Annotated in this window: 42 protein-coding genes and 1 tRNA gene; 22 read left to right on the top strand and 21 right to left on the bottom strand. The window is 31.8% G+C overall.

Annotated elements, in window-relative coordinates; all coding sequences use genetic code 11:
* The 4 genes from ACIQZ1_RS04660 to ACIQZ1_RS04645 form a co-directional block, all read left to right on the top strand.
* The coding region (locus ACIQZ1_RS04660; protein WP_396159504.1) for a hypothetical protein at positions 1 to 218 on the top strand (218 nt) is incomplete at its 5' end.
* A gap of 29 nt (positions 219 to 247) precedes the next feature.
* The gene (locus tag ACIQZ1_RS04655; protein ID WP_396159502.1) at positions 248 to 829 is read left to right on the top strand and encodes a LemA family protein; all 582 of its coding nucleotides are present in this window, start codon (positions 248 to 250) and stop codon (positions 827 to 829) included.
* Between the two features lie 21 nt (positions 830 to 850).
* Entirely contained in the window at positions 851 to 1291 is a 441-nt protein-coding gene (locus tag ACIQZ1_RS04650; protein WP_396159500.1) for a TPM domain-containing protein, read from the top strand.
* Complete coding sequence (locus tag ACIQZ1_RS04645; protein ID WP_396159497.1) at positions 1272 to 2090, top strand: TPM domain-containing protein; 819 nt, start codon at positions 1272 to 1274, stop codon at positions 2088 to 2090. Before ACIQZ1_RS04650 ends, ACIQZ1_RS04645 begins: the two co-directional genes overlap by 20 nt.
* A gap of 77 nt (positions 2091 to 2167) precedes the next feature.
* On the opposite strand, the gene der is transcribed toward ACIQZ1_RS04645, so the two are convergent.
* The 11 genes from der to miaB form a co-directional block, all read right to left on the bottom strand.
* Entirely contained in the window at positions 2168 to 3478 is a 1311-nt protein-coding gene (gene der, locus ACIQZ1_RS04640) for a ribosome biogenesis GTPase Der (protein ID WP_396159495.1), read from the bottom strand.
* Positions 3479 to 3609: 131 nt separating this feature from the next.
* Positions 3610 to 4494: a GTPase Era gene (gene era / locus ACIQZ1_RS04635; RefSeq protein WP_396159493.1), complete on the bottom strand. Its 885-nt coding sequence runs from the start codon at positions 4492 to 4494 to the stop codon at positions 3610 to 3612.
* A 78-nt stretch (positions 4495 to 4572) separates the two neighbouring features.
* Positions 4573 to 5025: a KTSC domain-containing protein gene (locus ACIQZ1_RS04630; protein ID WP_396159491.1), complete on the bottom strand. Its 453-nt coding sequence runs from the start codon at positions 5023 to 5025 to the stop codon at positions 4573 to 4575.
* 140 nt (positions 5026 to 5165) lie between these two features.
* Positions 5166 to 5238: transfer RNA gene (locus ACIQZ1_RS04625), tRNA-Met, on the bottom strand.
* 221 nt (positions 5239 to 5459) lie between these two features.
* Positions 5460 to 7085, bottom strand: a complete 1626-nt coding sequence (gene groL / locus ACIQZ1_RS04620; RefSeq protein ID WP_396159489.1) for a chaperonin GroEL — start codon at positions 7083 to 7085, stop codon at positions 5460 to 5462.
* Between the two features lie 53 nt (positions 7086 to 7138).
* Entirely contained in the window at positions 7139 to 7414 is a 276-nt protein-coding gene (gene groES, locus ACIQZ1_RS04615; RefSeq protein ID WP_291240988.1) for a co-chaperone GroES, read from the bottom strand.
* Between the two features lie 136 nt (positions 7415 to 7550).
* Complete coding sequence (gene secG / locus ACIQZ1_RS04610) at positions 7551 to 7889, bottom strand: preprotein translocase subunit SecG (RefSeq protein WP_396159487.1); 339 nt, start codon at positions 7887 to 7889, stop codon at positions 7551 to 7553.
* 10 nt (positions 7890 to 7899) lie between these two features.
* A complete protein-coding gene (locus ACIQZ1_RS04605) occupies positions 7900 to 8730 on the bottom strand; it encodes a tetratricopeptide repeat protein (protein WP_396159484.1) in 831 nt (276 codons plus the stop codon).
* An 80-nt stretch (positions 8731 to 8810) separates the two neighbouring features.
* Positions 8811 to 9314, bottom strand: a complete 504-nt coding sequence (locus ACIQZ1_RS04600) for an LptE family protein (protein WP_396159481.1) — start codon at positions 9312 to 9314, stop codon at positions 8811 to 8813.
* A gap of 15 nt (positions 9315 to 9329) precedes the next feature.
* Complete coding sequence (locus ACIQZ1_RS04595; protein ID WP_396159479.1) at positions 9330 to 10598, bottom strand: sigma-54 interaction domain-containing protein; 1269 nt, start codon at positions 10596 to 10598, stop codon at positions 9330 to 9332.
* Between the two features lie 58 nt (positions 10599 to 10656).
* Positions 10657 to 12126, bottom strand: a complete 1470-nt coding sequence (gene miaB / locus ACIQZ1_RS04590) for a tRNA (N6-isopentenyl adenosine(37)-C2)-methylthiotransferase MiaB (protein WP_396159477.1) — start codon at positions 12124 to 12126, stop codon at positions 10657 to 10659.
* A gap of 201 nt (positions 12127 to 12327) precedes the next feature.
* On the opposite strand from miaB, the gene topA reads away from it, so the two are divergent.
* The 7 genes from topA to ACIQZ1_RS04555 all read left to right on the top strand — a co-directional run bounded on the left by topA (position 12328) and on the right by ACIQZ1_RS04555 (position 21950).
* Entirely contained in the window at positions 12328 to 14829 is a 2502-nt protein-coding gene (gene topA, locus ACIQZ1_RS04585) for a type I DNA topoisomerase (protein ID WP_396159475.1), read from the top strand.
* Between the two features lie 3 nt (positions 14830 to 14832).
* Positions 14833 to 15975, top strand: a complete 1143-nt coding sequence (locus ACIQZ1_RS04580; RefSeq protein WP_396159473.1) for a formimidoylglutamase — start codon at positions 14833 to 14835, stop codon at positions 15973 to 15975.
* A gap of 137 nt (positions 15976 to 16112) precedes the next feature.
* Entirely contained in the window at positions 16113 to 17492 is a 1380-nt protein-coding gene (gene gldK, locus ACIQZ1_RS04575; RefSeq protein WP_396159471.1) for a gliding motility lipoprotein GldK, read from the top strand.
* A 56-nt stretch (positions 17493 to 17548) separates the two neighbouring features.
* Positions 17549 to 18184 carry a gliding motility protein GldL gene (gene gldL, locus ACIQZ1_RS04570; RefSeq protein WP_396159469.1) on the top strand — a complete coding sequence of 212 codons (636 nt, stop codon included), beginning with the start codon at positions 17549 to 17551 and terminating at the stop codon, positions 18182 to 18184.
* A 54-nt stretch (positions 18185 to 18238) separates the two neighbouring features.
* Entirely contained in the window at positions 18239 to 19780 is a 1542-nt protein-coding gene (gene gldM, locus ACIQZ1_RS04565; RefSeq protein WP_396159467.1) for a gliding motility protein GldM, read from the top strand.
* A gap of 17 nt (positions 19781 to 19797) precedes the next feature.
* Positions 19798 to 20697, top strand: coding sequence for a gliding motility protein GldN (gene gldN / locus ACIQZ1_RS04560; protein WP_396159465.1), 900 nt, complete (start codon positions 19798 to 19800; stop codon positions 20695 to 20697).
* Positions 20698 to 20894: 197 nt separating this feature from the next.
* On the top strand, positions 20895 to 21950 hold the full coding sequence (locus ACIQZ1_RS04555) for an NAD(P)/FAD-dependent oxidoreductase (protein ID WP_396159463.1): 1056 nt from the start codon (positions 20895 to 20897) through the stop codon (positions 21948 to 21950).
* Here ACIQZ1_RS04555 and ACIQZ1_RS04550 read toward each other — a convergent pair.
* Positions 21939 to 22331 carry a DUF983 domain-containing protein gene (locus ACIQZ1_RS04550; protein WP_396159461.1) on the bottom strand — a complete coding sequence of 131 codons (393 nt, stop codon included), beginning with the start codon at positions 22329 to 22331 and terminating at the stop codon, positions 21939 to 21941. The genes ACIQZ1_RS04555 and ACIQZ1_RS04550 overlap by 12 nt on opposite strands.
* Positions 22332 to 22394: 63 nt before the next feature.
* On the opposite strand from ACIQZ1_RS04550, the gene ACIQZ1_RS04545 reads away from it, so the two are divergent.
* Entirely contained in the window at positions 22395 to 24305 is a 1911-nt protein-coding gene (locus ACIQZ1_RS04545) for an ABC-F family ATP-binding cassette domain-containing protein (protein WP_396159459.1), read from the top strand.
* Between the two features lie 63 nt (positions 24306 to 24368).
* Here the strand turns inward: ACIQZ1_RS04545 and ACIQZ1_RS04540 are convergent, their stop codons facing one another.
* The 5 genes from ACIQZ1_RS04540 to ACIQZ1_RS04520 form a co-directional block, all read right to left on the bottom strand.
* Positions 24369 to 26516: a S46 family peptidase gene (locus ACIQZ1_RS04540; protein WP_396159457.1), complete on the bottom strand. Its 2148-nt coding sequence runs from the start codon at positions 26514 to 26516 to the stop codon at positions 24369 to 24371.
* A 173-nt stretch (positions 26517 to 26689) separates the two neighbouring features.
* The gene (locus ACIQZ1_RS04535; protein WP_396159455.1) at positions 26690 to 27967 is read right to left on the bottom strand and encodes a zinc-dependent metalloprotease; all 1278 of its coding nucleotides are present in this window, start codon (positions 27965 to 27967) and stop codon (positions 26690 to 26692) included.
* Between the two features lie 53 nt (positions 27968 to 28020).
* Positions 28021 to 29022, bottom strand: a complete 1002-nt coding sequence (gene obgE, locus ACIQZ1_RS04530) for a GTPase ObgE (protein WP_396159453.1) — start codon at positions 29020 to 29022, stop codon at positions 28021 to 28023.
* A 101-nt stretch (positions 29023 to 29123) separates the two neighbouring features.
* Entirely contained in the window at positions 29124 to 30398 is a 1275-nt protein-coding gene (locus ACIQZ1_RS04525; RefSeq protein WP_396159451.1) for a hemolysin family protein, read from the bottom strand.
* 31 nt (positions 30399 to 30429) lie between these two features.
* Positions 30430 to 31002: an adenylate kinase gene (locus ACIQZ1_RS04520; RefSeq protein ID WP_396159449.1), complete on the bottom strand. Its 573-nt coding sequence runs from the start codon at positions 31000 to 31002 to the stop codon at positions 30430 to 30432.
* A gap of 98 nt (positions 31003 to 31100) precedes the next feature.
* On the opposite strand from ACIQZ1_RS04520, the gene ACIQZ1_RS04515 reads away from it, so the two are divergent.
* From ACIQZ1_RS04515 to ACIQZ1_RS04500, 4 genes are all read left to right on the top strand, one after another.
* Positions 31101 to 31634: a hypothetical protein gene (locus ACIQZ1_RS04515; protein ID WP_396159447.1), complete on the top strand. Its 534-nt coding sequence runs from the start codon at positions 31101 to 31103 to the stop codon at positions 31632 to 31634.
* A gap of 60 nt (positions 31635 to 31694) precedes the next feature.
* On the top strand, positions 31695 to 32861 hold the full coding sequence (locus ACIQZ1_RS04510; protein ID WP_396159445.1) for a 5-(carboxyamino)imidazole ribonucleotide synthase: 1167 nt from the start codon (positions 31695 to 31697) through the stop codon (positions 32859 to 32861).
* 8 nt (positions 32862 to 32869) lie between these two features.
* Positions 32870 to 33355 carry a 5-(carboxyamino)imidazole ribonucleotide mutase gene (gene purE / locus ACIQZ1_RS04505; protein WP_396159443.1) on the top strand — a complete coding sequence of 162 codons (486 nt, stop codon included), beginning with the start codon at positions 32870 to 32872 and terminating at the stop codon, positions 33353 to 33355.
* Between the two features lie 69 nt (positions 33356 to 33424).
* Entirely contained in the window at positions 33425 to 35449 is a 2025-nt protein-coding gene (locus tag ACIQZ1_RS04500) for a M3 family metallopeptidase (protein WP_396159441.1), read from the top strand.
* Here the strand turns inward: ACIQZ1_RS04500 and ACIQZ1_RS04495 are convergent.
* A complete protein-coding gene (locus tag ACIQZ1_RS04495) occupies positions 35446 to 36216 on the bottom strand; it encodes a hypothetical protein (RefSeq protein ID WP_396159439.1) in 771 nt (256 codons plus the stop codon). The two genes, ACIQZ1_RS04500 and ACIQZ1_RS04495, sit on opposite strands and share 4 nt — an antisense overlap.
* 142 nt (positions 36217 to 36358) lie before the next feature.
* Between ACIQZ1_RS04495 and gcvP the strand changes: the two genes are divergently transcribed.
* The 6 genes from gcvP to ACIQZ1_RS04465 all read left to right on the top strand — a co-directional run bounded on the left by gcvP (position 36359) and on the right by ACIQZ1_RS04465 (position 43622).
* A complete protein-coding gene (gcvP, locus tag ACIQZ1_RS04490) occupies positions 36359 to 39202 on the top strand; it encodes an aminomethyl-transferring glycine dehydrogenase (RefSeq protein WP_396159437.1) in 2844 nt (947 codons plus the stop codon).
* Between the two features lie 276 nt (positions 39203 to 39478).
* Entirely contained in the window at positions 39479 to 40537 is a 1059-nt protein-coding gene (locus ACIQZ1_RS04485) for a 3-oxoacyl-ACP synthase III family protein (RefSeq protein WP_396159435.1), read from the top strand.
* 78 nt (positions 40538 to 40615) lie between these two features.
* Positions 40616 to 41146 (top strand): methyltransferase, encoded by a 531-nt coding sequence (locus tag ACIQZ1_RS04480; RefSeq protein ID WP_396159433.1) that lies wholly within the window; start codon positions 40616 to 40618, stop codon positions 41144 to 41146.
* A 46-nt stretch (positions 41147 to 41192) separates the two neighbouring features.
* Positions 41193 to 42041: a glycosyltransferase gene (locus ACIQZ1_RS04475; RefSeq protein WP_396159431.1), complete on the top strand. Its 849-nt coding sequence runs from the start codon at positions 41193 to 41195 to the stop codon at positions 42039 to 42041.
* A gap of 67 nt (positions 42042 to 42108) precedes the next feature.
* Entirely contained in the window at positions 42109 to 42855 is a 747-nt protein-coding gene (locus tag ACIQZ1_RS04470; protein WP_396159429.1) for an MlaE family ABC transporter permease, read from the top strand.
* The gene (locus tag ACIQZ1_RS04465; protein WP_396159427.1) at positions 42855 to 43622 is read left to right on the top strand and encodes an ABC transporter ATP-binding protein; all 768 of its coding nucleotides are present in this window, start codon (positions 42855 to 42857) and stop codon (positions 43620 to 43622) included. Before ACIQZ1_RS04470 ends, ACIQZ1_RS04465 begins: the two co-directional genes overlap by 1 nt.
* Positions 43623 to 43653: 31 nt before the next feature.
* Here ACIQZ1_RS04465 and aroA read toward each other — a convergent pair whose 3' ends face one another.
* The 3 genes from aroA to ACIQZ1_RS04450 all read right to left on the bottom strand — a co-directional run.
* The gene (aroA, locus tag ACIQZ1_RS04460; RefSeq protein ID WP_396159425.1) at positions 43654 to 44907 is read right to left on the bottom strand and encodes a 3-phosphoshikimate 1-carboxyvinyltransferase; all 1254 of its coding nucleotides are present in this window, start codon (positions 44905 to 44907) and stop codon (positions 43654 to 43656) included.
* 2 nt (positions 44908 to 44909) lie between these two features.
* A complete protein-coding gene (locus ACIQZ1_RS04455; protein ID WP_353076667.1) occupies positions 44910 to 45236 on the bottom strand; it encodes a nucleotide pyrophosphohydrolase in 327 nt (108 codons plus the stop codon).
* A 186-nt stretch (positions 45237 to 45422) separates the two neighbouring features.
* Positions 45423 to 47278 (bottom strand): DUF3857 domain-containing protein (locus ACIQZ1_RS04450; protein ID WP_396159423.1); only part of this gene is annotated, 1856 nt, incomplete at its 5' end.

Here is a 47278-nt window from a genome sequence, read left to right as displayed (position 1 = left end):
TTGGTAGTTTTCTAAAAATCTATCATTTGGAATTTGCAACATTATTTTTGATGTTAGGATTATTTTCTACCTTGTGTTACATCGTGTTAGGCATCTATCAAATTAATCATTCTGTAAAATTAAAAAATAACGAAAAAGTATTCTGGACCATTGGTTTTATTTCTTTTAGCTTTATTACAGGATTATTGTATTATTTTAAAGAAAATCAAATTACATAAAAATTAACTTAAATTAAAATCAAAAAATTATGAAAAAATTTGCTCCCGTATTAGTTGTCGTAGGAATTCTTATTTTAGGATTTTTATACTTCATGAATGTTAAAAACAAAGCGTTACTATTTAGTCAAGCCACAGAAAAAGAATGGGGAAATGTAAATACAGCTTACCAAAGAAGACTTGATTTAATTGACAATTTAGTCAATACCGTAAAAGGTGCTGCGGATTTTGAAAAAAGCACTTTAACTGCAGTTGTAGAAGCAAGAGCAAAAGCAACTTCGGTAACTATTGATCCGAAAAATATTACTCCAGCTCAATTAGATCAATTTAATCAAGCGCAAAGTGGTATTACAAGTTCATTATCAAAACTTTTAGTTAGCGTTGAAGCGTATCCGCAATTAAGAGCGACAGAAAATTTCACAAAACTACAAGATGAATTAGCGAGTACAGAAAACCAAATTTTAACTGCGAGAACTCGTTTTAACCAATCTGTTGAAAAATTTAATAGTTATATTTTAGCTATGCCACAAAATATATTTTTAGGTAGTTACACTGAAAAAGCGTACTTTAAAGCTGTTGCTGGAGCAGAAAATGCTCCAAAAGTAAAATTCTAATTCAGTAAAACACACAAAATAATGCTAGAAAGCACAGCGTTTTTATCTAAAGCTGAAGAACAAGAAATTGTTGCAGCGATTGTGATTGCCGAAAAAAATACTTCGGGTGAAATTCGTGTACATATTGAAGAAAATAGTACCAAACCTTCAATGGAAAGAGCGAAAGAGGTATTTCATATTCTTAATATGGATGCCACCGAATTGAAAAACGGTGTGCTTTTTTACATTTGTACAGCAACCAAAAGTTTTGCAATTCTTGGTGATAAAGGTATAAATGATTTAGTAGCACCCGATTTTTGGAATTCTACCAAAGATATTGTGATTGAAAAATTCAAAGCTGGACAATATAAAGACGGTTTAATTAAAGGGATTTTAGAAGCTGGTATACAATTGAAAAAACATTTTCCATATGATGATGAAACCGACACAAATGAATTGTCTAATGAAATTTCAAGAGGTTAATATGGAAATTCGAAAATTTAAGTTCCAAATTCTAAAAAGTAGTAGTTGTATTGCCTTTCTTGCTTTTTTATTGTTTTCTCAAGTTTCGTTAGGACAATTTACAATTCCTGAAAAACCCAGTTTACAAACTTCAGTTTATGATTATGCAAAACTTTTATCTGACGTTGAAAAAACACAATTAGAAGAAAAATTAGTTAGATATTCGGATTCCACTTCTACACAAATTGTTGCTATTATAATTGAAGATTTAAACGGCGACAATATCCAAACTTTAACGCCAAATTGGGGAGAAGCTTGGGGAATTGGAGATGCTGAAAAAGACAATGGTGTTGTAATTTTGCTTTCGAAAAATGACCGAAAAATTTGGATTTCATCAGGTTATGGAACAGAAGTGCAACTTGTAGCAGGAATGACTGGTGAAATTGTTAGAAATGTTATAATTCCGGAATTTAAAGCAGGAAATTATTATACTGGATTAGACAAAGGTACTGATGCCATTTTTAAAGTATTAACTGGAAAATACAAAGGCGAAAGAAAAAAAGATAAAGGAAGTAGTATTCCCATACTAATCATAATAGTTTTTGTGATTTTATTCTTAATCATAGCCTCTAAAAATAAAAGAAATAATGGCGGCAACTCAGGAGGATTTGGTGGTCCTGACTTAATGGATATTATTATATTAAGTAGTTTAGGACGCAACGGCGGAAGTTTTGGCGGCGGATCATCATCTGGTGGCGGATTTGGCGGAGGCTTCGGTGGTGGTGGCTTTTCTGGTGGAGGTGCTGGAGGAAGCTGGTAATTAAGTAATTTATTTTCAAGAAATATAACCTAAAAGGGTTAAAATAAAAAACCGATAATCACTTATCGGTTTTTTTGTTATTTCTGTCTGAAGTAAATGTCTATTGGCACACCACTAAAATTGTAGTTTTCACGTAATTTGTTTTCAATAAAACGTTTGTATGGGTCTTTTACATATTGTGGCAAGTTAGCAAAAAACACAAACTGTGGTACCGGAGTAGGCAATTGCATGCAATATTTAATTTTTACATACTTCCCTTTTAACGCTGGCGGTGGTTGGTTTTCAATAATTGGCAACATTAAATCGTTGAATTTTGATGTCGGTACTTTTTGTTTTCTGTTTTCAAAAACCTCAACAGCAGTTTCTAATCCTTTTAATAAACGTTGTTTTTCTAATGCAGATACAAATAGAATTGGCACATCTGTAAACGGTTGAATTTGCTCACGAATTTTACGTTCGTAATCTCTTGCGGTCATAGTATCTTTTTCAACTAAATCCCATTTGTTGACTAAAATTACAATTCCTTTTCTGTTTTTTTCGGCCAACCAAAAAATACTTTGGTCTTGTCCTTCAAAACCACGAGTGGCATCAATTACCAAAATACAAACATCTGAATGCTCAATGGCACGAACCGAACGCATTACAGAATAAAATTCTAAATCTTCTTTTACTTTGGCTTTTCTTCTAATTCCGGCAGTATCTACTAAATTAAATTCGAAACCAAAACGGTTGTATGTGGTATCAATGGCATCACGAGTAGTTCCAGCAATATCTGTAACCACAAATCTATCTTCACCGATTAACGCGTTAATAATAGAGGATTTTCCAGCATTTGGTCTACCAACAACGGCAAAACGAGGTAAAGGATTTTCATCTTCAACAGCTTCTGGCAATTCAGGTAAAACTTCCACTAATTTATCTAATAATTCACCCGTTCCACTTCCATTCATAGCGCCAATAGTAAAATATTCGCCTAATCCTAAATTATAAAACTCTAATGCATCTGTAACACGTTTTGAATTATCTACTTTGTTTACAGCTAATAAAACAGGTTTAGTAACCTTACGTAATAATTTTGCTACTTCATCATCCATTGGCGTAATGCCTTCTTCCACATCTACCATAAAAATAATGGCATCGCACTCATCTATAGCTAATTCAACTTGTTTTCTTATTTCGCCTTCAAAAATATCATCAGAACCTTTAATGTATCCACCTGTATCAATTACAGAAAATTCTTTTCCATTCCACTCACTTTTTCCATAATTTCTATCACGCGTAACGCCACTCACAGAGTCTACGATGGCATCTCTACGTTGGATTAAACGATTAAAAAGCGTAGATTTTCCTACATTTGGTCTTCCTACTATGGCTACAATATTATTCATTATTCTTATATTTTGTGCAAAGATAGTTTAAAAGTTGCGAGTTTAGGGTTTATAGTTAGGAGTTTTTGTAAGTAATACAAAACGTATTGCTCCAAACTATCCTCTAAATTCTATAAACTAATTATTACTTATTACTTCTGATTGTATCCAAATCTTCGTAATTGAAAGGCATTGTTTCGCCAATCTTTATTCACTTTTACGAAAATTTCAATGTGTATTTGCTTATCGAAAAACAATTCTAAATCGGCACGAGCTTGCATGCCTACTTTTTTCAGCGCAGCACCTTTATGTCCAATAATAATTCCTTTTTGTGTATCGCGTTCTACCATAATTACAGAGCGAATTCTTATGATTTTTTCATCTTCTAAAAACTCTTCGGTTTCGACTTCCACTGCGTACGGAATTTCTTTATCGTAATTTAATAAAATCTTTTCACGAATGGTTTCATTTACAAAAAAACGTTCTGGCTTATCTGTTAACGCATCTTTCGGATAATATGGTGGCGAAAGCGGTAATAAATCTACAATTCTATTTAGCACTTCTTTTACATTAAAGTTTTCTAAAGCCGAAATTGGAAAAATTTCAGCATTGGGAACCTTTGCTTGCCACGTTAGTACTTGTTCTTCTAATATTTCCTGATTGGATTTATCAATTTTATTTAACAAAAGTAAAACGGGAATTTTAGCATTGATAATTTTATTGAAAAAGTCTTCGTCTTTTAATTCCTTCTCACCTATTTCAACCATATAGATTAAAATATCGGCATCAGAAAATGCACTTTTGACAAAATCCATCATACTGGTTTGTAAATCGTATGCAGGTTTAATAATCCCAGGTGTATCAGAAAAGACGATTTGATAATCTTCATCATTTACAATTCCGAAAATTCTGTGACGTGTGGTTTGTGCCTTACTTGTGATGATAGACAACTTCTCGCCTACCATAGCATTCATTAAGGTAGATTTTCCAACGTTTGGGTTTCCGATTATATTTACAAAACCTGCTTTATGCGACATATATTTTATTTTTTACAAAGGTACATAAAAAAGCCACTCGTTTCAGAATGGCTTCTTGTACAATATTATGTTAGTTAGTTATTCTGACGCAACTAATTTACTTGCGCTACGGTAAGTGAATTCGTTATAAATGTGACGACGAGCAAAACGACCTGGTGATTCGGCGTTTACCATTTTCACATACGTATTTCTTGGCACACCAAAGTATTCGAATTTACTTCCGTCTGCAAAGCTAATATACAAAACACCTTTGTCCATATAAAAATCGGCAATTTGTGAAGTTGTAGTTGTAGCTAAGTATTCTGCTTTTACTTTTTCTCTAGTTTCTGGAGCGATACTTACTAAAAAGTGGTACGCTTCAATAATGTTTTTACTTCTTTCTTCAGCTGCTAAACGTTCAACTGGATCTGAAATAGTATCAGGATGATCTTCCTTCATACTATTTCTATATATTGTTTTTAATTCTTTTAATGTTGCATCTCTAGTAACATTAAGTAATTTTCTGTACCCAATAATTTTCTGTGTAGTCATAGATTTTTAAAATAAAAGTGCAAAAATAGTGATTTATTCTTTAAATACACAAGAAAAATCAAAACAACACCAAAACATAATCATTTATTATTGAATTCATTACATAAAAAAAGCCACTCATTTCTGAATGGCTTACTTAGTAGCGGGAACAGGACTCGAACCTGTGACCTTCGGGTTATGAGCCCGACGAGCTGCCTACTGCTCTATCCCGCGATGTATGTTTAATTCTACTTCTATACTTTAAAAGTGAGAATATGTGTTACTTAATTCGACTGCAAATATACGTATTTATTCTAAACTACCAAAGAAATAAGTATATTTTATGGATTTTATTGTAACTGTTTCATTTACAATGAAAAAATCCGTCAAGTACAATTTCTAGACGGATTTTTTATATTAAGATACTGAAACAAGTTCAGTATGACAGAAAAAAATTACATCATTCCTGGCATTCCACCTCCCATATGAGCTGGATTTGAATCTTCTTTAATTTCGATTAAGGCACATTCTGTAGTTAAAATCATACCTGCTACAGAGGCTGCATTTTCTAAAGCCACACGAGTTACTTTTTTCGGATCGATAATTCCTGCAGCTAACATTTGAACGTATTCTCCTGTTTTTGCATTAAATCCGAAATCACCTGAACCTTCTGTTACTTTTGCAATTACTACAGAACCTTCTCCACCTGCATTTTCAACAATGGTTCTTAAAGGTGCTTCAACGGCACGAGAAATAATTTGAATTCCAGTAGCTTCATCTGCGTTTTCTGATTTTAAAGTCGCTAAAACAGATTTAGCACGCACTAAAGCAACACCTCCACCTGCAACAATTCCTTCTTCTACAGCCGCACGAGTAGCATGTAATGCATCGTCAACTCTATCTTTTTTCTCTTTCATTTCTACTTCAGAAGCAGCACCAACATACAATACAGCTACACCACCAGCTAATTTAGCCAAACGTTCTTGTAACTTTTCTTTATCGTAATCAGAAGTCGAAGTTTCCATCTGTGCTTTAATTTGGTTTACACGGCCTTTTATCAATTCCGCTTCACCTGCACCGTTTACAATAGTTGTATTGTCTTTATCGATAGAAATAGTTTCGGCAGTACCTAACATTTCTAAAGTTGTATTTTCTAATGAATAACCGCTTTCTTCCGCAATTACAGTACCACCTGTTAAAATAGCTATATCTTCTAACATGGCTTTTCTTCTGTCTCCAAAACCTGGTGCTTTAACTGCAGCAATTTTCAATCCACCACGCAGTTTATTAACAACTAAAGTTGCTAAAGCTTGACCATCAACATCTTCCGCAATAATTAATAATGGACGACTTGATTGTGCTACAGGCTCTAAAATTGGCAATAACTCTTGTAAGTTTGAGATTTTTTTATCGTATAATAACACATACGGATTGCTTAATTCTGCGACCATTTTGTCTGCATCTGTAACAAAATAAGGTGATAAATAACCTCTATCAAATTGCATTCCTTCTACAACATCTACATAAGTATCGGTTCCTTTAGCTTCTTCAACAGTAATTACACCTTCTTTTCCTACTTTAGTGAATGCTTTCGCAATTAAATCGCCAATAGTTTCATCATTATTTGCTGAAATAGAAGCTACTTGTTTTATTTTTTCTGAAGAATCGCCTACAGATTGAGTTTGCTTTGCTAAATCAGCTACAATAGCTTCTACTGCTTTATCGATTCCACGCTTTAAATCCATTGGATTGGCTCCAGCTGCTACGTTTTTCAACCCTTCTTTCACAATGGCTTGAGCCAAAACTGTAGCCGTAGTAGTTCCGTCTCCAGCTAAATCATTAGTTTTTGAAGCGACTTCTTTTACCATTTGCGCACCCATATTTTCTAACGGATCTGCTAATTCAATTTCTTTTGCAACAGAAACACCATCTTTAGTAACCGTTGGTCCTCCAAATGACTTTGAAATAATTACATTTCTTCCTTTAGGACCTAGAGTAACTTTTACTGCATTTGCTAACGCATCCACACCACGTTTTAAACCGTCACGTGCTTCAATATCAAATTTTATATCTTTTGCCATTTTTTTATTTGTTTTTTATTTAGTTTTCACAAAATTCTTATTCTAAAAATAAATTAAAGAATCGCATAAATTTCGTCTTCACGCATAATTAGGTAATCTTTACCTTCATATTTTAATTCAGTTCCGGCGTATTTACCATACAAAACGGTATCGCCAATTTTTACAGTCATTGTATAGTCGGTTTTCCCTGTTCCAACAGCAACAACGGTTCCTTTTTGAGGTTTCTCTTTTGCTGTATCTGGAATAATAATTCCCGAGGCAGTTGTTGTTTCTGCAGCAGATGGTTCAATTACTACTCGATCTGCAATTGGTTTAATATTTAATGCCATAATTTTATTGAATATTATTGTTATTGTACTTATTTTTAATTTCAGAAATTATGCCAAACACAATTTCTGACAAATTTACTTAAAATAAAAATGCCAGCACTGACATGCTGGCATTATATACTATATGTTGCAAAAATTATTTTGCAGAATCCGCTGGTTTAGTAGCAGGAGTTGTTGCAGGTTTTGCTGGCGCATCTTTAACAATTGCCGGCGCTGCATTTTCATCTACTAATTTAGAACCTCCTGCACCATTATTAAAACTTAACGTTGATAATAAAATTAGAACAATTAATGCCCCACCTAAAACCCAAGTTGTTTTTTCTAAAAAGTCGGTTGTATTTTTTACACCTCCCATTTGACCTCCACCACCAAAAGATGAAGATAACCCTCCACTTTTAGGATTTTGAACCATAATAGTTAAGATTAATAAAAAACATACGATGATGATTAATGCTAAAAAAATTGTAAATGACATAACTTCTGTATTAATTATTTTGTTGTAAAATTTTTATATTTTTAATTCGGTCTGCAAAGAAACTACTTTTTTCTGGATATTTCAAAATTAATATTTCATAAGCTTGTATGGCTTTGGAATATTTTTTTTGTTCGAGATAAATTTGCGCCAGCGTTTCGGTCATTATTGAAGAAGGCGTTTCGTTGCTTTTAGCAATATTTATTGGTATTGACGTAGTATCTTTAGCCTGTGGAATTTTTGGATTTAATTCGATAAACTTTTCTATTAAATCGAATTTTTTTTCTAATTCTGAAGAAACATGAATTTGTTTTTCAGCTTCTTCACGAACAATTGGAGTTATTTTAGCTAATTGAAGCCATTCTGAAAAAGAATGCGTTTCGTTTTTATCAAATTGAAATGGTTTCCCGATTTCCAATGCGGCTTCTACTTCTTTATTTGATTCATTTTGTTCCGAAATAGCAATTATTTCAGTTACATAACTTGATTTAGATTTAGCTTCTATAGTGTATGGTATGTTTTCTTCTTCAACATATTCAAAATCTGAAACAATTATACTCTGGATTTCAGCTTGATATTTATCATACACATCTTGTTGAAAAATTTTAAAATCATCAGAAGTAATAAAATCAAACAAAACACTTCTATCCGTTGTGTGAGCAGCTGTTTTTTTTAATTCGTAATTATATCTAAAACTTTCTTGATTATACAACCCTTTTAAATATAAAGCTCTTGCACTTTGGTAAAATGGAAATTCATTTACAATAGTTTCTAGTACTAACGTTTGTTTGTCGTTAATAGCTTTTGAATTATTGAGTAAATTTATATAATCGTTTGTGTTCATTTATTATTTTAATAAAAATTAAGTTAACTTCGAGAAAATCTAACAAAAGTGCTTAGAATTCTCGAAAAACAATATTTAAACTACCATTTAGCTAAAGATTCATTAAAAATATCTTGCGTGATTCTTTCATAAATGATTTCCAATGCTTCGTTTAAAACCGCTGAAGGCAATAAATTGGCATCATAATCATGATAAAACGAAAAACGCTTTTCAAAATTATCATCTTCTGAATTTTTGCTTGAATACCTAACATTTATAGAAATTGTCATTCTGTTTTGAGAAGATTGCTGACTCGCATTGGATGCCATTGGAGTAATCCGGTATTCTACAATTTCTCCTTCATACAACAAATCTCCACCGGATGTTACCAAATCTAAATTGGTTTGATTTTGAATTGTGTTTTGTAATTTTTGAGTAAAAGTTCGCTCAATACCAACTTCCACAATTTCGGCATTATTTTGAAAATAATTTACCTGAAACGTTTTAGCATTTATTTTTCCTGTTCCTGTAAAGTTGTATTTCACGTTACAACTTACGAGTAAAAACAAGGTTAAAATTGTGATTATTTTAATTTTTAATTTCATCTTTTTGTTCTAAAACTACAAATCAAATTGTTTAATTTTTCTATACAAGGTTCTTTCAGAAATACCTAATTCATCTGCAGCAGCTTTTCTTTTTCCTTTATTTTTTTCTAATGATTTTTTTATTAATTCTATTTCCTTTGCCTCTAAACTTAGCGTTTCCACTTCGTCTATGGCTTCTGCATAGAGATAATTATCATTAAAATCATCTTCATCATCAAACTCTTCTTGTTCTACTTCTTCTTCAACAGGTAAAACATTTCTTTTTATTTCTTGTTCAAAAATAGTGTTTTTTTCTTCAGAATTTCCATAAATTTTTTGAATGAGCGATTTGTTATTTTCTTGCACTTTAGCATTTCCGTTTTGCATAAGCTCAAGCGTAAGTTTTTTTAAATCATTTAAGTCGCTTTTCATATCAAAAAGTACTTTGTACAAAATTTCGCGTTCATTACTAAAATCAGAAGTACTTTTTTTCTCTCCAACAACTTGAAGCGAATTACTTTCCATACTAGGCAAATATGATTTTAATGCCATCAATGAGATATCTCTATTGGTTTCTAATACCGATATTTGCTCAGCAGAATTTCGTAATTGTCTGATATTTCCGCTCCAACGGTAATGCATTAAATAATTTACCGCATCATCTGATAATTTGATTGGAGGCATTTTATATTTGTGTGCAAAATCGGCAGCAAATTTGCGAAACAACAAATGAATATCTTCTTTTCTTTCGCGTAAAGCAGGTAAATTAATTTCAACGGTGCTTAAACGATAATATAAATCCTCTCTAAACTTTCCTTTTTCAATAGCTTCCAACATATTTACGTTCGTGGCAGCTACAATGCGAACATTGGTTTTTTGTACTTGAGAAGATCCTACTTTTATAAATTCACCATTTTCTAAAACTCTTAACAAACGTACTTGAGTAGTCAAAGGTAATTCTCCAACTTCATCTAAAAAAATAGTTCCTCCGTTGGCTACCTCAAAATAGCCTTCTCTTGTTCCTGTTGCGCCAGTAAACGATCCTTTTTCGTGACCAAAAAGTTCTGAATCAATTGTTCCTTCTGGAATGGCACCACAATTTACGGCTATATATTTTCCGTGTTTTCTGTGTGATAAAGAATGAATAATTTTAGGAACACTTTCTTTACCCACACCACTTTCTCCAGTTACTAATACCGAAATATCCGTAGGAGAAACCTGAATGGCTTTTTCTATCGCACGATTGAGTTTTGGATCGTTTCCAATAATCTCAAAGCGCTGTTTTATGTTTTGAACTGATTCCATTTTTTAATTTATAATTAATAATTGACAATTGATAATTCTAGATTTTCATTGTTAATTTTTAATTCATAATTTCAGAATATCCTACTGCTTCACCTATTAATGTTCCGCTGGTGCAATCTGATATTTTTACTAATACAAAATCACCTGGTTTATAATTTTCTTTTGGAAAAACTACTACTGTGTTTTGTGAATTTCTTCCGCTCCACTGTTTGTCGGAACGCTTAGAATCTTTTTCTACTAATACTTCAACTGTTTGACCTACAAATCGTTTTGTCCGTTCTAAGGCGATACGTTGCTGTAAATCGATAATTTCATTTAATCTTCGTTTCTTCACTTCTTCAGGTACATCATCTTCCATTTTTCTGGCCGCTAATGTTCCTGGTCTTTCAGAATAGGCAAACATAAATCCGAAATCGTATTTTACATATTCTAACAAACTTAATGTATCTTGATGATCTGCTTCTGTTTCTGTTGGAAATCCAGCAATAATATCTTGTGAAAGAGAAATATCTGGAATAATTCTGTAAATATTGTCAATTAACGTGATATATTCTTCACGAGTGTGTTGACGGTTCATTTCTTTTAAAATTCTTGTACTTCCACTCTGAACGGGCAAATGAATGTAATTGCAAATATTATGGTGTTTTGCCATAACTTTAATTACTTCAATATGCATATCTTGGGGATTTGAAGTAGAAAAACGAAATCGCATTTTTGGAAATTGTGTCGCGCATCTATCTAACAATTGCGCAAAATCTACAGAAGTGGCTTTTTGCATTTCACTTGCTTTTACAAAGTCTTTTTTCAAGCCACCTCCATACCAAAGGTAACTGTCTACATTTTGACCTAACAAAGTTACTTCTTTATAACCTTTAGCCCATAAATCAGCAATTTCTTCGATAATACTTTCTGGTTCTCGACTACGTTCCCTTCCACGAGTAAATGGTACTACGCAAAACGTACACATATTGTCACAACCACGAGTTATCGATACAAATGCTGTTATTCCATTGCTACTTAATCGTACTGGAGAAATATCCGCATAAGTTTCTTCACGAGAAAGAATAACATTTATAGCATCACGACCATCTTCAACATCTCTCAATAAATTAGGAATATCTTTGTAAGCATCTGGTCCTACAACCATATCTACAATTTTTTCTTCGTCTAAAAATTTTTCTTTTAAACGTTCGGCCATACAACCTAAAACACCAACCTTCATTTTCGGATTGATATCGCGTTTAATTGCATTATATACTTGTAAACGTTTACGGACAGTTACTTCTGCTTTATCTCTTATAGAACAAGTATTTACTAAAACCAAATCGGCTTCTTCTAACACTTGCGTTGTATTATATCCTTCATTTGCCAAAATAGATGCCACAACTTCACTATCGGCAAAGTTCATTTGACAACCATAACTTTCTATAAATAACTTCTTTTGGTTTCCTTGTTTGTTCTCCAAAACCATCGAAGTGCCTTGCTTACTTTCTTCTATAATCTTTTCTTCCATAAACGGTAGTATCATTTTGTTTTCGAAAACAGTTTTCTCAAAAATTCATAAAGCAAAGATAGTACAAAATTTCATTATCTGCCAAATTGTCAGCATCAGTTTAACAAAAATTTAGAAATATTTAGTTCATCAAACAAAAAGTAAAAATCAAAAAAACGAGACCTATATATATTAATCAAAAAAAAAATATACTTTTGCCAAATCAAATAAATGAAAATGGCGAAGAATTTAGTTATCGTGGAGTCACCTGCAAAGGCAAAAACCATTGAAAAATTTTTAGGAACCGATTTCCAAGTGGAATCAAGTTACGGACATATTGCCGATTTGCCTTCAAAGGAAATTGGTGTAGATGTAAATGATAACTTTAAACCTAAATATGAGGTATCTCCAGATAAAAAAGCATTAGTAAAAAAACTAAGAGATTTATCTAAAAAAGCAGATATGGTTTGGTTAGCTTCCGATGAGGACCGAGAAGGAGAAGCTATTTCTTGGCATTTATCTGAAGAATTAAAGTTAGATCCCGCCAAAACAAAACGTATCGTTTTTCACGAAATTACAAAAACTGCCATTTTAAAAGCAATTGAAAACCCGAGAGATATTAATTATAATTTAGTTAATGCACAACAAGCTCGAAGAGTTTTAGACCGTTTAGTGGGTTACGAATTATCTCCTGTACTTTGGAAAAAAGTAAAAGGTGGTTTATCTGCTGGACGTGTGCAATCGGTTTCTGTTCGTTTAATTGTGGAGCGTGAAAGAGAAATTCAGAATTTTAAAGCTGTTGGAAGTTATTCTATTAGCGCCGAATTCACGAATGAAGCCAGTAAAACAGTAAAAGCTAAACTAAATAAAAATTTCAACACAAAAGAAGAAGCACAACAATTTTTAGAAAAAAATATAGCTGCCGATTTTAAAGTTGACGATTTAGAAACAAAGCCAACAAAAAAATCACCTGCAGCACCGTTTACGACATCTACTTTACAACAAGAAGCCGCTCGTAAATTGTATTTACCTGTGGGAATTACGATGCAAATTGCTCAACGTTTATACGAGGCCGGTTTAATTACTTACATGAGAACGGATAGTGTAAATCTTTCGCAAGATGCAATGGCTGCAGCACAAGCAGAAATTACTTCTTACTACGGAGCAGCATATAGCAAACCAAGAAATTACAATACCAAATCTAAAGGGGCTCAAGAAGCGCACGAAGCCATTCGTCCAACAGATATGAGTCGTCATACCGTAGATATTGACAGAGATCAAGCACGTTTATATGATTTAATTTGGAAACGTACCTTAGCCTCGCAAATGAGTGATGCGCAACTGGAACGAACCAACGTAAAGATTACAGCAAATACCCATAATGAGTACTTTTCTGCAACTGGGGAAGTAATAAAATTTGACGGTTTCTTAAAAGTATATTTGGAAGGAAATGATGATGATGATGAAGAACAAGAGGGTATGTTGCCAGCCTTAAAAGTAAATGAAAAACTAAACAATAAGTTTATTGCAGCAACAGAACGTTTCACTCGTCCTGCAAGTAGATATACAGAAGCTTCACTTGTTAAAAAATTAGAAGAATTAGGCATTGGTCGTCCTTCAACTTATGCGCCAACTATTTCTACTATAATAAACAGAAATTATGTTGAAAAAGGAAGTTTTGAAGGTACAGAAAGAAAATACGAACAATTAACCTTAATTGGTAAAGAAATAAAATCGCAAACGTTAAAAGAAAATTCAGGTTCCGATAAAGGGAAATTAGTCCCTACGGATATTGGTGGAATTGTGACTGATTTTTTAGTAAAAAACTTTGAAAGCATTTTAGATTATAATTTTACTGCTAAAGTGGAACAAGATTTTGATGAAATTGCAGCTGGAAACGAAGATTGGCATAAAACGATGCGCAACTTTTACGATCATTTTCATCCTATTGTAACCAAAGTGGAAACAACAGCAGAACGTGAATCTGGAGAGCGAATTTTAGGAACCGATCCAAAAACAGGAAAACCAGTAAGTGTTCGATTAGGAAAATATGGAGCAATGGCGCAAATTGGTGCTATTGATGACGAAGTAAAACAATTTGCAAGTTTAAGAAACGAACAAAATTTAAGTAATATAACGTTGGAAGAAGTTTTAGATTTATTTTTATTACCAAAATCTTTAGGAACTTACGAAGGTGAAGAAATAGAAGTGAACAATGGACGTTTTGGACCTTATGTAAAATTTGGAACACAATTTATTTCTTTAGCTAAAGGTGAAGAACCATTAGATGTCACAATGGAAAGAGCCATTGAACTGATAAATGAAAAAACCAAAGCAGACGCTCCTATTGCTACTTACGATAATTTACCTGTTCAAAAAGGTGTAGGCCGTTTTGGACCATTCTTAAAATGGAATGGTATTTTTATCAATGTAAATAAAAAATACAATTTTGATAATTTATCGCAATCCGACATCAATGAACTAATAGAAGATAAACAACAAAAAGAAATCGAAAAAGTACTTCATTATTGGAAAGAAGAAGGCATTAAAGTAGAAAAAGCGCGTTGGGGAAGATCTGTAATTACAAAAGGAAAAATTAAAATTGAATTAAGTAAAGATATTGATGCTACAAAATTAACTCTTGAAACAGTAAAAGAGATGATTGAAAAGAAAGCACCCGCTAAAAAAACAGCTACTAAAAAAGCACCTGCAAAAAAATCCGTAGCAAAAAAGAAATAATATATGATATTCGAATACTTACAACCTGTATCAGAAGAAATTCAAAAATTTACAGATAGCTTATCTAATCAAACTTTAGGTAAAAAAATTGTAATGCATACAGCTACCGATTATCCGAATTTAGAAAATATTTCGATTGCAATAATTTGTGTGAACGAAAATAGAGGGGCAAATTTAGAGAATGAAAATTGTGATTTTAACGATTTTAGAAAAGCATTTTATCAATTATTCCCAGGAAATTGGAACAAAGGAATTGCCGATTTAGGAGATGCTTTAGTAGGAAATGAACCAAGTGACACTTATTTTGTGTTAAAAACCATTTGTGCCAGTTTAATCAAACAAAAAATTATACCTTTGGTCGTTGGTGGTTCGCAAGATTTAACTTACGCTATGTATCGTGCTTTTGATCAATTAGACCAAATGGTAAATTTAGTCGCTATTGATAATAAGTTTGATTTTGCAAAAGATGAAAAACTAGAATCCGATTCATATTTATCAAGAATAATTGTAGAAGAGCCAAATAATTTATACAATTTTTGCAGTATTGGATATCAAACCTATTACACATCGCAAGAAGAAATAGATTTAATAGAAAAATTGTATTTTGACACCTATAGATTAGGTGAAATAAGTAAAAATCCAGCCATTGTTGAGCCTGTTTTTAGAGATGCAGATATTATAAGTCTTGATTTAAAATCTATAAAATCATCTGATTCAGGAAATACAACTGAATTTTATCCAAACGGATTTGATGGTAGAGAAATCTGTACTTTAGCACGATATGCAGGCATAAGTGATAAAGTTAGCGCCTTTGGTATTTTCAATCAATTTTTTAATAAAAATGAAAACCAACTTATATCGCAAATCGTTTGGTATTTCATAGAAGGATATCACTTAAGAAGTTACGAATATCCATTTGAAGATAAAACAGAATATAATAGATATATAGTATTAGCAGAAGACGAAGAGTTGGTTTTTTACAAAAGTAACCGATCTGAAAGATGGTGGATGGAAATAAATTATAATTCCCTATACAATAAAACTGTTAAAAAAACGTTATTACCATGTACAAACGATGATTATGTTGCGGCTTGTAACGCTGAAATCCCCGAAAGATGGTGGAAAGCACACAGAAAAAGCTATTAAAAAAATCGTTAAAAGCATAGCAAAAATCGATAAAATACACTTTTTTTTAGATTATTTTACATTTGCTATTGTATATGTCAAAATAAATAGATAGGTTTGAAGCCTAAAATAAAATAAAATTTTATAACCCAATTAATATGAAAAAGTTTTTAGTATTATCGGCGGCACTAGCTTTGTTAACTAGCTGTGGAAAAGGCGATAAAGGTGAACTGGTAGGAGTTAAAGGCAAAAAATGGTTTTCTGAAAAACCTTTTGGTATGTCACTAATCCCTGGAGGTGCATTTATTATGGGTAAGTCTGATGATGACGTTGCCAATGTACAAGATGCGCCTACTAAAACAGTTACAGTTCCTTCATTTTATATGGATGAAACTGAAATTACAAATAGTGAATATCGCCAATTCGTAGAATGGGTTAAAGATTCTACAATTAGAACAAGACTAGCTGTAAAAGCAGATGAAGATGGTGCTAAACCAGCTGCTGGAGGTAAAAACACCGGAAGTATTGGTGATTTTGCTTTTGCTGATGCAGATCCAGCTAAAATGACAGCGTATGACAAATATATGTATGAAAACTATTACAGTGTAGGAACAGATACTGATCCTTATGCAAATAGAAAAACAAATAAAAAAGTAAAATTAATAAAAGAAACTTCAAAATATCCAGATGCTGCTTATGTAGAAGTAATGGACTCTATGTATTTACCAGAATCAGAATCGTTTAATGGGTTAAAAACGATGGATGTCAGTAAATTAAAATTCAAATACAATCAAGTTGATTTAAACAAAGCAGTGAAGAAAAAAGGTCGTAAAAACTTTTATGAAGATGCAAAACCTATAGAAATATATCCTGATACAACAGTATGGATTAAAGATTTTGCGTATTCTTATAATGAACCAATGCATAATAGTTATTTTTGGCACCAAGCGTATGGAGATTACCCAGTAGTAGGTGTATCTTGGGATCAAGCAAAAGCATTTTGTGCTTGGAGAACATTGTATAAAAACTCATATGTGAAAAAACAAAAAGGAAGAGATCAAGTGAATTCATTTCGTTTACCTACTGAAGCAGAATGGGAATATGCAGCAAGAGGTGGAATTGAATCAGGAACTTATCCTTGGGGTGGTCCATATGCTAAAAACGACCGTGGTTGTTTCTTAGCCAATTTTAAACCAATGAGAGGAGATTATGCAGCAGATGGTGCCTTATATACTGTAGAAGCAAAATCATTTGAACCAAATGATTTTAATTTATATAACATGGCAGGAAATGTAGCTGAATGGACTGATTCTTCTTACGATGCAGGTGCCTATGAATTTGTTTCAACTATGAGTCCAAATGTTTCAGATAAAGCCAACCAAAGAAAAGTGATTCGAGGTGGTTCATGGAAAGATGTAGGATTCTTCTTGCAAGTATCAACACGTGACTTTGAATATAAAGATTCTGCAAGAAGCTATATTGGCTTCAGAACTGTACAAGATTATATGGGAACACAAAAAACAGGAAATAAAAAATAAAAAACAAGAATTTAACTTAACTAAATAATTAACTTAACAAACTAAAATTTTAAATTATGGCAATTTTAAGCAAAAAAGCAATGAATTTCGCTTACGGTATGGGAGCAGCAGTAGTAATCCTTGGGGCACTTTTCAAATTAATGCACTGGCCTGGAGCAGGAATCATGTTAATCATAGGATTAGGAACTGAGGCATTTATTTTCGGTTTATCAGCTTTTGAAACACCTGAAAATGATTTAGATTGGTCTTTAGTTTACCCAGAATTAGCTGGTGGAGAAGCTAAAGCAAAATCAGGAAAAAAAGAAAATCCTGAAGAAGCTCAAGGTTTATTATCTCAAAAATTAGATAATTTATTAAAAGAAGCTAAAATTGATGGGGAATTAATGACAAGCTTAGGAAACAGTATTAAAAACTTTGAAGGTGCAGCTAAAGGTATCGCTCCAACAGTAGATGCTATTGCTTCTCAAACAAAATATGCAGAACAAATGGTTAGCGCAGCTACTTCATTAGAAGCTTTAAACAACTTATACAAAGCACAAATTGATGGTGCTCAGAAAAATGCAGATGCTAATGCAGAAATTGCAGAAAATGCATCAAAATTAAAAGAGCAAATGCAATCTATGACATCAAACATATCTTCATTAAATGCTGTATATGGTGGAATGTTAACTGCAATGCAAAACAAAGGATAATTAGTTTTATCAAATAAATTAAACAAATTAATTAACTAAACTAATTAGAAAAAAATGGCAGGAGGAAAACTTACCCCTAGACAGAAGATGGTTAATCTGATGTATTTGGTTTTTGTGGCAATGTTAGCAATGAATATGTCAAAAGAAGTATTATCAGCTTTTGGTATATTAAATGACAAAATCACAGAATCAAATGGTATTGCAGAAGCAAGAAATCAATCAGCTTTCGATCAGTTAGCTCAAAAAGCGCAAGATCAACCAAAACAATATGGTGATAAAAAAGCTAAAGTTGATAAAATCAGATTATTATGTAAAGATTTCTATAGCTATATAGAAGGATTAAAAACACAATTCACTAAAGACGTTGAAAGAAAAGAAGATGGTAGTCTTAATTTCGAAGCAATGGATAAAGGTGATAAAATTGATGAATACTGGTTTTCTGGTGACAGACCATCAGCAAAAGGTACTGAATTTTTAAATAAATTGAGTTCATTTACAGCACAAATCAAAGCAACGGGTGGAAGCTCTATTGTAGAAGCTGAAATGAAAAAAATTGAAAAAAGATTTGCTACAAATAAAGTTAAAACGGAAGATGGAAATGTGCCTTGGTTAGATTACAATTATAAAGGATTTCCTTTAATTGCATCTATTACTAAATTATCACAAATACAAGCAGATATTAAAACTACTGAAAGTGATATCATTAGTGGAATGTTCCAATCAGACTTAGTTGCAGCTGCCTCTTTAACAGCATACCAACCTATTGTTGTTCCAGATAAAACGGCTTTCTTCCAAGGAGAAACTGTAACTGGAAAAATTATACTAGGAAAATTTGATCCAAATTTAGTTGCAAAATCTGTAATTGTTAATGGTCAAGCAGTGAAAGCTGAAGCAGGTCAAGCTAAATTCTCTTTTGGTGCAGGAAGTGTTGGTGAAAAAGAAATTACTGGTTCATTCAACTTTGACGAAAATGGAAAAGTAGTAAGTTTACCAATTAAAGGTAACTATGTAGTGGTACCTAAACCAAATCAAGCTATTGTTTCTGCAGATAAAATGAATGTAGTTTATAGAGGTGTAGATAACCCAATTTCGGTATCTGTTCCTGGAATTCCTTCAAGTGATGTAAAAGCAAGTGCTCCTGGAATGAGATCTACAGGAAAACCTGGACAATATGTTTTAAACCCGGGACAAGGTAAAGACGTAACCATTAATGTTTCTGCTACATTACCTAACGGTGGTGGAACTTTTTCAAGTAAACAAACGTTTAGAATTAAAGGTATACCTGCTCCTACTGGTAAAATTAGAGGTGAGGTTTCTGCAAAAGGGGCAAAATCAAACTTAGAAGTATGTACTGTTTCGGCAACATTAGAAGACTTTGATTTCCCTGTAACTATTAATGTTACACAATTTAACGTAAAAGTTCCTGGACAACCAACTGTTGTAGTTCAAGGAAGCAGAATGAATGGACAAGCCATCTCAGCTATTAAAAAAGCAGGTAGAGGTGATGTAGTAACTATATCTGAAATTAAAGTTAAGTATGTTGGTATCAACCAACCTGCTAAAAATGTTTCGCCTTGTACATTCGAAGTACAATAATTTAATAAAATAAAAAAATGAATTGGAGAAATTTTTTATTAGTAGCGGTATTTGGTTTGAGCACACTTTCGTTTGCACAATCTAATTTACTAAATGCAAAAACACCTGCAGAAATCGGTAAGAAAACCGAAGCGCAAAAAAATGCAGATAACGACAAACCTTTACCTTATGGCTACATAGGAGATAGGGATGTTTTTATGGGAAAAACTGTTTGGGAACTAATTGATGTGGACCAAAGAGTAAATTACCCAATGTATTATCCAGTAGACGATTCTAAAGATTTGGGTTCAGAAAGAAAACCACTTTTTGAAGTACTAATGAAAGGTATTGATGATGGCAAAATTACTGAAGTATATGATTCAGGTTATTTTACGGTAAAAAAGACTTTTGATGACATTCAAAAAGCAAGAGTTTTTATCGATACTTCTGATGCTGGTATTGAACAATTAGCAGCTGGAGATCCAATATCTGAAGAATTCATTACTAAGCAAACTATTGATGCATTTCATGTTAAAGGATATAAAATAAAAGGTTTCTGGTATTTTGACAAACGTCAAGGTGAATTAAAATACAGATTACAAGGTATTTGTCCTTTAGTACCTGATGTGTACACTATGAACAAGGAAGAAAATAAAAATGACGCTCCTATTGAGTTGTTTTGGATTTATTTTCCAGCTTCAAGAGATGTATTACATGCTGCTAAAGCTTTCAATGAAAGAAACTCTGCTATGCCATTTACATTTGACCATTTGTTAAATTCGCGTCGTTTTAATGCCGTAATTTACTTAGAAGAAAATGTTTACGGGGATAGAGAGATAAAAGATTACATGAAGGAAAATGCACAAATGCAATTATTAGAATCAGAAAGAGTAAAAGAAAAAATACGTAATTTCGAATTAGATATGTGGAATTACTAATAAAAATATTTCTCCAATTATATTACAAAAAACTCTTACTTCGGTAAGAGTTTTTTTTGTTTAAATTTGTACCATATAAAAAGTACTTTTTGTGTCATTTCGATATAAGGAGAAATCTCATAATTAGTATTACTTTATTTGATTTCTCCTTATGTCTAAATGACAATAATAAGAATAAATTATTATAATACATCAAAATGGAAGTAGATTACCTAATTATTGGTTCAGGTTTAGCAGGAATTTGCTTTGCAGAAACGTGTTTATTGCAACATAAAAAAATTATGGTAATAAATGACAACTCTCAAAATTCAACTACAATAGCGGGTGGTTTATACAATCCAATTGTATTAAAACGATTTACAAAAATATGGGAAGCAGAGGCTCAATTGGCTATTACAATACCATTTTATAGAAAATTAGAAGAAAAGTTAGATACTCCATTTTTATATGAAATTCCGTTATTGCGAAAATTAAATAACATAGAGGAACAAAACAATTGGTTTACAGCGTCAGACAAACCTACCCTTTCCAACTATTTAGGTAGTGAATTAGAAACATTAAATAACCAAGCTGTAGCAAGTAATTTTAAATTTGGAAAAGTACATCATACCGGTTTTTTAGACACAAAAAAATTGAAAGAAGCCTATACGCACTTCCTGCTTTCAAATGCAATGTATATTGAGGAAACCTTTGACTATTCAAAAATACATATTGAAAACAATTACATTCAATATAATAACATACGAGCCAAACAACTAGTTTTCGCAGAAGGTTTTGGTTTACATAACAATCCCTATTTTAATAATTTACCTTTGGATGGCACAAAAGGAGAACTTTTAATTATTAAATCCGAAAATCTAAATTTAAATGAGATAATAAATTCAAGCATATGGGTTTTGCCTTTAGGAAATCATTTATACAAAATAGGTGCCACATATGATTGGGAAGATAAAACCAATCAAAAAACTGAAAAAGCAAAAACAGAATTACTTACTCATTTAAAAGAAGTGATTTCTTGCGATTTTGAAGTTATAGAACATTTAGCAGGAGTACGACCAACCGTAAAAGACAGAAGGCCACTTTTAGGAAAACATCATCTTCACAACCAATTATATATTTTAAATGGTATGGGCACGCGAGGCGTACTTTTAGCACCATATTTATCAGATAAGTTATATCAATATATTGAAAATGGAATCCCATTAGATAACGAAATTTCAATAGAAAGGTGCTATAAAAAACTATTTAGATAAGTTTTCTTTCCAATTTTTATCAAAGTGAATAAAAATATTGATCCAAATATTTCTTGACATTCGCATGATTAGGGTATTGCTCAAAATTAGAGCAACAACAATTGAGATAAAAGCCGTTTTTAAATTAGCTTGAAATACAAAATGCGAAACTAAAAAGGAAATAATTCCAATTAATACTCCAAGTCCATAACTTACAAACATCGCACCAAAAAAGAAAGAAGGCTCTATTTTATATACTTGTTTACAATGCGAACACGTTTCGTGCATGGCATAAATCTTAAACACATTAAAAGGATTTGTGTCTAAATACATGCTTTCTTCATGACACTTCGGACAACAACCAGCTATCATCGAATAAATTTTTGATCCTTTTCTAAACATTTTTACTATTTTGATGCAAAGGTAAAATAAGTATAGTACTTTTGCACCTTATTAGAAAAAAACATGCTGAATATACATAATCTTTCCGTTTCCTTTGGTGGAACGTATTTATTTGAAGAAGTTACTTTTAGAATGGGCGCTGGCGACAGAGTTGGTTTAGTAGGTAAAAATGGTGCAGGAAAATCAACCATGTTGAAAATTTTGGCTGGCGATTTTAAACCCGATTCTGGGCAAATTGCTACTGAAAAAGAAGTAAGAATTGGATTTTTACGACAAGATATCGATTTTGAAGCTGGAAGAACGGTTTTAGAAGAAGCGTATCAAGCGTTTACAGATATTAAAGAAGTAGAGAAAAAGCTAGAAGACATCAATCATCAATTAGTAACCAGAACCGATTACGAAAGTGAAGCCTATTCTCAAATTATCGAAGATTTATCAGATTATACGCATAGATTTGAACTTTTAGGTGGTTACAACTATGTAGGTGATACAGAAAAAATTTTATTAGGCTTAGGATTTAAACGAGAGGTTTTTAACAACCAAACAGAGACGTTTTCTGGAGGTTGGCGTATGCGTATTGAATTGGCAAAACTATTGCTTCAAGCCAACGATATTCTCTTATTAGATGAACCCACCAATCACTTGGATATAGAAAGTATTATTTGGTTGGAAAGTTTTTTACGAAATTATCCTGGAGTAGTAGTTATTGTATCGCATGATAAAATGTTTTTAGACAATGTTACCAATCGTACAATTGAAATTTCATTAGGAAAAGCGTATGATTTCAATAAACCGTATTCGCAATATTTAGAATTGCGTCATGAAATTCGTGAAAAACAATTGGCTACTCAAAAAAATCAAGCCAAGAAAATTGAAGAAACCGAAAAATTAATTGAAAAGTTTCGTGCGAAAGCTTCTAAAGCCTCAATGGCACAATCTTTAATTAAAAAATTAGACAAGGTAGAACGAATTGAAGTGGATGAAGACGACAATTCCGTGATGAATATTTCGTTTCCTGTTTCTAAAGTGCCTGGTAGAGTGGTTATCGAAGCCGAACACGTTACAAAAGCCTACGGAGATAATACGATTTTAAAAGACATATCACTTTTAGTAGAACGTGGCAGTAAAATTGCATTTGTAGGTCAGAATGGCCAAGGTAAATCGACTTTTATTAAAGCCATTGTAAACGAATTTGAATTTGAAGGCTCCATAAAATTAGGTCATAATGTTCAAGTGGGTTATTTTGCACAAAATCAGGCGGAATATTTAGATGGTGAAATTACATTATTGCAAACCATGGAAGATGCGGCAACGGATACCAATAGGGCAAAAGTTAGAGACATGTTGGGTTCTTTTTTGTTTCGTGGTGATGACGTAGAGAAAAAAGTAAAAGTGCTTTCTGGAGGCGAAAGAAATCGTTTGGCTTTATGTAAATTATTGTTGCAACCCATTAACGTTTTGGTAATGGATGAGCCCACAAATCACTTAGACATTAAATCGAAAAACGTTTTAAAAGCCGCACTTCAAAAATATGAAGGTACACTCCTACTCGTTTCTCACGATAGAGATTTTTTACAAGATATGTCTAATTTAGTGTATGAATTTAAAGACCAAAAAATTAAAGAATACTTAGGCGATATCAATTATTTCTTAGAACAACGCAATTTAGAAAACATGCGTGAAGTGGAAAAAAAGGATATTGATAGAAAAGAAGCTACTGTAAATCAAAATTCTAAAACTTCTTACGAAGACCAAAAGAAAAACAAATCGTTACAAAATAGATTATCTAAAATTGAAAGTCAAATTAAACAATTAGAAATTGACATTCAAAACGACGATAAAGAATTGGCTTCTAATTACGACAAACATGTAGAAAACGCTTCTTTTTTTACAGCATACAACAAGAAAAAAGCAGAATTGGATAAACTTCTTGAGGACTGGGAAATGGTTCAGGAAGAAATTGATAATTTATAAAAATATAACAAAAAAGAGTCCCGATTTCTCGAGACTCTTTTTTTATTTGTAATCATATATGATTTATTTCACTAAAGTCATTTCGTCTACAATGTGTTTTGCACCTGAGAAATTTTCAATTACCCAAAGTACATAACGAATGTCTACGTTAATTGTTCTTTGTAACTTTTGGTCAAAAATAACATCTCCAGCCATTGCTTCAATGTTTCCATCAAAAGCCAAACCGATTAATTCCCCTTTTCCGTTTAATACTGGAGAACCAGAATTTCCACCTGTAATATCATTGTCAGTTAAGAAACAAACGTGTAAAGAACCATCTTTATCTGCATAACGACCGTATTCTTTTTTAGCGCTCATGTCTAATACTTTTGTAGGCAAATCAAATTCTAAATCGCCTTTTTTGTATTTTTTAACTTGCCCTGCTAAAGTAGTGTAATTATTTATAGTAGCATCGTTTCTTTTATCGGCTGGTAAAGAACGAACTTTTCCATACGTTAAACGTAAAGTTGAATTCGCATCTGGATATAAAGTAGTACCAATTTTAGATTCTCTTAAACCTTCAACTAATAAACGGAAAGACGCACCAAAATCGTTTTGCGCTTTCATTAAGTCTTCGCTTCTTTTACCGATATGAGATGTTAAATCATTTGATAAAACATATAAAGGATCACTTGTTAAAGTTACATCAATAGGATTTGCTAAGTAAGCTTTAATTTTTTCAATTGAAGTAAAAATACTTGCATCAAAAGCTGAAGCTACATAATTTGCAAAATCACCATTATTTTCTTTTGCTAATTTTTCAACAGTTGGTGCTAAAGTATAACCTGCTTTTTTAGCGTATAAAGCTAACTGAGCCGCTAATATATCTTTTTCCGCAGGAATATGTAATTCCTTAAACATTTCATTTGCCATTTCTTCAATAGCTGGAGCCATTTCAGTACGTTTAGCCGCATCTGCTTTAGTATACATTTCTAATTGTCTTCCTAAAGATCTGCTTATTGTTCCAAAAGCAGACGTTCTGAATAACTGTTGTAAATAATTATCGTGACGCGATTTTTCATTCGTCATATCATAATATTTATTGATTGTAGCTACAACATTTCCGTATTTAGCTTGATTGGCTGGTTGATTTGCCCAAGTATTAAATTTAGCTTCTTGAGCTGCTTTAGATTTTGCAGTTCCAAATTTAGTTAACGCATCAATCATTCCTTGACGGTTTTTCCAGTAATTTGCAACTCCAGCAAATTTAGAAGCATACACTAAATTTAATGCATCAGATTGAACCATATATTTTTTCATATTGTCCATTCCTGTTTTTGAACCTTCTACCCAAGCTGGGTAAGCAAATTTTACATTTTGCTCAATTCCACCAGCTGGCATCCAACGGTTTGTACGACCTGGATACCCTAAAATCATAGCAAAATCGTTTTCTTTAACTCCACCTAAATTAACTGGTAAGTGATGTTTTGGTTGTAAAGGAACATTATTCGCAGAATATTCGGCAGGATTTCCGTTAGCATCTGCATAAATTCTAAACATAGAAAAATCAGCTGTATGACGAGGCCATTCCCAGTTGTCTGTATCTCCACCAAATTTTCCTAAGCTTTCTGGAGGCGTACCAACTAAACGAACATCTTTATAATCTTGATATACGAAATAGTAATATTCATTTCCTTGAAAAAATGGACGAACAGAAACGGTATACTTTCCCCCTTCATTGTTTTCTTTTTCAATTTTTGCAATTTCTTGATTGATTGCTTTTTCTCTTTCAGCCTCGCTCATTCCTGGAGTTACAACTGATAATATTCTTTTTGAACAATCATCCATACGCACAAAGAAACGCACAAATAAACTAGAAGGTTTTAATTCTTCTTTTCTGTTTGCTGCCCAATATCCTTCTTTTAGATAATTTTTTTCTGCTGAAGATAATTCCGCAATTGCATCATAACCACAGTGGTGATTGGTTAATACCAAACCATCTTTTGAGATTAATTCAGCTGTACAACCTCCGTTAAACTGCACAATAGCATCTTTTAAACTGTGGTTGTTAATGCTATAAATTTCTTGTGGGGTTAATTGCAATCCCATTTTTTGCATATCACGGTGATTTAAACGTTCAATGAACATTAAAAACCACATACCTTCATCTGCTTTAACGCTCATTGGCATCAGCATAATTCCAGCAACTAAGGATAAAATAATTTTTTTCATTTTAATTTTAGGTAAAGTTAATTAATATTAATAGTAGTCTATAAATTGAAAAAATGTTACAATTTTCTTACTATTTTAGTTTAAAAATATTTTTGTTGATCTTTTTAATATTTAATAAAAAACAGTTAAAAGTAAACTTCCAACTGTTTTTTAAAATATTATTTATTATAGAATTATTCTATAATTATTTTTTTAGTTATTTGAGCACCTTTACTCTGAATCGTAACAAAATACATACCACTCAAAGCATTATCTAATTCAATATTTTGAACTAAATCAGATGTTTGATTATATTCTGCATTAAATATTTCTCTTCCTAAGGCATCAATAATTATAACCGAATAATTATCTGTAACTTCAGCTAATTGAATTGAGAAAATACCTTTATTAGGATTTGGTGAGATAGAAAAATTATTTTTTACAAAATCGTTATTTGCTAAAGCATTCGTTTGCAACTGAGAAGATATTGTATTATACCATGCCATCATTCTTGTTGCTTGCCCAGCAGTAAACATATACATACAAACATCCTGAACATAATCCATATAGTTCATTGTTAATTGTGTTGTGCCGCAATTAGTGAAGACAGTACCTGGAGCACCACAATTAAAATAAGGTGTATCTGCAGATGGCGTGTCACAAACTCTATCACCAGAGGTTGCGCAATTTGCTCCATCGCATCCTTGAAAAGTATGATTTAAATTAAAAAAATGTCCTAACTCGTGGGTTAATGTTCTACCTAAGTTATATGGTGAAGTTGGTGCATATCCAGAACAACTTGAAGGTGTTCCAGTCATTGTTGCTCCAAAAGCATTATTATCAATAACTACTGTCATTCCTTGTGAAGGCGAACCTCCTAATGGAGAATACCCTAAAATTCCACCACTTATATTCCTTACAACTAAATTACAATAACCCGCCCAAGCAGAATCACTATCGGCATTAGACAAGAAATTTGTACCAAATGTTACAGCTAAAGTGCCGTTTGTCAATCCAGAACTTACAGGATGATTTTGAGTGGCAATTTCCCAAGAAACATCCATATTCCCTATGTTTACTCCTGGGTAAGAAGAACTAGCAGCTGACCAAAGTGAAATATCTGAATTTGTAGCATTATAATCTGCGTTTAAAATAGCCACTTGTTTTTGAGCCAACAATCTTAAACAACTTTTAACAGATTCAGTACTTGAATTTGCTACTGATGGATAATGAATTGCAACAGGAATTCTTATTGTTGTATTTGTGCTTAAAATGGAATTGCCGTTTTTAGTTTGTTGCGCATTAGTTAGTCTTTCTAATTCACTTTCAAATTGTTTTTGCAAATCTAAATATTGTTTTTTCATCTCTGGATTAGACAACATTTTTTCCATGTAGGCATCAGTTCCACATGTTCTTTGTTGACCAAAACTAAAAGAAACAACAAAAAGTAATAAAAGTAATTTTGTTTTCATTATGAATATATTAATATTAATTTTCAAAAATATAAAAAAAATTGAATAAAATGCTAATCATTCAACATTTTCCACAATTTATCCTTTAATTCAGTTAATCCTTTTTGGGCTACAGAAGAAATAAACATATATTCTAATCCTTTAAAATCTTTGTCTAATTGCTGTTTCATTTCTTTTTGTAATTCATCGTCTAACATATCACATTTAGAAATGACTAACAATCTGTCTTTATCTAACATTTCAGGGTTGTAACGTCTTAATTCGTCTAAAAGAATTTCGTATTCTTTCTTAATATCATCAGCATCAGCTGGAACTAAAAATAACAACGTAGAATTTCTTTCGATATGTCTTAAAAAATAATGTCCTAACCCTTTACCTTCGGCTGCACCTTCAATGATTCCAGGAATATCTGCAATTACAAAAGATTGAAAATCTCTGTAAGCTACAATTCCTAAATTGGGTTTTAAAGTAGTAAATGCATAATCTGCAATTTTTGGTTTTGCAGATGTTAAAACAGACAATAAAGTCGATTTTCCGGCATTTGGAAATCCTACTAAGCCTACATCGGCAAGAACTTTTAATTCTAAAATAACATCTACTTCCTCTCCTGGAATTCCAGGTTGTGCATAACGAGGTGTTTGATTTGTAGAACTTCTAAAATTCCAGTTACCTAAGCCTCCTTTTCCGCCACGAGCTAAAATTTTAGTTTCGCCGTCTTCTGTAATTTCAAATAAAATTTCGCCAGTTTCCTTGTCCTTAACAACTGTACCTAATGGAACTTCTATGAATTTATCTTCTCCATCATGTCCGGTACTTCTACTACTTCCTCCATCTCCACCATGACCTGATTTTACATGTCGTAAAAATTTTAAATGAAATAACGTCCATAAATTTTTACTCCCTTTAATAATTACATGACCTCCACGACCACCGTCTCCACCATCTGGACCGCCTTTTTCAATAAATTTTTCTCTGTGTAAGTGAGAAGAACCCTTCCCGCCTTTACCAGAAGCAACATATATTTTTACGTAGTCTACGAAATTTCCTTCAGTCATTTTCTTGTTTTTTAGCTCTCAGTTTTGAAACAAACTGAAACTATTCTATATTATTAACTTTTAATTTTTATGCAGACTAAAAACTGCGAATGTAAGTGTAGTTATTCTGAAATTGGTTTTATTAAAATTTTATCAATTTTTACGCCATCCATATCTATCACTTCAAATTCTAATTTGTTCCAAATAAGTTTTTCGCCTTGTTTTGGAATACTGCCTAATTCTGTTATAATCAATCCACTAACCGTTGTAACCTCATAATCATTAAGCATATCATCTAAATCGAAATACGTCATAAAATCGTGTAATGAATATTGCCCATCCACTAACCAAGTTCCGTCTTCTCTTGCGAGTAATTGATATTCTTCATCAGAAAAATCTGCTGCATCACCAACTAATGCCTCTAAAATATCATTTAAGGTAATAATTCCTTGAAAAACACCATATTCATCTGTAACTAATGCATAATGAATTTTAGACTTCTTAAAGTTTTCTAACGCTTTATACGCTGATGTATGTTCAATAAAATATACCGGGTCGATCATAATTTTCTGTAAATCGAAATCGCCTTTTTCAATATTTGCGAATAAATCTTTTAATAAAACTACCCCTATAACTTCATCCAAATTTTCATTACAAACAGGGTATACAGAATGCAACTCATCTAAAATTTTCGCTTTTAGTTCTTCATAACTCTCATCTAAAGCCAAATAAACAATGCTTTTTCTGTGCGTCATTAAAGAATTAACTTTTCTGTCACCAATATGAAATACGCGTTCCACAATATCTTGCTCAATTTCTTGCACTTCACCAACTTCTGTTCCTTCTTTGATAATGGCTTTGATTTCTTCTTCAGTAACCTTACCATCTGCGGTTGGTTTAATCTTAAATATTTTTAAAATAAAATCAGTAGAGGTAGTTAATAACCAAATAAATGGAGCAGTAACAATAGACATTACTTTCATTGGAACAGCTACAGACTTAGCAATGGCCTCTGGATAATTTAACCCAATTCTTTTAGGTAATAATTCACCGAATACTAAAGAGAAAAAAGTTAAAATAACAACAACAAATCCAACTGCTAAAGAATGTGCATAAGGAAAAGTTATAGAATAAATGGCGAAAAATGCTTCAACATCAGTTGTAATTTTATCACCAGAATAAATACCTGTTAAAATACCAATTAAGGTAATACCAATTTGTACCGTTGACAAAAATTTGTTTGGCGAATTGGCTAAATCCAAAGCTGTTTTTGCACTCGTATTGCCTTTTTTGGCAGCGGTTTCTAACCTATTTTTTCTTGCTGATATGAGTGCGATCTCTGACATGGAGAAAATTCCATTGAGCAGTATCAACAAGAATATTATGACTATTTCCAATTTTTATATAGTTGAATTAAATGCAATATACTTAAAATTTATCGATTATAGTACTTAATCGTTCTGTGATTTCTTCAATCGAACCAATTCCGTTTACAGCATAAAACTTTCCTTGCGCATCGTAATACGACATTAAAGGCGCTGTTTTTTCGTTATATTCTTGGTATCTGTTTCTGATTTTTTCTTCATCCTGATCGTCTGGTCTACCTGAAGTTTTACCTCTTTCTAACAAACGTTTTACTAAAATTTCATCGTCTGCTTCTAAAGCTATGGTTGCAGTAATTTCTTCATTTTTAGATGTTAAAAAAGCATCTAAAGCTTCTGCTTGTGCAATTGTTCTTGGAAAACCATCAAACAAAAACCCTTTTGATTGACTGTTTTTCTCTACTTCACTTTGTAACATCTGAATAGTTACTGAATCTGGCACTAAATCGCCATTATCCATATACGTTTTCGCTAAAAGACCTAATTCTGTTTCGTTTTTGATATTAAATCTAAAAATATCACCTGTAGATAAATGTGTTAGCGTATATTTTTCTTTTAAAAATTCTGCTTGCGTTCCTTTACCAGCTCCTGGTTTTCCGAATAAAACAATATTAATCATTGTGTTGTTAAAGTTAAAATAAACCACAAATTTACAAACTATTAAACATAAAAAAATCATTATTAAGTGTTTTTTTAAAAAATGATTATTTTTACAAGATGAATTTAGCTTTTTATAAACGTATAGAAGAAAGTACAGCACATCGATTAAATCGAGAATTTATTCGTGATTATGTACTTCAAAATCCTGAAAAATTGCAATATCTAATAGAAATTGCGCTGCACGAAAAAGACAAAATTCATATAAAAGCGTGTTGGTCATTAGAATTAATTTTCGAAATCAAACTGGAACTAATTCTTCCTTTTTTAGATGATTTTTTAGCAAAAATAGGACAGTTTAAAGATGATTCTGCTATTAGACCTATTTCTAAAATATGTATGTTTTTATCCAAATCTAAAACTATAAAACTTTCCGAAAACCAAGAAACAAAAATTATTGAAACCTGTTTAGATTGGCTTATTCAGGATAAAAAAGTTGCTACAAAAGCCTATTCTATGATAACTTTATACAATTTCGGGAAAAAACAGCCTTGGATTAATGAAGAGTTAAAAACCATACTTTCACAAGATTATTTTAAACATTCCGCTGCATATCAAGCTGCTGCTAAAGATATTTTACGAAAACTAAAATAGATGCTAATTGCGAAACAAATTCAAATTAGTATCTTTGCACAATCACAACAATAACAACTAATGAATTATTTTTCTTCAGATTTTAAATTAGGAATTTTAGGTGGCGGCCAATTAGGTAAAATGCTACTTACCGAAACCCGAAAATTCGACATTACTACACTTGTTTTAGACCCAAGTAATGAAGCGCCAGCGCAATTTGGTGCAAATAAATTTTTTACGGGAAGTTTGTTAGATTATGAAACCGTTTACCAATTTGGTAAAATGTGTGATGCCATAACTATTGAAATTGAAAATGTAAATTTAGACGCATTAGAAAAATTAGAAGAAGAAGGACATATTGTATATCCATCGCCAAAAACGTTGCGATTAATTCAGAATAAAGGAAAACAGAAAGATTTTTATGTTGAAAACAACATTCCAACATCAAAACACCAACGTTTTGTAGATTTAAATGATTTAAAAAAAGCATTAGAAAAAGACGAATTAGAATTTCCTTTCGTTTGGAAATGCGCTCAATTTGGATATGATGGAAATGGCGTAAAAATTTGTCGTTCTACAATGGATTTATTACATTTACCTGAAGTAGAATGCATTGCAGAAGAGATGGTGCCTTTTAAAAACGAATTAGCCGTTATTGTTGCCAGAAATGCAAATGGTGATGTAAAAACCTATCCAGTTGTGGAAATGGAATTTCATCCAGAAGCCAATCAGGTAGAATATGTAATTTGTCCAGCCCGAATTGATGAAAAAGTGGCACAATTAGCTATTGAAACAGCTTTACAAGTTTCGAAAGCATTTGATCACGTTGGATTATTAGCTGTAGAAATGTTTCAAACAGAATCAGATGATATTTTAGTGAATGAAGTAGCGCCAAGGCCTCATAATTCAGGACATCATACCATTGAAGCGAGTTATACATCGCAATTTGAAAACCACTTACGTTCCGTTTTAAATTTACCTTTAGGAAATACAGATAGTAAAGTTGCTGGAATTATGGTAAATTTGGTCGGTGAAGAAGGTTTTTCTGGACCCGTGATTTACGAAAACATTGAAAAAATAATGGCAATTGATGGCGTGACACCTCATATTTATGGTAAAAAAGAAACAAGACCATTCAGAAAAATGGGACATGTTACGATTGTTAATGAATATATGGCAGCAGCCAGAAAAATTGCCGAAGAAGTGAAAAATAGTATTAGAGTAATTAGTGGAATTTGTGTTAAATAAATATACTTATGAGTAAAGTAGCCATTATAATGGGAAGCATTTCGGATATGCCAGTGATGCAAGAAGCCATAGATATCTTAAAAGGATTTGATATTGAGACCGAAGTAGATATTGTTTCGGCACATAGAACACCAGAAAAGTTATTCGATTTTAGTCAAAATGCACACACTCGTGGTATTTCAGTTATTATAGCTGGAGCTGGAGGTGCAGCACATTTACCTGGAATGGTGGCTTCTATGAGTCCACTTCCCGTAATTGGAGTGCCTGTAAAATCTAGTAATTCTATTGATGGATGGGACTCTGTTTTATCTATACTACAAATGCCTGGCGGAGTTCCTGTGGCAACTGTAGCTTTAAACGGTGCAAAAAACGCTGGAATATTAGCCGCACAAATTATAGGTAGTTCAGATAAATGCGTATTAGATAAAATTATATTCTATAAAGAAAGTTTGAAAAATGCGGTAAATAAAGCAGCATCTGAATTGAAAAAATAAATTTAAAAAAAATCATTAAAAAACCCTGTCTTAGTTTTATACTCTGACAGGGTTAATAGTATAAATAACATGAAAATACTAACCTCATCATTTATTACCAAACACAATACGGCGCCTTTTTCTAAAATAAAATTAGAAGATTACAAACCGGCATTTATTGAAAATATCAGCAAAGCAAAAGCCGAAATTGATGCTATAATTACGAATCCTGAAACACCTACTTTTGAAAATACTATTGAAGCATTAGATTTTTCGGGTGAAAATTTAGATAGATTATCGTCTATTTTTTTTAATTTAAATGCTGCAGAAACTTCAGATGAAATGCAAAAAATCGCACAAGAAATTACTCCTTTACTTACAGAATTTGGAAACGACATAGCATTAAACGAAGATTTATTTAAAAAAGTAAAATCCGTTTATGAAAACAAAAACGGTATAAATTTAACAACAGAACAAGCTACATTATTAGAAAAAAAATACAAAGGTTTTACTCGAAATGGAGCGTTACTTTCTGAAGATAAAAAAACACGTTTACGAGAAATTGATACCGAATTGGCAGAATTACAATTGACTTTTGGTGAAAACACCTTAGCAGAAACCAATAATTTTGAATTACACCTTACTAATGAAGCGGATTTAAAAGGGTTGCCAGATGGCGCCAAAGAAGCCGCTGCCGATTTAGCCAAATCTAAAAATAAAACAGGTTGGATATTCACCTTAGATTTTCCAAGTTATATGCCATTTGTAACTTACATTGAAAAGAGAGAACTAAGAAAAGAAATGGCAATTGCGTTTGGTAAAAAAGCCTTTCAGAATAACGAATACAACAACGAAGAAATTACTAAAAAAATTGTAGCACTTCGTCATGAACGCGCTAATTTATTAGGATACAAAACGCATGCCCATTTTGTTTTAGAAGAACGAATGGCTCAAAACCCAACAAAAGTACTTTCTTTTTTACATGATATTTTAGAAAAAGCCAAACCAGCTGCTAAAAGAGAATTCGATCAATTAACTGCATTTGCAAAAGAATTAGACGGAATTGAACAATTAGAAAAATGGGATAGCGCTTATTATTCAGAAAAATTGAAACAAAAATTATTCAATTTAGATGATGAAGCTTTAAAACCGTATTTCAAATTAGAGAATGTTTTAAACGGAGCATTTACAATTGCAGAAAAACTTTTTGGAATCACCTTTAACGAAGTTTTTGACATTGACAAATACCATTCCGATGTGCAAACTTTCGAAGTTTTAGATGAAAATAAGAATTTAGTTGCGATTTTTTACACCGATTTCTTTCCAAGAAAAGGCAAAAGAAATGGTGCCTGGATGACCTCTTTTAAACCACAATATATAAAAGACGGAAATAACGAAAGACCTCACGTTTCTAATGTGTGTAATTTTACGCCACCGACAGCAACAAAACCTTCTTTATTAACATTTAATGAAGTGACAACTTTGTTCCATGAATTTGGACACGGATTGCATGGAATGTTAGCAAATACCACCTACCCTAGCCTTTCGGGAACTTCGGTATTTTGGGATTTTGTAGAATTGCCGTCTCAAGTAATGGAAAACTGGTGTTACGAACCTGAAGCGCTGGCTATATTTGCAAAACATTATGAAACGGGCGAAATTATTCCTCAAGCATATGTGGAAAAAATTAAAGAATCGGCAAGTTTCTTAGAAGGAATGGCAACTTTACGACAATTAAGTTTTGGCTTATTAGACATGGAATATCATGGAAAAAACCAACCGATTGAAAATGTAAAAGCGTTTGAAAAACAAGCTATGGACGACACGTCATTATTTCCAGATGTTGCAGAAAACTGCATGAGTGTTTCATTTTCTCATATTTTTCAAGGCGGCTATTCTTCTGGATATTACAGCTATAAATGGGCAGAAGTTTTAGATGCCGATGCGTTTGCTTATTTTCAAGAAAAAGGCATTTTCAATAAAGAAGTCGCAACCAAATTTAAAGAAAATGTTTTGTCAAAAGGTGGTACCGAGCATCCAATGACATTATATAAAAACTTTAGAGGTCAAGAACCAAATGCAGATGCATTGTTGAAAAGAGCGGGGTTGATTTAGTTAAAAATCAAAACCAGTATCCACCACAAAATAGGAATACTTTCTACCCAAAAACTGGTATAATATTTTGTGTTTTTAGTAGAAGAAAATCTAATAAATAGTCCAATTACTATTGCAATTACAATATCTAAAATTTCATATTGTAATTGCAAACTAAGAATGCAAAAACAAATTAAAAACAAGTAACCTAAATATTTAGTTTTTTTTACACCAAATTTTTGAGGAATCGTTTGCAAGGTTATTGCATCATGTTTCGAGTCATAAATTTCAAAAGGAATTAACAACGCGCAAATCAGAAAAAATAATTTCACTTGTAAAATCGTATCGAAAAAAAACAACATTTTTGTATCTAACGTTGGAATGTAACACACCACAAACGTGACACAAAAACTCACAACGGCTATTTTAAATAACCAATATTTTCGTAAAAACGGATAAAATAAGACCAAAAAAAAGATTTGTAAAAATGCGATTTGAAAACTAAACTTTAATTGAAAAAAACAAAATACAAAAGTCAAAAATGCAACTGTTGTAATTCCTAAAACAGATTTATTTTTGTGTATTGAAAACTTAGTGGATTTCCAAAATTCGTAATATTTTAAAACCGAATAACCCAAAACACTTCCAGAAAAAATAGCTAATTCTAAAAACACGTTAGAAGAAATGTTTAACGAAAGTTCTACTACTTTTACAAAGGAGAAAATGGCAAAAGCAACATGTAAACTACTTTTGATGTATAAATCGAAAATTTGTTTTAAAACTAACATTCAACAAAAATAATCAAAGTGTTAATAACAAGCTATTTTAGTTGATAAAAATCACAAAAATTCAACTAAAAAGCAATTAATTTTAGCAGATTAATAATTACTTTTGTACTCAAATTTAAACACAACCTATTTTTATATATAAATGAAAACAGATGCCTTTGCTTTAAGACACATTGGAACAGGTGAAAACGACCTAAACCATATGTTAAAAACTATTGGAGTAGATTCAGTAGATCAATTAATTTACGAAACTATTCCTACAGATATTCGTTTAAAAAACGAACTAAATCTGGAAAAACCTATGACCGAATATGAGTACTTAAATCATATACAAGAATTAGGTAAAAAGAATAAAGTTTTCAAATCATATATTGGATTAGGTTACAACCCAGCTATTGTTCCTGCGGTAATTCAAAGAAACGTTTTTGAAAACCCGGGTTGGTACACTGCTTACACGCCTTACCAAGCAGAAATTGCTCAAGGACGTTTGGAAGCTATTTTAAATTACCAAACTACCGTAATTGAACTTACTGGAATGGAAATTGCAAATGCTTCTTTATTAGATGAAGGAACAGCTGCAGCTGAAGCAATGACTTTATTGTTCGATGTTAGAACCCGTGATCAAAAGAAAAATAATGTTTGTAAATTCTTTGTTTCAGAAGAAATTTTACCACAAACATTATCTGTTTTACAAACGCGTTCTACGCCACTAAATATAGAGTTGGTAATTGGAAATCATGAAACATTTGATTTTTCATCAGACTTTTTTGGAGCTATCCTTCAATATCCTGGAAAATTCGGACAAGTTCATGATTATACTGCATTTATTGCAAAAGCAACAGAAAATGAAATTAAAGTAGCTGTTGCTGCAGATATTTTATCTTTAGCAAAATTAACACCTCCAGGAGAAATGGGTGCTTCAGTAGTGGTAGGAACTTCACAACGTTTCGGAATTCCAATGGGTTACGGTGGGCCTCATGCAGCTTTCTTCGCAACAAAAGACGAATACAAACGCTCGATGCCAGGAAGAATTATTGGTGTTTCTATTGATGTAAACGGAAATCGTGCCTTACGTATGGCGTTAGGAACACGTGAGCAACATATTAAACGTGAAAAAGCAACTTCAAATATCTGTACCGCTCAAGTATTATTGGCTGTTATGGCTGGAATGTATGCGGTTTATCACGGACCTAAAGGGTTGAGATATATTGCAAACAAAGTACATAATTCAGCTAACACTACTGTTGAAGCTTTAAACAAATTAGGTGTTTACCAAACCAACTCGGCTTATTTTGATACTATAAATGTAAAAGCAGACGCAGCAAAAGTAAAAGCTATTGCAGAAAGACATGAAGTAAATTTCTTCTATATTGATTCTGATACGATTTCTATTTCATTTAATGAAACTACTTCTATTTCTGATATCAATCAGATTGTAGCTATTTTCGCTGAAGCCAAAGAAAAAACATTTGAACCTATTACTGAATTAGTAGAGACTACTATTATATCAGAAAATTTAATAAGAAAATCAACTTTCTTACAACATGATGTTTTTAATAACAATCATTCGGAAAGTCAGTTGATGCGTTATATAAAAAAATTAGAACGTAAAGATTTAGCATTAAATCACTCGATGATTTCACTTGGTTCTTGTACCATGAAATTAAATGCAGCAGCAGAAATGTTGCCTTTATCGATGGCAAATTGGAATAATATACATCCATTCGCACCACTTGATCAAGTTGAGGGCTATTTAACCATGCTTAAAAAACTGGAAAAGCAATTAAATGTGGTAACTGGATTTACTGGGACTACATTACAACCTAATTCTGGTGCGCAAGGCGAATATGCAGGTTTAATGACCATTCGTGCATATCATTTATCTCGCGGAGATAAACACAGAACGGTTTGTTTAATTCCATCATCGGCACACGGTACAAATCCTGCTTCAGCAGCAATGGCTGGAATGGATATTATTGTAACAAAAACTACTCCTGAAGGAAATATTGACGTTGATGATTTAAGAGAAAAAGCTATTTTACATTCAGCTAACTTGGCTGCTTTGATGGTAACTTATCCTTCTACTCACGGTGTTTTTGAAAGTTCAATTATTGAAATTACAAACCTAATTCATGAAAATGGCGGTTTAGTATATATGGATGGTGCTAATATGAATGCGCAAGTTGGATTAACCAATCCAGCTGCTATTGGCGCAGATGTTTGTCACTTAAACTTACACAAAACGTTTGCTATCCCTCATGGTGGTGGCGGACCTGGCGTTGGACCAATTTGTGTAAACGATAAATTAGTGCCGTTTTTACCATCTAACCCAATTGTAAAAGTGGGTGGCGACCAAGCCATTACAGCTATTTCAGCCGCGCCGTATGGGTCTGCTTTGGTTTGCTTAATTTCTTATGGGTACATTTGTATGTTAGGTGCTGAAGGACTAACAAATGCAACAAAACACGCTATATTGAATGCGAATTATATGAAAGCTCGTTTAGAGTCACATTATCCAATTTTATATTCTGGAGAAATGGGAAGAGCGGCTCATGAAATGATTTTAGATTGTCGTGCATTTGAAGATAATGGTATAAAAGTTACTGATATTGCGAAACGTTTAATGGATTACGGCTTCCACGCACCTACAGTTTCTTTCCCAGTTGCAGGAACATTAATGATTGAACCAACAGAATCTGAAGATTTAGCCGAATTAGATCGTTTTTGTGATGCTATGATTACTATTCGTAAAGAAATTAATGCGTCTTCAAAAGATGACACTCAAAATATTTTAAAAAATGCACCCCATACGTTAGCTATGGTTACTTCAGACGAATGGGTGTTTCCTTATACAAGAGAAGTTGCAGCATTCCCATTAGAATATATTGCTGAAAATAAATTTTGGCCTAGTGTTCGAAGAGTAGATGAAGCGTATGGCGATAGAAACTTAGTTTGTTCATGTGCGCCAATAGAAGCGTATATGTAAAAAACAAATCACAATAGTTTAAATCCCAAATTCCAATTAGGAGTTTGGGATTTTTTAATTACTTATTTAAACTGAAAATAAAATTTCAATAATTTCTGAAATTAACAAAAAAAAGTAAATTTTTTAACAAATTCGTAATAATTACTTAATTTACAAATTGTTATCGCTTTTTTGAATTTCAATTTAGTATTTTAGTATAAAATTAGTTTCAAATTGTAATTAGAAATAAATAAAATACAGATTTATGTATTTTGAAACTATAATAAATTTTAAACAATGACAATAAAAATAACAGGTTCTGGAAGTTATATTCCAACAGAAACAGTAACAAATAACGATTTTTCTTCTCATGTTTTTTTAAATGAAGACGGTACTTCGTTTCCATTATCAAATGACGTAATTACTGAAAAATTTTATGGTATTACAGGAATTGAAGAACGTAAATATGCGCACACAGGTTTTCAAACTTCCGATATGGCAACAATAGCCGCAAAAAGAGCTATAGAAAACGCGAATATTGATCCTGAAACTTTAGACTATATAATTTTTGCTCATAATTTTGGAGATGTAAAAAAAGGCGCCATTCAAGGAGATATGTTGCCAAGTTTGGCTTCAAAAACAAAACATAATTTAGGCATTAAAAACCCTAAATGCGTGGCATACGATGTGCTTTTTGGATGTCCTGGCTGGGTTGAGGGTATGATTCAAGCTACAGCATTTATTAAAGCAGGAATGGCAAAAAAATGCCTTATTATAGGAGCAGAAACGCTTTCTCGAGTAGTTGATCCGCATGATAGAGATTCCATGATTTATTCAGATGGCGCAGGCGCTACAATACTTGAAGCAAGTGATGAAAATGGAGGTGTTTTAGCGCATGAATCGGCATCTTTCACATACGAAGAAGCAAATTATTTGTTTTTTGGAAATTCCTTTAATAAAGAACACGACCCAAATGTGAGATATATAAAAATGCATGGTCGAAAAATATATGAATTTGCCTTGAACAACGTGCCAAAAGCTATGGCTGCATGTTTGGATGCGAGTGGTATTAAAATTGATCAAATTAAAAAAATACTAATTCATCAAGCCAATGAAAAAATGGATGAAGCCATCATTCAAAGGTTTTACAAACTTTACAATCAAACTCCACCTGAAGGCATTATGCCAATGACCATTCATAAATTAGGTAATTCTAGTGTAGCAACCGTACCTACATTATATGATGCTTTGCTTAAAGGTGAGATTGAAAATCAAGAAATTCACAAAGGCGATATCATTTTATTTGCATCGGTTGGAGCCGGAATGAATATTAATGCCATCGTATATCAATTATAATATTTTTTAAATTTATTGATAAATGTTTCGTGTTTATCGTTAATTTTGCATTTATAAATTACTATCAAGCTTATATTAATGTACGAAAAAACATATCCTAGTAAACGATTCAATATTACTTTAGAATTTTTAAAAAAACATATTTCAACGTCTGAAACTATTTTTGATTTAGGTGTTCCAAATCCCTTTTCAAAAATTATGGTAGAAAATAAGTATACCGTTATCAATACAAAAGGAGAAGATTTAGATACCAATCAAATTGCTTTACGCGAAGAAAATTACGATGTATTTACAGGATTTGAAATTTTCGAACATTTATTGAATCCGTATACCATTTTAGAAAATGTAAAATGCGATAAAATTCTTATTTCTATTCCCTTACGCTTATGGTTTTCATCGGCATACCGAAGTAAAACAGACAAATGGGACAGACATTATCACGAATTTGAAGATTGGCAATTGGACTGGTTATTAGAAAAAACAGGGTTTAAAATAATTGAAAGTGTGAAATTTACACATCCTGTTAAAAAAATTGGTTTTCGTCCGTTATTGAGATGGTTTACTCCGAGATATTATTTAGTTTACGCGGAGAGAAATTCCAAAATTTAAATCCAAAATCCCAAATTTTAGAATTTTTCAAATTTGAATTTGCAATATGAAATACTACATTATCATTCCTGCATATAACGAAGAAGCTTTTATGGCTTTAACCTTACAATCTTTGGTAACGCAGACCGTTTTGCCATCGAAAATTATTGTAGTAAATGATAATTCATCAGATAAAACTGCAGAAATTGTAACTTCATTTTCCGAAAAATTTCCATTTATTACTTTGGTAAATAAAAAGTCAGATGCGATTCATCTTCCAGGAAGCAAAGTAATTCAAGCGTTTCAAGAAGGCGAAAAACATATTGATGACGAATACGAAATTATTGTAAAAGTGGATGCGGATTTAATTTTTCCAAATAATTACTTCGAATCAATAATAAAACATTTTCAATCTGATGCAACAATTGGAATGGTTGGTGGTTTCTGCTATATTGAAAAAAATGGGGATTGGGTTTTAGAAAACTTAACCGACAAAGACCATATTAGAGGAGCTTTAAAAGCATATAGAAAAGAAACATATAAGAAAATAGGAGGCCTAAAACCAGCTATGGGTTGGGATACTGTAGATGAATTATTATGTAAATTTTACAATTGGAAAGTCGTTACCGATGAAAGTTTATACGTAAAACACCTAAAACCAACTGGAGCCAGTTATACTAAAGCCGCAAGATATAAGCAAGGTGAGGCCTTTTACAGTTTAGGTTATGGATTTATTATAACCGCAGTTGCCTCTTTAAAGTTAGCTTCCAGAAAAGAAAAACCTTTTTTATTTGTCGACTATATAATGGGTTTTTGGAAAGCAAAATCATCTGGAAAACCTTTATTTGTTTCTCCAGAACAAGCCAAATGGATTAGAAAATACAGATGGAAAAAAATGAAAGAAAAGTTGTTTTAAACTTTTAAAGTAAAATTAAAATAGTATTTTTACTAAATACAATAACATATAAATCGTACCTTAATAAATGATGCTCATCAGATATTTATCGCAAATTGGTCGTTATTTCATCATGCTGAAGGAGGTGTTTAATCGTCCAGTAAAATGGTCTATGATGAAACAACTTATCCTAAAAGAAATAGACGATTTAATTATTGATTCTTTGGGAATTGTCTGTTTTATTTCATTTTTCGTAGGCGGCGTTGTAGCCATTCAAACAGCATTGAACTTAACCAATCCACTGATCCCAAAATATTTAATCGGTTTCGCTACACGTCAATCAATTGTTTTGGAATTTGCACCTACTTTTATTTCTATAATTATGGCTGGTAAAATGGGTTCGTTTATTACCTCAAGTATTGGTTCTATGCGTGTTACGGAACAAATAGAAGCTTTAGAAGTGATGGGTGTAAACGCGCTAAATTATTTAGTTTTTCCAAAAATGATAGCCGCATTATTGTATCCTTTCGTAATTGGAATTGCTATGTTTTTAGGAATTTTTGGGGGTTATTTAGCAGGTGTTTATGGCGATTTTACCTCAAGTACAGATTTTATTATAGGACTTCAAAAAGAATTTATCCCTTTTCATATTGCTTATGCGTTTATTAAAACTTTAATGTTTGCCTTTTTGTTAGCTACTATTCCTTCTTTTCACGGCTTTTATATGAAAGGTGGCGCTTTAGAAGTGGGTAAAGCCAGCACCGTTTCATTTGTTTGGACCTCTGTGGTAATTATTTTAATGAACTATATTTTAACTCAATTACTTTTAAGCTAATGATTGAAGTACATAACATTAAAAAAAGTTTTGGTGATCAAATGATTCTTAAAGGAATTAGCACAAGCTTTGAAGCTGGAAAAACTAGTTTGGTCATTGGTCAGAGTGGCTCTGGAAAAACAGTTTTTATAAAATCTTTATTAGGCGTTCACGATATTGATAGCGGACACATTTCGTTCGACAATAGAGTTTATAAAGATTTAAATAAAGATGAAAAACGTGATATTCGTACAGAGATTGGTATGGTATTTCAAGGAGGCGCTTTGTTTGACAGCATGACCGTTGAAGAAAATGTTGGATTTCCATTAAAAATGTTTACTAATAAATCAGCATCAGAAATTAAAGAACGAGTTAATTTTGTTATTGATAGAGTTAATTTGGTCAATGCCAACCATAAAAAACCATCTGAAATTTCTGGAGGAATGCAAAAACGCGTAGCAATAGCAAGAGCAATTGTAAATAATCCAAAATATTTATTTTGTGACGAACCAAATTCGGGTTTAGACCCGAAAACAGCGATTGTAATAGATAATTTAATTCAAGAAATTACAAAAGAATATAATATCACAACCGTGATTAATACGCACGATATGAATTCTGTAATGGAAATTGGAGAAAAAATTGTGTTTCTAAAAAACGGTTTATTAGAATGGGAAGGTTCTAACAAAGAAATTTTTAAAACCGATAATGCCGCTGTAACCGACTTTGTATATTCGAGTGAATTATTTAAACGGGTTAGAAAAATGTATTTGGATGACGATGTATAATTAGCCAATTTGGCAATTTTCAATTCGAAAATCATTCATTTACAACAGAAAAATTAAAAGCAGCAAAATCTTCCCAAAAAGTAGGATACGATTTTGAAACTACCTCAGCATTTTCAATAATAATTGGCACTTTTAAAGCTAAAGGAGCAAAAGACATAGCCATTCTGTGATCTTGATAGGTAGAAATCCTAACGTTAGGATGAATATTTTCTGATTGTTCCAGAGTTAATGAAACGTTTGTAACAGAAATTGCTGCTCCCAATTTGGTTAATTCTATTTTTAAAGCTTCAAGTCGGTCTGTTTCTTTAATTTTCAACGTGTGCAAACCCGTTAAATGACAACTTACACCTAATCCAAAACAAGTTACTGCAATAGTTTGTGCAATGTCTGGTGACGATTGAAGATTAAAATTGAATGATTTTTGAAATTTAGTATTGACTTTTGAAACTGTTATTGAATTGTTGTCATTGAAAACCGTTTCTACTCCAAAATTTTTATATAATTCTACTAAAGCAAAATCGCCTTGCAAACTATTTTCTTTAAAGCTCGATAAGGTAATTTGTGTGCCAATTTCAGAAAGTGCAATAATTGAAAACCAATAAGACGCTGAAGACCAATCGGATTCAATTATGAATTGTGAATTGTGAATTGCGGATTTTGGCTTTACAATAATTTTATTTTCAATAAATGATGTTTCTATACCCATTTCATTTAATAACGCTAATGTCATATTAATATAAGGAACCGATGTAATTTCTCCTTCCAAAATTAATTCCAGTCCGTTTTCTAGTTTTGGCGCAATTAACATCAAGGCAGAAATATACTGACTACTTACGTTTGCCGAAAGTGAAACTTTACTTTTTGTAAGTTTTTTTCCTTTGATTTTTAATGGTGGAAATCCTACTTTTTCAAGATACGAAATCTCCGCTCCTAGTTCATTTAATGCATCAACTAATATCTGAATTGGTCTTTCTTTCATCCTAGAAGAACCTGTAAGATGAACATCAAAACCTTCTTGAATAGCAAAATAAGCGGTTAAAAACCGCATGGCCGTTCCGGCGTGATGAACGTCTATTTTTAGGTATTGGGTTTTGGGTTTTAGGTGTTTGGCATTTAAAGCTTTTATCATTACTTCCGAATCATCGGAATTAGATGTGTTTTCTAAAAGTAAATTTGGGTATAAAGCTTGTAACAATAACAAACGATTGGTTTCCGACTTGGAACCCGTTATTTTCAAAATTGAATTTTGAAATTTGAAATTTGAAATTTGAAATTTGAAATTCACAATTACTTTAATTTCTCATTATTTTGATGACGGTCGTGGTCTCTATTGGTTTTTAAGTCGAGTTTTTTATCAAAAGCGTCTTGCAAATTAATTCCTGTTTGATTGGCTAAACATAAAACCACAAATACTACATCTGCCAATTCTTCACCTAAATCTTTATTTTTATCCGATTCTTTTTCGGATTGTTCGCCATATCTTCTTGCTATAATTCGGGCTACTTCTCCTACTTCTTCTGTAAGTTGTGCCATATTGGTTAATTCGTTAAAATAACGAACACCGTGGTTTTTTATCCAATTATCAACGTCAAGTTGTGCGTTTTGTATGTCCATTTACTTCTTTTTTTTGTGATTTTGATACATATTAAACAAAGCCAACATAAGTCCGAAACTACATGCTGTTAGTACGGTTTTTTCGATAGTTAAATCGTTTAAAAAAAAGAGCAATACGCCAAAAATTGTACTATGAAGTATAAATTTAGCAATAAACTCTATAATTATGTTTTTCATATGTAGGATTTATTGTTTTTTTAGTATAATTTTTTCATTCATTTTTAAATATACTTGATTATAAAATGCTTTTAAATCTTCATAATAGTCAGCTAGAATAAAAGTCTCATTTTTATTAAAATTGCAAACAATCTGTATTTTATTAGCCACTTTACCTGCTAAAAATTTAAAATTAGCAATATTATCAACCATTGAAATACTTATATTACTTGGAATTGATTCTATTTCAAATCCATCTGGAATTGTAAATGTGAAAGTAAAAGAGTCATTTGTTGGGAAAATAAAATCAATAGGGTAGGTTCTGTTTTCAGACTTAAATGGGTTTTCTTCTAAAGCAAAAAATAACAAAGGTTTAAAATATAATTTTCCATCAATAGTTTCAACTTGATTTGAATGAACAAAATCATATTCTTCCTTAATATCTTCTTCTAAATTTTCTTTATTAAATAAATTGTATTCTTGAATTTCCAATCCGGGATTATTTTTTTCTTTTTTTTCTATATAAGAATCTTTTGATATGCTTAAATTTTCGTTTCTGAATAAATATGCATTTGTAGCACTATTAATATCTTTTATGTTACCTTCAATTTTACCATCTTTATTTACTATTGCATTACATAAAATCATGTTTTTTGATATTGTTTTTGATGCTAAATCTACTTCTGCTGAACTACCTGATTTTCTGATTATTCTACCTAAATAATTTCTACATCTCATTGGTAAAATATTGAAAGTAGCATATTTTTCAGTTGCATCTAAGAAAATAATTTTATTTTCAACTTCTACTCCACAAATTACATAATTATATGCTGTTCTGCTTGGAAATAAATTTATTGCTTTATCTCTAGTTGATAAAAGTATTGGATTGGCATTAAAACCAGCAGATCTTAGCATAGAAATTAAAATAAAATTAATTTCAGCCACATTTCCTACCTTATCTTGATATGCTTTTTTAACACCTTTATTGGTATATATTCCAACAAAATCATCCCATTTAATATGATTTTTAACAAATTCATAAATTTTATTAATTTTAGAATTTTCGTTTTCAAACTTTTCTGATAAAATAATTTTTAAATCATCTTGAAAATAATTGTCTTTGTCTAATTCTTTACCAAATGATTCATTATCATAGATAGTTTTAGAAACATTTTCCCAAGATTGTGAATATTGTTTTAAATCGGAATTAGCGAATTGTGTTGATGATAGTTCAAATTCAATACTGGTTAAATAATTTAAATATGTATTCGAAAAAGGTTCCTTTTTAAATGCAGGTAAATTCTCAACAAAAAAACGTGTTTCTGTCTCGTTAAAATTAAAACTAGCAATTTGACCACCATTTGAAGATTCATATTGACCTTTCCCAACAGTATAAGTAATTGTTCTTGGCTTATTTTTTTCTGATCGTTCAATTTTTTCAAATCCTCTTGAGTATATATTATAGTTGTAATACTCTGGGATAACTGTAACAAATTCTGAATAATTTACAGGAATTGTAGATTGAAATTTCCATACATCTAATTTAGAAATAAATGGAGATTTAATAACATATTTATATTCTATTATTGAACCTTCTTTTACATTTGGCATAGTGATTTTTTTTGTAGCCCAAAATTCATTGTTTTTCTCTTGAAACTCTCCATCTTTAGATAATTTAGATTTAACAATTTTACCATCTACTAGGTTATAAGTTATACCTTTTGAGAAAAAAACAGTCTCTGAATCAGAACCAATACTATACATTATACTTTTTGTAGCCCAATCATAACCTTCTTTTTTGTAAATTTTAATTTTTACTTCTACTTCTGTTTCAACACTAAATCCTTTATTAGAATTATAGTAAAACAAGGTTTTGCCCTTTTCAA

Origin of the sequence: Flavobacterium sp., from assembly GCF_044341185.1 — a bacterium.
In the GTDB taxonomy this organism is placed as follows: domain Bacteria; phylum Bacteroidota; class Bacteroidia; order Flavobacteriales; family Flavobacteriaceae; genus Flavobacterium.
The sequence above is the reverse complement of the archived record's forward strand: the minus strand, read 5'-3'. Positions and strand labels throughout refer to the sequence as shown.

Coding starts and splice junctions, on each gene's coding strand:
- ACIQZ1_RS04655 (WP_396159502.1), top strand. CDS start 248: ATGAAAAAATTTGCTCCCGTATTAGTTGTCGTAGGAATTCTTATTTTA.
- ACIQZ1_RS04650 (WP_396159500.1), top strand. CDS start 851: ATGCTAGAAAGCACAGCGTTTTTATCTAAAGCTGAAGAACAAGAAATT.
- ACIQZ1_RS04645 (WP_396159497.1), top strand. CDS start 1,272: ATGAAATTTCAAGAGGTTAATATGGAAATTCGAAAATTTAAGTTCCAA.
- der (WP_396159495.1), bottom strand. CDS start 3,478: ATGAATAATATTGTAGCCATAGTAGGAAGACCAAATGTAGGAAAATCT.
- era (WP_396159493.1), bottom strand. CDS start 4,494: ATGTCGCATAAAGCAGGTTTTGTAAATATAATCGGAAACCCAAACGTT.
- ACIQZ1_RS04630 (WP_396159491.1), bottom strand. CDS start 5,025: ATGACTACACAGAAAATTATTGGGTACAGAAAATTACTTAATGTTACT.
- groL (WP_396159489.1), bottom strand. CDS start 7,085: ATGGCAAAAGATATAAAATTTGATATTGAAGCACGTGACGGTTTAAAA.
- groES (WP_291240988.1), bottom strand. CDS start 7,414: ATGGCATTAAATATTAAACCAATTGCAGATCGAGTAGTAATTGAACCA.
- secG (WP_396159487.1), bottom strand. CDS start 7,889: ATGTCATTTACAATTTTTTTAGCATTAATCATCATCGTATGTTTTTTA.
- ACIQZ1_RS04605 (WP_396159484.1), bottom strand. CDS start 8,730: ATGAACACAAACGATTATATAAATTTACTCAATAATTCAAAAGCTATT.
- ACIQZ1_RS04600 (WP_396159481.1), bottom strand. CDS start 9,314: ATGAAATTAAAAATTAAAATAATCACAATTTTAACCTTGTTTTTACTC.
- ACIQZ1_RS04595 (WP_396159479.1), bottom strand. CDS start 10,598: ATGGAATCAGTTCAAAACATAAAACAGCGCTTTGAGATTATTGGAAAC.
- miaB (WP_396159477.1), bottom strand. CDS start 12,126: ATGATACTACCGTTTATGGAAGAAAAGATTATAGAAGAAAGTAAGCAA.
- topA (WP_396159475.1), top strand. CDS start 12,328: ATGGCGAAGAATTTAGTTATCGTGGAGTCACCTGCAAAGGCAAAAACC.
- ACIQZ1_RS04580 (WP_396159473.1), top strand. CDS start 14,833: ATGATATTCGAATACTTACAACCTGTATCAGAAGAAATTCAAAAATTT.
- gldK (WP_396159471.1), top strand. CDS start 16,113: ATGAAAAAGTTTTTAGTATTATCGGCGGCACTAGCTTTGTTAACTAGC.
- gldL (WP_396159469.1), top strand. CDS start 17,549: ATGGCAATTTTAAGCAAAAAAGCAATGAATTTCGCTTACGGTATGGGA.
- gldM (WP_396159467.1), top strand. CDS start 18,239: ATGGCAGGAGGAAAACTTACCCCTAGACAGAAGATGGTTAATCTGATG.
- gldN (WP_396159465.1), top strand. CDS start 19,798: ATGAATTGGAGAAATTTTTTATTAGTAGCGGTATTTGGTTTGAGCACA.
- ACIQZ1_RS04555 (WP_396159463.1), top strand. CDS start 20,895: ATGGAAGTAGATTACCTAATTATTGGTTCAGGTTTAGCAGGAATTTGC.
- ACIQZ1_RS04550 (WP_396159461.1), bottom strand. CDS start 22,331: ATGTTTAGAAAAGGATCAAAAATTTATTCGATGATAGCTGGTTGTTGT.
- ACIQZ1_RS04545 (WP_396159459.1), top strand. CDS start 22,395: ATGCTGAATATACATAATCTTTCCGTTTCCTTTGGTGGAACGTATTTA.
- ACIQZ1_RS04540 (WP_396159457.1), bottom strand. CDS start 26,516: ATGAAAAAAATTATTTTATCCTTAGTTGCTGGAATTATGCTGATGCCA.
- ACIQZ1_RS04535 (WP_396159455.1), bottom strand. CDS start 27,967: ATGAAAACAAAATTACTTTTATTACTTTTTGTTGTTTCTTTTAGTTTT.
- obgE (WP_396159453.1), bottom strand. CDS start 29,022: ATGACTGAAGGAAATTTCGTAGACTACGTAAAAATATATGTTGCTTCT.
- ACIQZ1_RS04520 (WP_396159449.1), bottom strand. CDS start 31,002: ATGATTAATATTGTTTTATTCGGAAAACCAGGAGCTGGTAAAGGAACG.
- ACIQZ1_RS04515 (WP_396159447.1), top strand. CDS start 31,101: ATGAATTTAGCTTTTTATAAACGTATAGAAGAAAGTACAGCACATCGA.
- ACIQZ1_RS04510 (WP_396159445.1), top strand. CDS start 31,695: ATGAATTATTTTTCTTCAGATTTTAAATTAGGAATTTTAGGTGGCGGC.
- purE (WP_396159443.1), top strand. CDS start 32,870: ATGAGTAAAGTAGCCATTATAATGGGAAGCATTTCGGATATGCCAGTG.
- ACIQZ1_RS04500 (WP_396159441.1), top strand. CDS start 33,425: ATGAAAATACTAACCTCATCATTTATTACCAAACACAATACGGCGCCT.
- ACIQZ1_RS04495 (WP_396159439.1), bottom strand. CDS start 36,216: ATGTTAGTTTTAAAACAAATTTTCGATTTATACATCAAAAGTAGTTTA.
- gcvP (WP_396159437.1), top strand. CDS start 36,359: ATGAAAACAGATGCCTTTGCTTTAAGACACATTGGAACAGGTGAAAAC.
- ACIQZ1_RS04485 (WP_396159435.1), top strand. CDS start 39,479: ATGACAATAAAAATAACAGGTTCTGGAAGTTATATTCCAACAGAAACA.
- ACIQZ1_RS04480 (WP_396159433.1), top strand. CDS start 40,616: ATGTACGAAAAAACATATCCTAGTAAACGATTCAATATTACTTTAGAA.
- ACIQZ1_RS04475 (WP_396159431.1), top strand. CDS start 41,193: ATGAAATACTACATTATCATTCCTGCATATAACGAAGAAGCTTTTATG.
- ACIQZ1_RS04470 (WP_396159429.1), top strand. CDS start 42,109: ATGATGCTCATCAGATATTTATCGCAAATTGGTCGTTATTTCATCATG.
- ACIQZ1_RS04465 (WP_396159427.1), top strand. CDS start 42,855: ATGATTGAAGTACATAACATTAAAAAAAGTTTTGGTGATCAAATGATT.
- ACIQZ1_RS04455 (WP_353076667.1), bottom strand. CDS start 45,236: ATGGACATACAAAACGCACAACTTGACGTTGATAATTGGATAAAAAAC.